The sequence below is a fragment of the Streptomyces sp. SDr-06 genome (assembly GCF_003324565.1).
Lineage (GTDB): Bacteria > Actinomycetota > Actinomycetes > Streptomycetales > Streptomycetaceae > Streptomyces.
Genome location: NZ_QOLA01000008.1, coordinates 1 through 56,222, shown reverse-complemented (window position 1 = coordinate 56,222; position 56,222 = coordinate 1). Strand labels below are relative to the sequence as shown.

Below are 56,222 nucleotides of genomic sequence, written 5' to 3'. Positions count from 1 at the left end.
TTCGACGTTGTCGGCGATGCCCTTGGCGTCGTGGCCCAGGCCCGCCTCGGCCACCGGCCCGCTCGCCCCGTCGGCCGTGGCCTGTTCGGCGGGCTGGGGGGTGGCGACCGGGCGGCCGTCGGCGAAGCCGGAGACCGCGGTGACGATGACGGGCGCGTCGGTGAGGACCCGCACCGTCCAGCTCGCGCGCTGCCGGTCGCCGAACCCGGCGGCCTCGGTGCCCTTGACCGGGTAGGTGCGCGGCAGCAGATCGGGGCGGTCGGCGAGCTTCTCGCTGGAGAACCGGTTCGCCAGGGCGCTCATCGCGGCGGGTTCGGCCTGGGTGAAGACCAGCCCGACGGTGGTCACGCTGCTGGCGGTCGCGTCCGTGTAGGTGGCGCGCACCATGCGGGCGCAGCCGACGGGTTCGAGGACCTTGAGGAGCAGCGGGTCGAGGGCGCCGGCGCAGTCGCCGTCCGGGGCGACCCCGATGCGGGTCCATTCGCGGTCGGCGCCGCCGGGGCCCGCGCCGGTGCCCCGGATGGTGCGCGGGAAGAGGGTGTCGACCGGCACGCTGTGCCACAGGCCGCGGGCGGCGGTGTAGTTGCCGCCGGTGGCGGGACCGCCGGAGCCGTCGCCCAGCCAGGTGCCCGCGGCGGCTCCGCCGATGAGCCCGGCGCCCAGGACCACGCAGGCGGCGGCCGCGGCCACCACGCCGGGTCGCCGCGCGGGCACCGGCCGCAGCGGGCCGGGCTCGTCGGACAGCGGTTCCGGGGGGAGCAGCGGCTTGGGCGGGGCGGCCGGCAGCGGGGGTATCGCGGGGGGCGGCGGCGCGGGCGAAGCTCTGGGCGGTATGGGGGTGTTCGGGAGGACCGGGCCCGGGTCGATGAGGTCGAGCGCGGAGCGCAGGCGGCTCGCGGGCCCCTCGGGGGCGGGCGCCGGTGCGGGGCTCTCGCCGGACTCGGGTTCCTCGGCGGGCGGCGGCAGTTGGGGAGTGCCCGGGGGTCGTGCGTCGGTGGTCATCCGCCCCCCTCGTGCCCCTCGTGCCGTTCCGTTCAGCCCGCTACCGCGTGGCGTCACTCTACGGGTTGATCCTGTGCGGGCGCAGACCGGGCGGCGGCCCTCCACATCCGCACCGGCTCTCCCCTACCTTGTGGTAACCGCTTCTGGCAGGCTTCCGCCATGACACCCCGCGCCGCTGACCGCGCCCGGTACGACCGGGCGACCGCTCATCTCGACGCGCCCGTCGCGATCGTCGACCTGGGGGCGTTCGACGCCAACGCGGACGACCTCGTGCACCGGGCGGCCGGCAAGCCGATCCGGGTCGCCAGCAAGTCGGTGCGGTGCCGCGCCCTGCTCGAGCGGGTGCTCGCCCGGCCCGGATTCGCGGGGATCATGTCGTTCACGCTCGCCGAGTCGGTGTGGCTGGCGCGCGCCGGTTTCGAGGACGTCCTGCTGGCCTACCCGTCCGCGGACCGGGCCTCCTTCGCCGAGCTGACCTCGGATCCCAAGCTCGCCCGCGCGGTGACCGTGATGGTGGACGACCCGGCGCAGCTCGACCTCGTGGACCGGGCGCGCGAGGACGACGGCCTGGAGGTACGGGTCTGCCTGGAGCTCGACACCTCGCTCCAGCTGTTCGGCGGCCGGGTGCGCGTGGGCGCCCGCCGCTCCCCGCTGCGCACCCCGGCCCAACTCGCCGAGCTGGCCCGCTCGGTGGCCCGGCGGCCCGGCTTCCGGCTGGTCGGGCTGATGGCGTACGAGGGCCATGTGGCGGGGGTCGGCGACGCGGTGGCCGGCCGCCCCGTGCGCTCGCGCGCGATCCGGCTGATGCAGGCCACGGCCCGCAAGGAGCTGGCGGCGCGGCGGGCCGAGGTGGTGCGGGCCGTGCGGGCGGTCGTGCCGGATCTGGAGTTCGTCAACGGCGGGGGCACGGGCAGCGTGCAGCACACGGCGGCCGAGGCGGCGGTGACCGAGATCGCCGCGGGGTCGGGACTGTACGTGCCGCGGCTCTTCGACAACTACACGTCGTTCAGCGGACGTCCGGCGGCGCTGTTCGCCCAGCCGGTGGTGCGCCGGCCGGGCGTGGGGGTCGTGACGGTGCTCGGCGGCGGCTACCCGGCCTCGGGCGCGCCCGGCGCGGACCGCCTGCCGGTGCCGTATCTGCCGGAGGGGCTGCACTACGACCCGCAGGAGGGTGCGGGCGAGGTGCAGACGCCGCTGCTCGGCTCCCCCGCGGACGATCTGCTGATCGGCGACAAGGTGTGGTTCCGCCACGCGAAGGCGGGTGAACTGTGCGAGCGCTTCGACGCGTTGTACCTCGTCGAGGGCGACCGGGTGGCGGCGACCGTGCCGACGTACCGGGGCGAGGGCCGCACCTTCCTGTAGCTCACCGGGACGGCGGGGCCAGGCTGCTGCCGACTCCGCCGTTCAGGGCGCCGCCGATGGGCGCGATGCCGCGCGTGATGGTGTCCATGAGGGCGAGCGGCGGACCGGCCGCGCCCGCGTCGAAGGCGAACCGCGCGATGACCATCGCCTCGCTGCCGACGGTCGAGGGGAAGGCGAGCGACTCGACGTAGCCGCCGGGCCCCGCACCCGTCTTCACCTCCCAGCGCACCAGGTAGCCGGTGCGACCGTTGACCACCACGGGGCCGGCCCTCATCTCCCGGTGCGAGGTGATGCCGTTGTAGGGGCGGGCGCCGCCGCGGTTGTGGTCGTAGGCGTCGTTGGCCGCGTCGGTGATGTCGTTCCTGGCGATGGCCTCGGCGGTCTTGAGGTCGGTCATGGTGGCCGTCGACGTGGTGACCTTGCCGTGGTGGCAGTACCCGAAGTCGCCGGGGCAGTCGTAGGTGTCCTTGGTGGCCATCGTGACGAGGCCGGTCGCCAGGTCGTCGGTCTTCTCCCAGCCGTCCGGGATCGGCAGCGTGATGCCGTTGAGCTGGTCGACGAGGGTGTGCGGGTCGGGCGCCGGAGGTGAACTCGCCTTCAGTGAGGGCGGGTTGACGGGAGCCGCGGCTCCCGGGCTCGTGCTCGTCGCGGGCGGGCCGTCGGCGCCGCGGCCGAGGTAGGCGACCGCGGCGACGATCGCGGCCACCAGGAGCACGGCGAGGGCCACCAGCGGGCCGCGCCGCCGCGCGGGCGGCGCGACGACCACGGCGACCGGCTGCGGCCCGATGACCTGGCCGCCCGGCGCCCTGATGTGGGCGGTCCAGGCGACGCCGTCCCACCAGCGTTCGGTGCCGGGCGCGCCCGGGTCCGGGTACCAGCCGGGCGGCGTCGTCATGCTCATGCACCCACCCTAGGACGGGGTTTCAGCCCCCGTACACGGTGTCCCACTGATCCGGGACGACGCTGCCGTCGGCGCGCCGCACGGGGGCCGGGGTGCCGTCGTGGTCGGTGTAGCCGGTGCTCGCGCAGGGGTAGGGCGCGGCCTTGTGGCCCTTCGGCTCGATGAACATCGGGTTCACGATCCAGCGGCCGTCGCTGTCGTCGTAGGCCCGGCACATCAGCTCGTTCTTGTTGCGGTTCAGGACCAGCCGCAGGCCGGTCGCGTCCCGCAGGAAGGACACGTCGGTGTCGGAGTCGCCGGCGGCGAACACCTGTCGCCTGGCGGCCGGCTGGACCTTCTCGGCCGCGGCGCCGCGCACCCCGAGGATCTCCTGGTTGATCCAGCAGCGCTTGCCGTCGATGTAGGTGATCACCGAGTCGTCGCCGTCCTTCGCCGACCCGCAGCCCTTGAGGTGTGAGGTGATGCGGCCGTGCTCGGTGGTGGAGCGGATGCCGATGGCGTGGTCGGGGTCGACGCCCGCGCCGCGCGCCCACACGTCGACGACCGGCTCGGGCGAGGCCGAGGTGATCCAGACGTCGAAGCCCGCCTTCTTCAGCGTACGGATCAGGTCGCGCTGCTGGTCGTAGTAGCGCACCCAGGCCGTCGCCCTGGTGTTGCTGCCGACGGTCTGCACGGCGTCGGCGGGCGCGTTCAGGTTCTCGGTGCGGGCCGCCGACGCGAAGGCCTTGACCTGGGCCGGGGTCCAGCCGTGCAGGAGCTGGGCGAGCCAGGCGTACGAGGGCTCGATGGTGCGGCGGTCGTACCCGGCGAACGCGGCGGCGCCCTTGCCGGTCTTCCCCTCGCCGTAGACCGCGAGGATCTCGTCGGCGCAGGGGGTGTCGGTGGCAGTCGGGAGGGTCCTGGAACTGCCGGCCGGGCAGGCGGCGGCGAGGGACTTCGCCGCGTCGTCGGTCAGATAGCGGCTGGTGGTGTGCCAGTCGCCGTGCACCGGGCGCTGGATCCTGGAGTTGCGCAGCAGCCAGTACATCGTGGCGTCGCCGACGTCGTTCTTGACGACGGTGTTGTCCCAGTCGAAGACGGCGACCGGCTTCTTGCCGTGGCCCGCGCCCGATCCGCACGTTCCGTAGCGGTCGATCAGCTCCTGGAGCCGGGCCTTGTTGTCCCCGTACCACCCCTGGGAGATGGTCAGTTGGGGGCAGTGGGGCGTCCGTGCCTCGGCGGGCTGGGCGGCGACGAGACCGGCCGCGGCGATGGAGAGGGCCGCGGCGAGGACCGGCAGCCGGCGGGCGGCGGGGGGCGTGGACACGCTGGAGGACTCCTGTCGTCGGGAAGATCATCGCGGACGTTAGACAGCACAGCCGGGCGTCGTGCGACGCCCGGCTGCCGGGTGGGTGGCCCCGAGGTGAACAACGGGGGCTGGCGTGTCTAGAGCGGGGTGACGTACGCGCCGGAGATGCCGCCGTCGACCAGGAAGTCGGTGGCGTTGATGAAGGAGGAGTCGTCGCTGGCGAGGAAGGCGACCGCGGCGGCGATCTCGTCGGCCTCCGCGAACCGGCCCGCCGGGATGTGCACCAGGCGGCGCGCGGCGCGCTCCGGGTCCTTGGCGAACAGCTCCTGGAGCAGCGGGGTGTTGACCGGCCCCGGGCACAGCGCGTTGACCCGGATGCCCTCGCGGGCGAACTGCACGCCGAGTTCGCGCGACATGGCGAGCACGCCGCCCTTGGAGGCGGTGTACGAGATCTGCGAGGTGGCGGCGCCCATGATGGCCACGAACGAGGCGGTGTTGATGATGGAGCCCCGGCCCTGGCGCTGCATGTACGGGAGCGCCGCCTTGCAGCACAGGTAGACGGAGGTGAGGTTGACCTCCTGGACCCGGCGCCAGGCGTCGAGTCCGGTGGTGAGGATGGAGTCGTCGTCGGGCGGCGAGATGCCCGCGTTGTTGAACGCGATGTCGACGCTGCCGTAGGTGTCGAAGGCCGTCCTGAAGAGCACTTCGACCTGCTCCTGGTCGGTGACGTCGACCTGGACGAAGGTGCCGCCGACCGCTTCGGCGGCGGCCTTTCCGGCGCTCTCGTCGACGTCGCCGCACACCACGTTCGCGCCCTCGGCGGCGAGCCGCCTGGCGGTGGCGAGGCCGATGCCGCTGCCGGCCCCGGTGATGACGGCGGTGCGGCCGACCAGGCGGCGGCAGATGATGTCGTCGGTCATGTGTGCTCAGGCCTCCGTGCTGATGAAGACGTTCTTGGTTTCGGTGAAAGCGGTGAGGGCGTCGGGGCCGAGTTCCCGGCCGAGGCCGGACTGCCGGTAGCCGCCGAAGGGGGTCGCATAGCGCACGCTGGAATGGGAGTTGACCGACAGGTTGCCCGCCGCGACGGACCGCGATACGCGCAGCGCGCGTCCCACGTCACGGGTCCAGATCGACCCGGACAGGCCGTACTCGGTGGCGTTGGCGAGCCGTACCGCGTCCGCCTCGTCCTCGAAGGGCAGCACGACGGCGACCGGCCCGAAGATCTCCTCGACGGCGGCGGGCGCGTCCGCGTCCAGGCCGGTCAGGACGGTCGGCGGGAACCAGAAGCCAGGGCCTTCGGGGGCGCTGCCCCGGATGCCGGGCGCGTCGCCGGCGACGTACGACCGGACGCGCTCCAGCTGGACGCGTGAGATCAGCGGGCCCATCTGGGTCTTGTCGTCGGCCGGGTCGCCGACGACGATCTCCTGGATCGCGGGGCCGAGCAGCTCCATGAAGCGGTCGTAGGCGGTGCGCTGGACCAGGATGCGGGTGCGGGCGCAGCAGTCCTGGCCGGAGTTGTCCAGGAAGGACATGGGGGTGCTCAGCGCGGCGGCCTCGATGTCGGCGTCGGCGAAGACGATGTTGGGGCTCTTGCCGCCGAGTTCGAGGGTGACCCGCTTCACGCGGTCGGCGCACTTGGCCATGATCTGCTTGCCGACGCGGGTCGAGCCGGTGAACACGATCTTCGCGACGCCGGGGTGCTCGACGAGGGCGGCGCCCGCGACACCGCCCGCGCCCGGGAGCACCTGGAAGAGGCCCTCGGGAAGCCCCGCCTCCAGGGCGAGTTCGGCCAGGCGAAGCGCGGTGAGCGGGGTCGTCTCGGCGGGCTTGAGGATCACCGCGTTGCCCGCCGCGAGCGCGGGGGCAGTGCCCCAGGCGGCGATCGGCATCGGGAAGTTCCAGGGGGCGATGACGCCGATGACGCCGAGCGGTTCGAGCAGCGTGATGTCGAGACCGCCCGCGACCGGGATCTGACGACCGTTCAGACGCTCCACTCCCCCGGCCGCGTAGTCGAGCAGATCGCGCACGTTGCCCGCCTCCCAGCGGGCGTTGCCGATGGTGTGGCCGGCCTCGCGGACCTCCAGCCGGGCCAGTTCCTCGACGTGATCGTCGACGACGGCCGCGAAGCGGCGCAGGAGGCGGGCCCGGTCGGCGGGGGCGGCCGCGGCCCAGCCGCGCTGGGCGGCGCGGGCCCGCAGGACGGCCGCGTCGATGTCGGCGGCGGTGGCCCCGGGAAGGCTCGCGATCACCTCCTCGGTGGCCGGGTTGAGGACCTGGAGCTCGTCAGCGGTGGACACGTCGTTCCTCACAGGCGTTCGAAGGAGCGGCGGAGCTCCCAGTCGGTCACCGCGGCGTCGAACGCGTCGAGTTCGACCCGCGCCATGTTGCGGTAGTGCGCCACGACCTCGTCCCCGAAGGCGGCCTTGGCGATGGGGCTGTTCTCCCACAGTTCGGCGGCCTCGCGCAGGGTGGTGGGCACGTGCGCGTAGTCGCCGACGTAGGCGTTGGAGGTGCAGGCCTCGGGGAGTTCGAGCTCGTTCTCGATGCCGTAGAGACCGGCCGCGACGAGCCCGGCGACGGCCAGGTGCGGGTTGACGTCGCCGCCCGGCAGACGGTTCTCGAAGCGGGTCGAGGCGCCGTGGCCGACGACGCGGAGCGCGCAGGTGCGGTTGTCGTGGCCCCAGGCGACGGCGGTGGGCGCGAAGGAACCCGGCTGGAAGCGCTTGTAGGAGTTGATGTTCGGCGCGTACAGGAGGGAGAAGTCGCGCAGCGCGGCGAGCTGTCCGGCCAGGAAGTGGCGCATCACGGGCGACATGGGGTCGGGGCCTTCGCCCGCCATCACGTTGCGGCCGTCCTCGTCGGTGAGCGAGAGGTGGATGTGACAGGAATTGCCCTCGCGCTGGTCGTACTTGGCCATGAAGGTGAGCGAGACGCCCTCCTGGGCCGCGATCTCCTTGGCGCCCGTCTTGTAGATGGCGTGCTGGTCGCAGGTGACCAGGGCCTCGTCGTAGCGGAAGACGATCTCGTGCTGGCCGGGGTTGCACTCGCCCTTGGCGGACTCGACGGTCAGACCGGCCGCCTGCATCTCGTTGCGGATGCGGCGCAACAGCGGCTCGATGCGGCCGGTGCCGAGCACCGAGTAGTCGATGTTGTACTGGTTGGCCGGGGTGAGGCCCTGGTATCCGGCGTCCCAGGCCTGCTCGTAGCTGTCCCGGAACACGATGAACTCGAGTTCGGTGCCGACCTGCGCGGTGTAGCCGAGCTCGGCCAGGCGCTCCAGCTGGCGGCGCAGGATCTGGCGGGGGGCCGCGACCACGGGCGAGCCGTCGTTCCAGCCGAGGTCGGCGATCAGCATCGCGGTGCCCTCGTTCCACGGGACGCGGCGCAGCGTCGCGGGGTCGGCGTGCATGGCGAAGTCGCCGTAGCCGCGCTCCCAGGACGACATCGCGTAGCCGTCGACGGTGTTCATCTCGGTGTCGACGGCGAGCAGGTAGTTGCAGCCTTCGGTGCCGTGCGCCAGGACCTCGTCGAGGAAGAACCCGGCCGCGAAGCGCTTGCCCTGCAACCGCCCTTGCATATCAGGGAAGGCGAGGACGACAGTGTCGATCTCACCGCCCGCGACGAGGGCGCGCAGCTCCTCGATCGAGAGCGGGGGTGTGCGGTCTGCCACGGGAAGCTCCTCCTTGGGTCAGCCGAGAGCCATAAGGTATGGGGTAAGACCATTGATTGGGAAGGGGGATCCGCGACGTGGCGAAGAAGATCGACTCGGCGGACCGCACGGAGGGCCGGACGCCCGACACGCTCGTCCCCGTACTGCGGACCGTACGGGCCGGGAACGGCTTCGAGGAAGCGCTGGAGCAGATTCTCCAGCTGCTGCGCCTGGGGCTGGTGCCGCCGGGCGAACGGCTGCCCTCCGAGCGGGAGTTGGCCGAGCGGATGGGGATCAGCCGGGTCACCCTGCGCGAGGTGCTCAAGGTGCTCCAGGAGCAGGGCCTGGTGGAGAGCCGGCGCGGCCGCTACGGCGGCACCTTCGTGCTGCCCCGGGCCGCCGAGGGCGGCGAGGACGAGCTGCGCCGGCGCGTCGCCTCGGTCGACGTGGAGGACATCCTGCGCTTCCGCGAGGTGCTCGAGGTCGGCGCGGCGGGGCTGTGCGCCGCGCACGGGCTGACCGAGGAGGGCGCCGGGCGGCTGCGGGCCGCGCTCACCGCGACGCACGACGCCGAGCTCACCGACTACCGCCGCCAGGACACCCTGCTCCACCTCACGCTCGCCGAACTGTCCGGATCGCCCACGCTCACCGCCCAGTACGCGGCGGTGCGGGCCACCGTCAACGACCTCCTGGACTGCATCCCGCTCCTGGTCCGCAACCTGGAGCACTCCCAGCACCAGCACACCGCGCTCGTCGAGGCGGTGCTCGACGGCGACGCGGACGGGGCGCGCGAGGTGATGCGGGAGCACTGCGGGGGCACCGCGGCCCTGCTGCGCGGCTTCCTGACCTGACCGGGCCGCACCGGACCCGCGCCGCCCGGGGCCCGCTCGGGCCCACCCGGCCGCGCGTTCACCGCCGAAGTCCGTAACCGCGGTTTTACGTACACCCCTTGCGCTTCCCCCTGCCCTCCAGCAAAGGTATGCACCCGAACCATTGACCTGATCTTCCTTGACGATCATCTGGAGCGGCTCATGGCCGAGGACACCGACCTGCGCACCGCACCATCCGCGCCCGCCAACGGCGCCCAAGACGCCCAGGACGCCCAGGACGACTACCTGCACCGGCGCACCCTGCGGCGCGGCAGCGCCGGCTGGCTGCTGCTCACCGGGCTCGGCGTCGCCTATGTGGTCTCCGGCGACTTCTCCGGCTGGAACATCGGCCTGTCCAAGGGCGGGTTCGGCGGCCTGGCCATCGCCACCGTCCTGATGGGCGTCATGTACGCCTGTCTGGTGTTCTCGCTGGCCGAGCTCTCGGCCATCCTGCCCACGGCGGGCGGCGGCTACGGCTTCGCGCGCCGGGCGCTCGGCACCTGGGGCGGATTCCTGACCGGCACCGCGATCCTCATCGAGTACATCCTGGCACCCGCCGCGATCTCGCTGTTCATCGGCGACTACGTCGAATCGCTCGGCCTGTTCGGGCTCACCTCGGGCTGGCCCGTCTACCTCGCCTGCTTCGCGATCTTCATCGGGATCCATCTGTGGGGCGTCGGCGAGGCGCTGCGCTTCAGCCTCGTGGTCACCGCCGTCGCCGTGGCCGCCCTGCTGGTCTTCGCCGTCGGCGCCTTCACCGATTTCGACGCGTCCCGCCTCAACGACATCCCGGTGGACACCTCGGCGTTCGGCGCCAATTCCTGGCTGCCGTTCGGGGTGCTCGGCATCTGGGCCGCGTTCCCGTTCGGCATGTGGTTCTTCCTCGGCGTCGAAGGGGTGCCGCTGGCGGCGGAGGAGGCCAAGGACCCGGTGCGGTCCATGCCGCGCGCGCTCGCGATCTCCCTGTCGATCCTCGTGCTGCTCGCCGTGGTCACCTTCGCGGCCGCGACCGGCGCGCACGGCTCCGCCGCGATCAAGGACGCGGGCAACCCGCTGGTCGTGGCGCTCCAGGGCGACGGCGGCCCGACCGCGCTGAGCCGCTTCGTCAACTACGCGGGGCTCGCGGGCCTGGTGGCGTCCTTCTTCTCGCTGATCTTCGCGGGTTCGCGCCAGCTCTTCGCCCTGTCGAGGGCCGGCTACCTGCCCCGCTTCCTGTCCCTGACCAGCCGCCGCAAGTCGCCCTACCTCGGCCTGCTGATCCCCGGCGCGCTCGGTTTCACGCTGGCGGCCTGGAGCGGCAACGGCGGCCGGATGCTGAACGTCGCGGTCTTCGGCGCCACCATCTCCTACGCCCTGATGGCGCTCTCGCACCTGGTCCTGCGCCGCCGTGAACCGGGCCTGGAGCGGCCGTACCGCACCCCCGGCGGGGTCCTGACCTCGTCGGCCGCCTTCGTGCTCGCCCTGTTCGCGCTGGTCGCGACGTTCCTGGTGGACAAGGACGCGGCGTTCATCGCGCTCGGCGTCTACGCGATCGCGCTCGCCTACTTCGCCTTCTACAGTCGCCACCGTCTGGTCGCCCACGCGCCCGAGGAGGAGTTCGCCGCCCTGGCCGCGGCCGAGGCGGAACTCGCCCGGGACTGACTCACTCAACGAATGGAGACCACCGCCGTGCCCAAGCCGCTCATCGGCATCAGTACGTATCTGGAGCCCGCCCGGTGGGGCGTGTGGGACCTGCCCGCGGCCCTGCTGCCCGCGGGATATCCCCGGCTGGTGCGGGCGTCCGGCGGACTCGCCGCGATGCTGCCGCCCGACGACGACCCGGCGGCCGCGGCCGCGGTGGTGGCGCGCCTGGACGGCCTGGTCATCGCGGGCGGGGCCGATGTGGAGCCGGCCCGGTACGGGGCCGAGCCGTCGCCCCGTACCGGTCCCCCCGCCCGCGAGCGGGACGCCTGGGAACTCGCCCTGATCGACGCGGCGCTCGCCTCCGGCACCCCGCTGCTCGGCATCTGCCGCGGGCTCCAGCTCCTGAACGTCGCGCTCGGCGGCACCCTGGTCCAGCACCTGGAGGGACACACGGGCGGGCGGGGCGAGTTCGGCAGCCACACCGTCAAGCCGGTGCCGGGCACGCTCTACGCCTCGCTGGTCCCCGAGGCCGCGGACGTGCCCACCTACCACCACCAGTGCGTGGACCGGCTCGGCGCCGGTCTCGTGGCCTCGGCCCACGCGGCGGACGGCACCGTCGAGGCGGCCGAGCTGCCCGGCGCCGGCTGGGTCCTGGGCGTCCAGTGGCATCCGGAGACGGGCCGTGACACCCGGGTGACCGAGGGGCTGGTGCGGGCCGCGGCCGGTCGCTGAAGGCCCAGCTCAGCGCCGCCGTGACGGCCTCGGACCCGGTGCGGGCCGGGGCCGTACGACACGCCCGGGAACCCTCACCCTTCCGAGGGGGTGACGATTCGGCGATCATCCGGGTATCTTCCTCTCGCCGCCCCTCACAAGGCGGGTTCTCCGAGACTCCTCGCCTTCACCTGGCCGCTCGTTCCTCTTCGCGCTCTCGTTCCTTCCCTGGCCATTTCACGGACACATCCTGACCATGTGTTCCTCCGTGTCCCCCGCTCTCCCCGCCCACCGGTGGGGAAGCTCCACCGCGCCCCGAAGGACCTGAAGGCCCCGTGCCCGCACCCGTCATCCTGTCGGGCCGTTCCGTACGGCTCGAACCGCTCGCCGCGTCCCACGCCCCGGCCCTGGCCGCCGCGGCGGCCGCCGACCGGACCTCGTACGCCTTCACGCCCGTGCCGCACGGACTCGAAGCGGCGCACCTCTACGTCCAGAGCGCACTGGCCGACCAGGAGGCCGGGCGCAGCCTGGCGTTCGCGACCGTACGGGCCGCGGACGGTCTGGTGGTGGGCTCGACCCGGTTCTGCGAACTCGACTACTGGGACGGTCCCGTGGTGTGGCCGCCCGCGCCGCGCGGCCCGCTCTGCGGCGGCGCCGACGCGATCCCGGACGCGGCCGAGATCGGCGGCACCTGGCTCTCCGCGCACGCCCAGGGCACCGGCATCAACACCGAGGCCAAGCTCCTGATGTTCCAGCACGCCTTCGACGTCTGGCGGGTGCGCCGGATCTCGCTGCGCGCCGACGCCCGCAACACCCGCTCGCGAGCCGCGATCGAGCGGCTCGGGGCGGTGTGCGAGGGGGTGCGCCGGGTCCACACCCGGGGCCTGGACGGGCTCGTGCGGGGCACGGCGTTCTACTCGGTCCTCGACGAGGAGTGGCCCGTGGTGCGCCACACCATCGAGCAGCGCCTGGAGCGTGCCCGCGAGGGCGCCGACGCCCGCCGCCTGGTGCCCGCCTGACGGTGCCTCAGGTGGGCCGGGCCAGCGAGAGCAGGTCGCGGGCGGGACCGGCGGGCAGCGGGCCCCGGCGCCACACCGCGCGCAGATCGCGCCGCAGCCGCACGCCCTCGACCGGGATCTGCACCAGACGCCGGGCCGCCAGCTCCTCGCCGAGCGCGAGTTCGCTGAGCACCGAGGGCCCGGCCCCGCTGAGGACGGCCGCCTTCACCGCGGTGGTGGAGGCGAGTTCGATCAGGGGCTGGGCGAGCCCGCCGTGGGCGGCGAGGGCCGCGTCCAGGACCTGGCGGGTGCCCGAGCCCTGTTCGCGCAGGATCAGCGGGGTCGCGGCCAGTTCGGCGGGCGGCAGCGGCCGGCGCCTGCGGGCCCAGGGGTGCGCGGGGGCCGTCACCACGACGAGCCGGTCGTGGCCGATGACCGCCCCGTCCAGGCCCGTGGGCACCCCGAGCCCCTCGACGAACCCGAGGTCGGCCTCGTCCGAGAGCAGCCGCTCGGCGACCACGGCCGAGTTCCCGGCGCTGAGCGACACGGCGGTGCCGGGGCGTTCCGCGCGCAGCGCGATCAGCCAGCCCGGCAGCAGGTACTCGGCGATGGTCATGCTCGCGGCGACCCGCAGACGCGAGTCCCGGCGGCCCCGCAGCGCCTGCGCGCCCGCGTCGAACGCCTCGGCGGCCTCCACGACCCGGCGCGCCCAGTCCGTCACCAGGACGCCCTCGGCGGTGAGCCGGGAGCCGCGCGGTGAGCGGTCCACGAGGGTGACGCCGAGCAGGCGCTCCATCGAGCGGACGCGACTGCTCGCGGCGGGCTGGGTGATGCCGAGGTCGCGGGCCGCCCGCCCGAGGCTGCCGTGCCGGGCGACGGCGAGCAGCAGCTCCATCGCCCCCAGGTCCGGGACCCGGTGGGCGAGCGGGGGCGTGTCCTCGGGACCGTTCGTGCTCATAAACCCAGCTTATGGCCCCATAGCTCCAGGGGGCGTGGCGGGGGCCCGGCACCCGGACGAACCTGGACTCATGGCCACCGTCGCGCAACCGCGCTCCCGCACCCAACCCACCGTCGTCACCCTGCGTCGCCGTCCCGCGCTGCGCCACCTCGGACCGAACTGGTACGCCGCGGTCATGGGCACCGCGATCATCGCCAACGCGGGCGCGGGCCTGCCGTTCCACGTCCCCGGCCTCCCGGTCGTCTGGGCGCTGTCGCTGGCCCTGCTCGTCGTCCTGCTCGTGGCCCGCGCCGGACACTGGCTGCACCACCGCGACCAGGCCCGCGCGCATCTGCTCGACCCGGCCGTGGCGCCGTTCTACGGGTGCCTGTCGATGGCGTTCCTGGCCGTCGGCATCGGTTCCCTCTCCGTCGGCGCCGACCTGATCGGCGAGTCCGCAGCGGTGCCGCTGGCCTGGGCGCTCTACGGCGTGGGCACCCTGATCGGGCTCGTCGCCGCGGTGGCCGTCCCCTATCTGATGGTGGTGCGGCACGAGGTGGCCCCCGGCAGCGCCTCGCCGGTCTGGCTGCTGCCCGTCGTCGCCCCCATGGTCTCGGCGACCCTGGGCCCGCTGCTCGTCCCCCACCTGCCCGCCGGCCAGGCCCGCGAGGCGCTGCTCCTCGGCTCGTACGCGATGTTCGGCATGAGCCTGCTCGCCACCCTGGTCATCCTGCCCGTGGTGTTCTCGCGCCTGGTCCACCAGGGCGCGCTGCCCCTCCTTCTGACCCCCACCCTGTTCCTGGTGCTCGGCCCGCTCGGCCAGTCCACCACCGCCGTGAACAAGCTGGCCGATGTCGCCCCCGGCGCGATCGGCGCCACCTACGCGCACGGCATGAGCGCCTTCGCCGTCCTGTACGGGGTGCCGGTGATGGGCTTCGCCCTGATGTGGCTGGCGCTCGCGGTGGCCATGGCCGTGCGCGCGGCCCGGCGCGGCATGGGCTTCGCGATGACCTGGTGGGCCTTCACCTTCCCCGTCGGCACCTGCGTCACCGGCGCCGAGGGCCTCGCCCGCCACACCGGTCTGCACGCCTTCGACTGGCTGTCGGTCGCGCTGTACGCCCTGCTGGTGGCGGCCTGGCTGGCGGCCGGGTTCCACACCGTGCGGGGCCTCGTCACCGGCAGGCTGCTCGCGGCCCCCGGCAGGAAGTAGCCCCCGCGCGGATCACCGACCGGTCCCGAGCGCCGCGCCGAGCACGGCCGGCGCCCGGACCAGCGACGGGCCGTACCAGGTGAGGTGGCGGCCGTCGACGAGGGCGGCGGGCAGCGCGGGGAAGGCCTCGGGGCCGTCGTCGGGCGTGAAGCGGTAGGGCTCGTCGGGCAGCACCACGAGGTCGGCCCCCGCCGCGTTCAGCTCGTCGACGCCGACGCGGGGGTAGCGCTCGGCGTGGTCGGCGTAGACGTTGTGCACGCCGAGCCGGGCAAGGAGGTCGCCCGCGAAGGTGTCCCGGCCGAGCACCATCCAGGGGCGCCGCCAGACCGGCACGACGGCCGTCCGCCGGTGCCCCGGGCGCACCCCGGCCCAGGCCCGCTCGGCCGCCTCCAGCCAGTCGGGCCGGGCCAGACCGCAGCCGTCGACGAGGACCCGCTCCAGTTCGGTGAAGGCCTCCGGGAGCGAGCGGACCTCGGTGACCAGGACGTCGAGTCCGGCGGCGCCGAGGGCCGCCAGGTCCACGGCCCGGTTCTCCTCCTCGTTGGCGACCACCAGGTCCGGGGCGAGCGCGACGATCCGCTCGACGTCCGGGTTCTTGGTGCCGCCCACGCGGACGGCGTCCAGCCCGGCCGGACGGGTGCACCACTCGGTCGCGCCCACCAGGAGCCCGGGGGCACTGACCGCGACCGCTTCCGTCAGCGACGGGACGAGGGAGACCACCCTCATCAGTGGCGGGTCTCCTCGATGGCCTCGATGTGGTCGGCGACCGCGACGACCAGGATGCGGGTGCCGGGCAGCGCCGCCCGCCAGCGGTGGCGCACGCCGCCGGACAGGCACAGCGTGTCGCCCCGCTCCAGGCGGTAGGCGCGGCCCTCGGCCTCGACCTCGGCCGCCCCGTCGGCCACGTACATCAACTCGTCGTTGCGGTGCTGGAATTCGCGCCCGGTGTCCTGCTCGCCGGTGAACTCCATGGCGTGCAGCTGGTGGTGGCCGCGCAGCAGCGGCCGTACCCCGGGGACCTCCCCCTCGGGCGCGGAGCGGACGACGTCGACGGTGCGGCCGCAGTCGGCCGCGTCGTACAGCTCGCCGACCGTGGTGTTCAGGGCGTCCGCCACCCGCTGGAGCGAGCGGGCGCTGGGGCGGGCGCGCTCGTTCTCGACCTGGCTGAGGAACGGCACCGACAGACCGCTGCGCTCGGCGACCACGGCGAGGGTGAGGCCGAGGCTGCGGCGCAGGCGCCGTACCGCCACCCCGACCCGAAGAGTTTCCTTGTCGTCCATCTCCCGGGCTCCCTCCCAGTCACTCGGTCCGCGGTCGCACCGGTTGCGTTCACGTCACCCTACGCAGCTTCGGGCCCGGACGGGACCGTCACGCCAAGATCGCCAAGGGTCGGACGCGGGATCAGGCCGGATCACGACGCTCCGCAGCCGTGGCCGGAGAGCCGGCCACGGCTGCGGAAAGGGGAGGCGGGAGGGGCTTTCCCGCGGGAGTGACTACGACGAGACCGGGGTCCACTTGTCGGCCAGGCCCGGGTTCTCCTTCAGCCAGGCGCGCACGGCGTCCTGCTCCTTGCCCTTGCCGGTGGACTGGATCTTGGCCTCAAGACTGGTGAGCTGCTTCTCGTCCATGTGGAAGTTCTTTAGCCACGCGCCGACCTTGGCGTTGTCGGAGGCGAAGCCCTTGCGCGCCAGGGTGTGCACCCCGTCGCCCTTGCCCCAGACGCCCTTGGGGTCCTTGAGCTTCTTCAGGTCGTAGGTGTTGTACGCCCAGTGCGGCGACCAGAGCGGCACCACGATGGGCTCCTTCTTGGCGTACGCCCGCTTCAGCTCGGCCAGCATGCCGGGCGTGGAGCCGTCGACGACCTTGTACTCGCCGTCCAGGCCGTACTCCTTGAGGATCTTGTCCTTCAGGATCCCGGCCTCACCGGCGCTGGGCTCGATGCCGACGATGCGGTTCTGGAACTCGGAGCCCTTGCCCTTGAGGTCGTCCAGGGTGTTGACGTCCTTGACGTAGGACGGCACCGAGAGCTCCAGGGAGGTGGGCCCGTACCAGGAGCCCATGTCCTCCAGCTTGTCCTTGTACTTGGCCCAGTACTGGGCGTGGGTGGTGGGCAGCCAGGAGTCGGTCTCGAAGTCGATCTGGCCGCCGGCCATGCCGGTGTAGAGCGCGCCGGCCTCGTACTGGCGGGCGTCGACGGTGAAGCCGCGGCGCTCGAGGAGTTCCTTCCACAGGAAGGTGGAGGCGACGCCCTCGTCCCACGGGATGTAGCCGAGGGAGATCTTCTTGCCCTTGCCCACGTCCTTGGCGCCGGTGGCGGAGGCCTCGCCGGAGGTGCCGAACATGCTCGTGCCGCCCGCGACGAGGGCCAGGACGACCACGCCGACGAGGGCGACGGCGGGCTGCGGCCGGTAGTTCCAGATCCGCAGACCGCCGGTGGCGGCCTTCGCCTTGGCGAGCGCGCGCCGGCCGAGCGGCGAGACCTGGCGGCTGAGCGCGCCGGTCATGCGGTCCAGGTACATGGCGAGGACCACGATGGAGATGCCCGCCTCGAAGCCGAGGCCGATGTCGACGTTGCCGATCGCCCGGTACACGGCACCGCCGAGGCCGCCGCCTCCGGCCATGCCCGCGATGACGACCATGGACAGGCTGAGCATGATGACCTGGTTGATGCCCGCCATGATGGTGGGCAGCGCCAGCGGCAGCTGCACCCGCAGCAGGGTGTTGCGGGGCGTGGTGCCGAACGCCTCGGCCGCCTCGACGAGTTCGCCGTCGACCTGGCGGATGCCGAGTTCGGTCATGCGCACGCCCGGCGGCAGCGAGAAGACGATGGTGGCGATGATGCCGGGGACCACGCCCACGCCGAAGAAGATGATGCCGGGGATGAGGTAGACCATCGCCGGCATGGTCTGCATGAAGTCGAGGACGGGCCGCAGGACCGCGCTGACCGTCTTGGAGCGCGCGGCCCAGATGCCGAGCGGGATCGCGACGACCAGCGTCACGATCGCCGCGACGAGCACGAGCGAGAGCGTCGACATCGTGTCGTCCCACAGCTGGATCGACTCGATGAGGGCGAACCCGGAGAAGGCCAGGACGCCCGCGAGGAGCCCGCGCAGCCACCAGGCGACCACGGCGAGGATGCCCGCGAAGAGCAGCGGCTGCGGCGCGTCGAGCACCGCGTTGATGCCGTCGTACATGCCGTTGACGACATGGGTGATGGCGTCGAAGAGCCAGGAGAGGTGGCTCTGGAGGAAGTTCACGGCGCTGTCGACCCAGTCGCCGAGGTGGAGCCTAGGCATGCGTGGCCACCTCCTTCATCGAGCAGTCGGCCGGGCCCTGCTTGTCGTCCCCCAGGAAGGCTATGAGCCGCTCCTGCGGCACGACGCCGAGCACCGCGCCGTCGGCGTCCTTGACGGCGACCGGGTGCGGGACCCGGGCGGCCACCGTGCACACGTCGGCGACGGGGGTCTCGGGCAGCACGGTCTCGCAGTCGCACTCGCCCGCGTCGGGGCGGTGCGGGGCGGTCATGACGGACAGCGCCGTGAGCACCCGGGAGCGGTCGACGTCCTGGATGAACGACGCCACGTAGTCGTTGGCCGGGGTGAGCAGGATGTCCTCGGCGGTGCCGAGCTGGACGATCCGCCCGTCGCGCATCACGGCGATCTTGTCGCCGAGCCGCATGGCCTCGTTGAGGTCGTGCGTGATGAAGACGATGGTCTTCTTGAGGCGCTTCTGGAGCTCCAGGAGCTGGTCCTGCATGTCGCGCCGGATCAGCGGGTCGAGCGCGCTGAAGGACTCGTCCATCAGGAGCAGGTCGGCGTCGGTGGCCAGGGCGCGGGCGAGGCCCACGCGCTGCTGCATGCCGCCGGAGAGCTCGTCGGGCCAGGAGTCGCCCCAGCCGCCCAGACCGGTCAGCTCCAGGGCCTCGGCGGCCCGCTCGTGGCGCTCGGCCCGGGGAACGCCCTGGACTTCGAGCCCATACGCCGCGTTCTCCAGGACGCTGCGGTGCGGGAACAGCGCGAAGTGCTGGAACACCATGCTGATCTTGGTGGAGCGGACCGTGCGCAGCTCGCGTGCGGGCAGGCTGGTCAGGTCCTGGCCGTCGAAGAGGACGCGGCCCGAAGTGGGCTCCAGGAGCCCGTTGAGCATGCGCAGCAGGGTCGACTTGCCGGATCCGGAGAGGCCCATCACGACGAAGATCTGGCCGGGGTCCACCGTGAACGAGGCGTCGATCACCGCCGCGGTCGTCCCGTCGGCCCGCAGCTCTTCGCGGTCGGCGCCGCCTTCGAGCCTGCGCACGGCTTCCTCGGGTCGTCTGCCGAACACCTTGTAGAGCTGCTCGGCTTGCAGCCTGGACACATACACCTCACGGGTCGAACTGAGAACGGCCCGCATCCCCCGCGGGCGGGCCGTGGAGCGGCGCGGATTCGGTCCGCAGCCCGAGAAATGGTTGAAATCCATACTTGGGTCCGCTCCGGCGTCGCGCCTGCCCCCCTTCGGCGGGGGCAAACGCAACCGTGATCCAGTTCACTTGTTCACGAGGACCGCACGCTCCGGCGCGGGGTGCCCGCGGGCTTCGGCGCGAGGTGGGTGTCAGTGGGGTGCGGCATCATCGGGGTGTGACGCGACGCCTGATGCTCCTCGACACCTCGTCCCTCTACTACCGCGCCTACTTCGGGGTGCCCGACACGGTCAGGGCTCCGGACGGCACGCCGGTCAACGCCGTGCGCGGCCTGCTCGACTTCATCTCCCGCCTGGTCCACGACCACCGCCCGGACGACCTCGTGGCCTGCATGGACGCGGACTGGCGGCCGCAGTGGCGGGTCGATCTGATCCCCTCCTACAAGGCGCACCGGGTGGCCGAGGAGACCCCGGCCGGGCAGCCCGACGAGGAGGAGACGCCGGACACCCTGGCCCCGCAGGTGCCGGTGATCGACGACGTCCTGGACGCGCTGGGCATCGCGCGCGTCGGCGTCGCGGGCTACGAGGCGGACGACGTCATCGGCACCCTGTCCGGCCTCGCGTCCGGCCCGGTCGACATCGTCACGGGCGACCGCGACCTCTTCCAGCTGGTCGACGACGCGCGCGGGGTGCGCGTGCTCTACCCGCGCAAGGGCGTGGGCGACTGCGACCTGGTCGACGACAAGGCGATCCGCGCGAAGTACGGGGTGCGGCCCGACCAGTACGCCGACTTCGCCGCCCTGCGCGGCGACACCAGCGACGGCCTGCCGGGCGTGAAGGGCATCGGCGAGAAGACCGCGGCCCAGCTGATCAACGAGTACGGCGACCTGGCGGGAGTGCGCGCGGCCGCCGCCGACCGCTTCTCGAAGCTGACCCCGGCCAAGCGCCGGGGAATCCTGGAGGCGGCCGACTACCTGGACGTCGCGCCGAAGGTGGTGCGGGTCGCGATGGACGTGGCCCTGCCGTCGTTCGACGCGACGCTCCCCGGCGAGCCGCGCGATCCGGCCACCCTCGAAGAGTTGGTGGCCCGGTGGGGGCTGGCCGGCGCGACGGGGCGGCTGCTCTCCACCCTCCGCAATTGAGGTGCCCTTCAGCGGTCCAGGTGCTAACTTAGGTAATCCTAACTAATAATGGATCAGGTTGTACCAGAGGAGCGCACCGTGGCAGAACGCCCGTCTCGCAAGGCACCGAAGATCAACGAGGCGCGGGTGGTCCGCACCGAGCGCATCACCCCGCACATGGTGCGCCTCGTGCTCGGCGGCGAGTCACTGACCGGATTCCGGGTCGGCGAGTACACCGATCACTACATCAAGCTGCTGTTCCCGGCCGCGGGCGTGACCTACCCGGAGCCCTTCGACATGGAGCGGATCCGCGCCGAGTTCCCGCGCGAGCAGTGGCCGAGCACGCGCGCCTACACCGTGCGCGACTGGGATGAGGCGCTCGGCGAGCTGACCGTCGACTTCGTGGTCCACGGCGACGAGGGCCTCGCGGGCCCGTGGGCCGCCGGGGTCCAGGTGGGCGAGACGGTGCGCTTCCTCGGACCCGGCGGCGGGTACGCCCCGGACCCGGCGGCCGACTGGCATCTGCTCGCCGGCGACGAGAGCGCGCTGCCCGCGATCGCGGCGGCCGTGGAGCGCATGCCGGCGGGCGCTGTGGTGCACGCCTTCGTCGAGGTGGCGGGCCCCGAGGAGGAGCAGAAGATCGACGCCCCCGACGGCGTCACGGTGACGTGGCTGCACCGGGGCGATGCCGCGGTGGGCTCCCGACTGGTGGACGCCGTCAAGGACTTGGAGTTCCCCGCCGGTGACGTGCACGCCTTCGTGCACGGCGAGGCGGGCTTCGTGAAGGAACTGCGCCGCCTGCTGCGCGTCGAGCGGAACGTGCCGCGCGAGCGGCTCTCCATCTCGGGCTACTGGCGTCTCGGCCAGGACGACGACGGCTGGCGCGCGATGAAGCGGGACTGGAACGAGCAGGTGGAGCGCGAGCAGGAGGCCCCCGCGGCCTGAGCCACGCCCTCCCCTGCCCCGACTCCGCGAAAACCCCCGGCGGTTGCCCCGCCGGGGGTTTCCCTGTTTCTCGGCGTACCTCGGCGTTCCTCGGCGTTCCTCGGCCCGACGACCCGGCACGAGCGGGCCGTACGGCCGAACCGACTCCCGGTACGCGCGGGACGTACGGCTAGACCGACTTCTGGTACGAGCGGAAGGTGCGGGTCGACAGCCAGACGGCGGCGATCGCGAGGGCGAGGAGCGCGCCGCCCCGGCCAAGGACGAGACCCCAGTCGGGGTCGGCCGACATGGCCGAACGTCCCGCCACCATGGCCCAGTTGAGCGGGTTGAAGTCGGCGATGTGCCGCATCCAGGCGGGCATCTGGGAGGGGGCCATGAAGGCCGAGGACAGGAAGGTCAGCGGCAGCAGCAGGAAGGTGTTGATGCCGATGATCGACTCGCGTTGGCGCACCAGCATGCCGAGCGCGTTGGAGAAGGCGCCGAAGACGGTGCCGAGCAGGATCGCGGCGACGGCGAGGATGACCAGGCCGCCGAAGCCGCCCGGGTAATGGGCCCCGCCGAGCTTGCCGAGCAGCAGGATGATCACCGTCTGGACGGTGATGCTGATGCCGTTCTGGACGACGTTGGCGTTCATCAGGGCGCCGCGGCTGACGGGGGTGGTGAGGAAGCGGTTGAGCGTGCCGCGCTCGATCTCCTCCAGGGTGCCCATGCCCGCCCACATGCTGGAGCCGAGTGCGCTCATCACCACGATGCCGGGGACCAGGTAGTCGAGGTAGGAGGTGGTGCCGAAACCGCCGAGCTCGACGACCTTCTTGAAGAGGTTGCCGAAGAGGAACAGCCAGATCACCGGCTGGACCAGGGTGATCAGGAGATAGGCGGGCTGCCGGAAGATCGCCATCAGCTGACGCTGCGTCATGTACCAGGTCTGCGCGAGGGCGTTGGAGCGCAGGGGCGCGGGGGCGGCGGTCGGGGTGCTCATCGGGATCCTCCCGCGGTGGCGAGGGCGGGGGCGGCGGCTTCCGCTTCGGCCTCGGAGTAGCGGCGTCCGGCGTGCCGGAGGTAGACGTCGTCGAGGGAGGGGCGGGCCACGGTCGCGGCGGCGACGGAGGCTCCGGCCCGTTCCAGCGCGGCGAGCAGCACGGGCACGGCGGCCGCGCCGTCGTCGGCGCGGGCGCTGACCCGGCGGCCGTCGAGCAGCACCTCGTGCACGCCGGGCAGGCCGGAGAGCGCGTCGCGCAGCGGGGAGCGTTCGGTGACGGCCTCGCGCAGCTCCACGTGGACGGCGTCGCCGCGCAGTTCGCCCTTGAGTTCGTCGGGGGTGCCCTCGACGACGACCCGGCCGCGGTCCACGATCGCGATCCGCTCGGCGAGCCGGTCGGCCTCTTCGAGGTAGTGGGTGGTGAGCACGATGGTCAGCCCCTCGTCACCGGCGAGCCGGGAGATCTCCTCCCACATCGCGGTGCGGGCCTCGGGGTCGAGCCCGGTGGTCGGCTCGTCGAGGAACAGAACCTCGGGCCGGTGCACCAGGCCGAGCGCCACGTCGAGGCGGCGCTGCATGCCGCCCGAGTAGCCCTTGACGATGCGCTTGGCGGCGCCCGCGAGGTCGAACCGGTCGAGCAGTTCGTCGACGCGCCGGTTGAGCGCGGCGCCCGTCAGCCCGTACAGACGGCCCTGCAACTGGAGGTTCTCCCGGCCGGTGGCGACGGGGTCGGCGCCGGACTTCTGCGCCACCACCCCGATCGCGCGGCGGACCCGGTCGGGGTTGCGCAGGACATCGTGCCCGGCGACGGTCGCGGTGCCGCTGTCGGGGCGGGCGAGGGTGGTGAGGATCTTCACGGTGGTGGACTTGCCGGCGCCGTTGGGGCCGAGCAGCCCGAAGACCGTGCCGGATTCGACGGTGACGGCCATGCCGTTGAGGGCGGTGACGTCGCCGGGGTACGTCTTGATCAGGTTGTGCGCCTCTACTGCGGGCGCCCGGGTGCTCATGACGGGGCTCTCCTGTGGTGAGCGGGGTGGTCGGTATGACGGACCGATCCGCGTGGGGAGCGCCGGGCTATCCTTGGCGTGCCGCACCTTCGATCGCCTGGCCTGCTCCGCGCGGGTCGGGTCCGGGGTCGTGACCCCGGTGCGGGCTGCTGCAACAGCTCGTGCCGGGGTCGGTTTTTATCTGGGGTCCGCCCTAGGGAGTGGCTCCGGGGCGACCGCGTGAGTGATCCTGTCCCTCCAACTCGCGCCACTCTTCCGGGACTTCACCGGTGGCGTGCCAGGCGCGCCAGCCCTCGACGCCGCCGAGCGTGCCGTCGGCCACCTCCTTGAGGAAGCCGCGCACCCACTCCACCTCGGCATCGACCATGTGGAGCTGGTACTCGGTCTCCACCAGGAAGACCCGGGGCAGCGTCTCGGACAGCTTCCGCAGGGCCCCTCGGAGCCCGGCGGCCTGCACCTCCAGCGTATTGACCCGCTGTTCGAGCAGCGCGGTGACCTCGTCGGGCGGGAGCACTCCCATGAGGGAGAGCGCCGTCTCGAAGATCGGGAACTCGTGCACGGGCACGGACACGATCTCCGCCATCCAGTCGAGCATCTCCTCGCGGCCCGCAGGGGTGAGGGCGTAGAGGGTGCGCTCGGGGCGGTTGCCCTGCCGCTGGACGTCGGCGACCTCGACGAAGCCGTGCTTTTCGAGGTTCTGGACGACGGTGTAGAGCGAGCCGTAATTGATCTTGATGCTGTACTCCTTGCCACGCTGGCGCAGAGTCTGAGCGATCTCGTACGGATGCATCGACGACTGCTCGGCGAGCAGCACCATCACGGCCAGCGCCAGGGGGTTGCGAAGCTTGCGCCGCCCACCTGCCATCACCATCACCTCGCTCACGAATACTCGTAGCCGAACATATCGCGACCGCCGAAACGCGTCAAGCGTACCCGCGATATATCGCGAGTCCCAGCGAGGCGGTGGCTGAACGGCCCGGCGCCGGGCAGGCGAGGCGGTCGAGGCCGCCCGCCCGGCGGCCCCGGAAAGCGTTCGCGGCGCCGCGAGGCCACCGGCTAGCGTCACGGCATGAGCTTCGACGACGCTGCCGACCGGGACCGCATCGAGGAGAACGGGCCCCTACGTCGGGCGGACCGCGTGGCGGGGGCCGTGGTCGGCTCGGCGGTGGGAGACGCGCTGGGCGCACCTTTCGAGTTCGGGCTGCCCGGCGTGTACTCCGCGCGGTTCCCCGACGGCGTCGGCACGATGTGCGGGGGCGGCGGCTGGGACCCGGGAGAGGCCACCGACGACACGCAGATGGCCGTCCTCGTCGCCGACTCCCTCCTGGAATGCGGCGGGCTGGAACCTGCCGACATCTTCCGCCGGTTCCAGCACTGGGCGGTCTCCGATCCCAAGGACATCGGCCTCCAGACCGAGGACGTCCTGACGAGCGGCGAGCCCTGGGACAGCGCGGCCGCACTCCACTTCCAGATCAACCGCCGCGCGGCGGGCAACGGTTCGCTGATGCGGGCCACCACGTCCGCCGTGTACTTCGCGGGCGCCGGACGGGAAGCGACGATGGCCGCCGCCCGCCGCATCGCCGCGCTCACCCACGGAGACCGGGCCGCCTGGGAAGGCACGGCGATCTATCACGACCTGATACGGGTCGCGCTGGACGGCGCCGATCCGCTGACCGCCGTTCCACAGGCGCTCGCCGCCGTCCCCGCCGACCACCGCGCCCGCTGGTCGGCGGTCCTGGCACCCGACTGGCACCCGGACATGGCGACGGAGTTCAACGGCGCGGTCTGGCCCTGCCTCGGCTCGGCCCTCTGGGCGCTGCGCACGACGGACTCGTTCGAGCGGGCGCTCGGCGCCGCGATCGACCTGGGCGGCGACACCGACACGGTGGCGGCGGTGACAGGCGGTTTGGCCGGTGCCCGCTACGGCCTGCCGTCCGTCCCGTCCCACTGGACGGCCCCCTTGCACGTCCCCATGCCGGGTTCCGGCGGCCGGGTGCTGAGGCTCGCCGAACTGATCACGCTGGCGAGGGAGTTGGGGTCGGGCGAGCCGACGGCCGACGTACCTTCGGGGGCGGGGCCGCGGCGGGGTTCCGAGGGCCGGGCACCCGCGACCGGTGACTGAGCGGGCCTACGGTCGGGCCCGGGGCGGGTGATGTGCCGGGGGCGGAGCAACTCAGGGCGCGCCGGCGATCCGCAGCGCCGCGTCGGCCGTGGCCGCGGCGAAGACGGAAACCTCGCGCCCCGGCGCCGAACGGTGGATCAGGATGACGCCCTCGATCAGGCCGAAGACGAGATCCGTACGCAGTGCCAGCGCATCCGCGTCCAGCCCCGCGCACGCCCGCGTCCCGGCCAGCAGCTCGCCGTACGCCGCCTTCAGCTCGGCACGATTGTGGTGGAACACCGCGAAGCGCTCGGCCCGCACCTCGGGGAGCAGATAGAGCGCGCCCAGGTTGTACGGGCCGCCGCACAGCAGCTGAACGTCGGATCGGCACAGCTCGCGCAGCCGGTCCTCGGCACCGCGCGAGACATCGTCGAGGAGACGCCGCGCCAGCTCCAGGGAGGGGGTGACCGTCGACTCCAGGAGCTCGGCCAGCAGATCCTCCTTGCCGGAGAAGTAGTGGTACATCGTGGACTGCCGCAGCCCCACCCGGTCCGCCACGGCCCGGGTGGTGGTCGCCGCGTACCCGTGCAGCGTGAACAACTCGGCCGCCGCGCACAGCAGTTCATCCCGCGCGGCCAGCCCACTGTCCGGCCGCTGCGCAGCCCGCGGCCGCCCGCCCCTTCGCCCCGTCGTGACACTCATGAACCAGATCGTCGCACACGCCCCCGAGAGGGCCGGGGCACGCCGTTGTCCACAGGCCCGGCCCGACGCACGGTCTCCGTTCCGACTCGCCTCGTCCGCGGGGCAGATGGACCTGGAGCCCGGCCCCCGTCGCCGCACACGCAGTGGCCCCCGCCGGAATCCCCGGCGGGGGCCACTGCCAACTGCGCGCGCGGGACCGTACGGTCCGGGCCGGTCAGCCGACCGAGCTGTACGCCACCACACCCCGCAGCAGCGCGTCGACCGCCTTGCGGGCGTTCTTGGCGACCGTGCTGTTCTCACGCGGCGCGGCCGCCGCGATCTGGCCGAGGACGTCGATGACCTGCTTGCACCAGCGGACGAAGTCACCGGCGGGCATGTCGGCCTCGCGCAGCACCTCGTCCAGGCCCTTGTCGGAGGCCCACTGGTAGGCGGCCCAGGCGAAGCCGAGGTCGGGCTCGCGCTGGCCCACGCCCTCCGCCTGGTTGATCTTGTGGTCCTCCTCCAGGGCGTCGAGGCGGCCCCAGATCCGTACCATCTCGCCGAGCGCCGCCTTGGCCTTGCCGGAGGGCGTCTTGGGCGCGACGGCGTCGTCGGACTGGCGCGCCTCGTACACCAACGCCGAGACGCAGGCGGCGAGTTCGGCCGGGTTCAGGCCTTCCCAGACGCCCGCGCGCAGGCATTCGCTGGCCAGCAGGTCGAGCTCGCCGTACAGGCGGGCCAGGCGCTTGCCGTGTTCGGTGACCTCGTCGTCGCGCAGGTAGTCGAGCTCGGTGAGCAGGGCCACGATGCGGTCGAAGGTGCGCGCGATGGTGTTGGTGCGCCCCTCGATGCGCCGCTCCAGCTGCTTGGTGTCGCGCTGGAGGCGGTAGTAGCGCTCGGCCCAGCGGGCGTGGTCCTCGCGCTCGTCGCAGCCGTGGCAGGGGTGGGCGCGCAGGGCGGTGCGCAGCCTGGTGATCTCGCGGTCGTCGGCCGCCTCCGAGCGGGCCCTGCGGTGCCGCTCGGGGACGATGTGCCCGGCCTTGGTGCGCAGCGCGGACGCCAGGTCGCGGCGGGACTGGGGCGAGCGCGCGTTGAACGACTTCGGGACGCGCATCCGCTCCAGGGCTTCCACCGGCACGGGGAAGTCGATCGAGGCGAGCCGCTTGACCTGTCGTTCGGCGGTCAGCACGAGCGGGCGGGGCCCGTCGTGCTGCTCGAAGCCGCGATGGCCGTTGGTGCGGCCCGCGGGGATACCGGGGTCGAGCACGAGGGCGAGGCCCGCGAACTTTCCGGTCGGCACATGGATGATGTCGCCCGGCTTGAGCTTCTCCAGGGAGGCCGCGGCGGCCGCCCGGCGCTGGGCCGCGCCGTGTTTGGCGAGCTCGGTCTCGCGGTCCTTGAGGTCGCGCCGCATCCGCGCGTACTCCTCGAAGTCCCCGAGGTGGCAGTGCATACCCTCCCGGTATCCTTCCAGGCCCTCCTCGTTGCGCTGGACCTGTCGCGAGATGCCGACGACGGACTTGTCGGCCTGGAACTGCGCGAAGGAGGTTTCGAGGAGCTCGCGCGAGCGGTGCCTGCCGAACTGCTGGACCAGGTTGACGGCCATGTTGTACGACGGCTTGAAGCTGGAGCGCAGCGGGTAGGTGCGGGTGCCGGCCAGGCCGGCGAGTGCGCCCGGGTCCATGCCGCGCTGCCACAGGACGACGGCGTGCCCCTCGACGTCGATGCCGCGGCGCCCGGCCCGCCCGGTGAGCTGGGTGTACTCGCCGGGGGTGATGTCGGCGTGCTGCTCGCCGTTCCACTTGACGAGCTTCTCAAGGACCACCGACCGTGCGGGCATGTTGATGCCGAGGGCGAGGGTCTCGGTGGCGAAGACGGCCTTCACGAGGCCGCGTACGAAGAGCTCTTCGACGACCTCCTTGAAGGTGGGCAGCATGCCCGCGTGGTGGGCGGCGATGCCGCGCTCCAGGCCTTCGAGCCACTCGTAGTAGCCGAGGACGTGCAGGTCCTCGCCGGGGATGGAGGCGGTGCGCTCCTCGACGATCTCGCGGACCTTCTGGCGCGCTTCCTCGTCGTTGAGCCTGAGGCCCGCGTACATGCACTGCTGGACGGCCGCCTCGCAGGCGGCGCGGCTGAAGATGAAGGTGATGGCCGGCAACAGGCCTTCGGCGTCGAGCCGTTCGATGACTTCGGGGCGGCCGGGCGTCCAGATCCTGGAGCGTGAGCGGCGCTCGCGCTCGCGGTCGGCCTCGCGGACCATCTTGCCGCGGCGCCGGTCGCGCGGGTTGTACGTCTTCTGGTTCTCCATCCGCGCCATGCGCAGCAGGTCGGGGTTGACCTCGCGGCGGGCGACGCCGCGGCCGCCGTGGTCGGACTCCTCCTCGAAGAGGTCGTACATCTTGCGCCCGGCCATGACGTGCTGCCACAGGGGCACGGGGCGGTGCTCGGAGACGATCACTTCGGTGTCGCCGCGGACGGTGTCCAGCCAGTCGCCGAACTCCTCCGCGTTGGAGACGGTCGCCGAGAGCGAGACCAGGGTCACGGATTCCGGGAGGTGGATGATCACCTCTTCCCATACGGCGCCGCGGAAGCGGTCGGAGAGGTAGTGCACCTCGTCCATCACCACGTATCCGAGGCCGAGGAGTGCCTGGGAGCCCGCGTACAGCATGTTGCGGAGCACTTCGGTGGTCATGACGACCACGGGTGCGTCGGCGTTGACGCTGTTGTCGCCGGTCAGCAGGCCCACCTTGTCGGCGCCGTAGCGTCGTGCGAGGTCGGCGTACTTCTGGTTGGACAGCGCCTTGATGGGCGTGGTGTAGAAGCATTTGCGGCCCTGGGCCAGGGCCAGGTGCACGGCGAACTCGCCGACGATGGTCTTTCCGGAGCCGGTGGGGGCCGCGACGAGCACGCCCTTTCCGGCTTCGAGGGCCTGGCAGGCCTCGATCTGGAAGGGGTCCAGGTCGAAGTCGTACAGGTCGCGGAAGGGTGCGAGCGCGGTGGCCTGCTCGACGGCGCGGAGCCGGGCAGCTGCGTACGCTTCGGCTGGTGAGAGGTCCTCTGTCATCTTGTCTTCGAGCCTACCCGCCGCCTCTGACAGAGGTCGCGATCTTTATTGGAGGCCGGGACTGACGGCCTTCCGGCCGGACGCCGGTACGGGAGCCAATACCCGCACGGCGGCGGGCACACACTCCGCGGTGAGCGGGAGCGGACCGAGCGGTTCCCCGTCGGCGTATCCGGTGATGCCGTCCGCGGCGAGCGTGATCGAGGCGACACGGTGCGTGGTCACCCGGGGGTGGTCGAGGTGGGTGCCCCGGTAGACCTTCGGGAAGACCTTGACGAGGGTGGCGCGGGAGCAGGCGCCGACGACGGTGACGTCGAACAGGCCGTCGGCGGGGTCGGCCCGGGCGCAGATGCGCATGCCTCCTCCGTAGGAGGAGGTGTTCCCGACCGCGACGAGGGTCGCCTCGATCTCGCGGGTCTCTCCGCCGTCGAGGGTGATCTTGTACGGGGTGGGCGTGAAGGCGGCGAGTTCGGCGAGCATCGCGAGGTCGTACTTGAAGCGGCCGCCGGGCCAACGCATGCGGTTGCCGCGGTCGTTGACCTTGGAGTCGAAGCCGGAGGCGAGGACGGTGGCGAACCAGCGGTCGCCGGCCCGGCCCAGGTCGACGTCCCTGACGTGCGCGCCCTTGAGGGCGTGTGCGGCGAACTGTCCGGCGCGGGCCGGGTCGCCCATCGGCAGGCCGAGGGCGCGGGCGAAGTCGTTGCCGGTGCCCGCGGCGACGACGCCGAGCGGGGTCCTGGTACCGGCGACGGCCTGGAGGGCGAGGTTGACCATGCCGTCGCCGCCGACGGTGACGAGTGCCCCCGTGCCGCCCTCGACGGCCTCACGGGCGCGGCGCAGCGCGTCGTCGGCGTTCTCCCCGAGGACGGTGCGGACGGAGTACCCGGCGGCCCGCAACGCGGAAGCGGCCGGCTGCGCGGCGTGCGCGCCCCGGCCGCGTCCCGCGGTGGGATTGACGAAGAGGGTGATCTCGCTGGTCACCCGCCGGACCCTACAAGCTCCGGCGATCCCGTCAAGGTCAGGTGATGTCGTCGTACCCGTTGAGCTTGCTGGAGCGTCCGCCGTCGGACTGCTCGGGCAGGCCGGGCGACGCGCTCACGGGCTCGATCGCTCCGACGTCCTCGGGGGTGAGGTCGAGCTCGGAGGCCTCGTCGTCGGCGGGCCCGGCCTCGGCGCGCTGCTTGCGGCGCTTGTCGTTCATCAGGGCGATGCCGACCGCGACGAAGTAGAGGGCCACGATCGGGGCGGCGAGCGAGAGCATCGACACGGGGTCGACGGTCGGCGTCGCGAAGGCCGCGAAGATGGTGACACCCATGATCATCCCGCGCCACCAGCCCAGCATCCGGCGGCCGGTGAGGATGCCGCTGAAGTTGAGCATGACGAGGAACAGCGGCAGCTCGAAGGAGAGGCCGAAGACGATGATCATGCGGGTGACGAGGTCGATGAGCTCGTTCAGCGGCAGGAGGTTGGCCACCCCCGCGGGGGTGAAGTCCAGAAGCACCCGGGCCGCCGCCGGCAGCACGTTGTACGAGAACCAGCCGCCCGCCACGAACAGGGGGAAGCCCGCCGCGACGAAGCTCAGCGAGTAGCGCTTCTCGTGCTTGTGCAGGCCGGGCGAGACGAACGCCCACAGCTGGTAGAGCCAGACCGGGCTGGCCGCAACCACGCCCGCCACCATCGACACCTTGATCATCAGCGTGAACGGCCCCATGAGGCCGGACATGGTGATGTTGCCGCAGACCTCCGAGGCACCGTCCTTCTTGGTGAGCTCGTTGAACGGCACCGTGCAGTTGACGGCTTCCTTGATCGGCCGCGTGATCAGTTCGGCGATGTCCTTGTAGTAGAACGCCGCCACGATGGCGCAGACCAGGATCGCCAACACCGACTTCGCGAGCCGGTTGCGCAGCTCGCGAAGGTGGTCCGAGAGCGGCATCCGGCCCTCGGGGTCCCTCTGTTGTTTGCGGGCAGACTTGAGCAACCCACGTCCTCATCTCGTGCGGCAGGTCACTTTGGTCACAGAGGTGAACAGCGCCTGCTTCGGCCCGGTGTCAGCGCTGCGTCGTGTCCGTCGGCTCGTTCACCGGGCGGGCGCTGCTCACGTCGCCGGGCGCGGACTGGATCGTGCGCTGGGCCGGGGGCTGCTCGCCCGGGGTGGCCGGCTCGGCCGGTGCGGGCTGCTGGCCCTCCGACTTCATGGCCTTGGCCTCGCTCTTGAGGATGCGGGCCGACTTGCCGAGCGACCGCGCCATGTCCGGGAGCTTCTTCGCGCCGAACAGCAGGACGACGACGATGAGGATGAGAATGATCTCGGGGGCGCCGAGCCTTCCGAACATAAGCGTTTACCTTCTCACCGAGGCTGCAGGATAGGGGGCTGCTGGAGGGCAGCGGACTGGTGTCCGACCGCCTTACGTGCAGCGATCGTAACGCGCGGGGGTGAACGCTGGGCAATCCCCGTGCGTACTCCCGTTTGCGGACCGGGCCTCGCTACCTGGCCCGCGTTGTGCAGCGTACCGCCCCGAATCGGGCGACATCAGAGCGCACCGGTCATCTCAGCGTTTCCCCGGCGCCCGCGAGGTCGACCGCGGCGCGTTCCAGGTCCTCGGCGGCACGGTTGATCTTCCGTGTGGTGTCGGCCACTTGGCGGCCGAGCCGCTGCGCCTCGACGAAGACCTTGATGGCGAGGACGCCGAGCACGGCGATCCCGAGGAACCCGAGGGCGATGGCGGTCATCGGCCAGAACATGGATGCGGACCCTAGACGGTGGAGTGGAGGCGCAGCGTACGGACGCCGCCGCCGGTGAGGAGTTCGATGATGCGCTCCCCGGCGGGCTTGCGGACGGCCGAGCCGCACTCGGGGCAGGTGAAGGAGTAGAACGTGGTGCGGCGGCTGGCGCCGATGGCCAGCCGGAGCGCGGGTGCGCCGAGCTCGAAGCGGGCGCGGCACTCGGGGCAGGCCGCCTTGAAGAGGACCGGGATCACCGGACGGGAAATACCGGGCAATACCGACATGTTCCGCATATCTCCTCAGCTCTGGTGGTCGAGCACGGGCGGTTCCTCGTATCCGGCCAGCGCCTCGCGGGCGGCGCGCCGGGCGCTCTCGGCGAGGTCGTCCGGCGAGACGATCCGGCCGTCCTGGCCCAGGCGCAGCGCCAGGCGCCGCAGCGACGCCGGGTCGGGGGTGCGCAGCGTGATCCGCAGCCCGCCGTCGGGAAGCTCCTCGGCGCTGTCGTGCGGGTAGTACTCGGCGACCCAGCGGCCGCCGGGGCTGACCTCGACGACGACCTCGGGGTCCTCGGCCGAGGGCTGGACGAGCCCTTCGGACAGGTCGCGCAGTTCGAGCTCGGGCGGGGCGGAGGCCTCGTCCAGCAGGCGGATCTCGGCGACCCGGTCGAGGCGGAAGGTGCGCCGCGCCTCGGAGAGGCGGCACCACGCCTCCATATAGGTGTGACCGACGGCGAAGAGCCGGATCGGGTCGACCTCGCGCTCGGTGAGCTCGTCGCGCGCGGGCGAGTAGTACTTCACCCACAGCCGGCGCCGCTCGGAGATCGCGCGGTCCACCTCGGCGAAGACGCCGCCCTCGGACTCGAAGGTGACCGAGAGGCGGGAGCTGGCGCCGGCGGCCTCGCCGGCCGCGGCCTCCAGCTTGGCGGTGGCGCGCAGCAGCGCCTGCCGGTCGCCCTCGCGCAGGCCGGGCAGCGTGGAGACGGCCCGGGCCGCGACGAGCAGCGCGGTCGCCTCGTCGGCGGCGAGCCTGAGCGGCGCCGCGACGTCGTCGGGGTTGTGCCACCAGATGCGGTCGCCGTCGGTGTCGATGTCCAGGAGGTCGCCGCCGCGGAAGCTCGTGCCGCACATGGGCAGCACGTCCAGGTCGGAGATGAGTTCGTCCTCGGTGATGCCGAAGGCGCGGGCGACATCCGCGACATGGGCGCCGGGGCGCTCGCGCAGATAGGTCACCAGCGACAGCATCCGCCGCGTCTGGTCGATGGCGTTCGCAGCCATGGTCGTTCGGTCCCCCTCAGCCCTTGGCCACGGCGCGCAGCCGGTCCATCACGTCGGCCCGCAGGTCGGCGGGCTCCAGCACGACCACGTCCGGGCCGAACTCCACGAGGTGGGCGTCCAGCCCGTGCCCGTACGGAATCTCCAACTCGTCCCAGCCGTCGCCGAGTTCCCTCGTCGAGGTGGCCCGCGAGCGCAGCGGGTAGCCGGCCCCGGCGCGCAGCCGGATCCTGGCCGAGCGGGTCGCGGTCTCCCCCGCCCAGGTCTCGACGGTCTCGCGCACGGTGACGACGTCGGGCACCGGGGCGGTGAAGGCGCCCGCGCGGGAGCGGACCCGGCCACAGATGCGGCTGAGGCGGAACACCCGCTCGGCACCCCGGTCGCGGTCCCAGCCGGCCAGGTACCAGTGGCCGCGCCAGCACTCCAGGCCCCAGGGCTCGACGTGCCGGGTCTCGGGGCGCACGGCGGTGACCTTGCGGTAGTCGAAGACGACCGGGCGCCGGTCGCGGCAGGCCAGCATCAACGGCTCGAAGGCCGCCTCGTGGACCGGGATGCGCGGTTCGATCGCGCTGTGCTCATACGGATTGTCGGCCTCCGGCATGCCCGCGGCGCGCAGCTTCTGGAGGGCCCCGCTGGCCGCGCCCGCGAGCCGGGCCTGCTGCCACACGCGGGCGGCGAGGCCGAGGGCGGCGGCCTCCTCGGCGTCGAGCTGGACCGGCGGCAGGCGGTTGCTGTCGCGGCGGGCGAGGTAGCCGGTCTCGCCGTCGAGGTTCTCGACGGTCTCGATGACCAGGCCGAGCTCCCGCAGGTCGTCCTTGTCCCGCTCGAACATCCGGTTGAAGGAGTCGTCGGACCCCGCTTCGAGATAGGCCTCGATGGACTCGCGCAGCTCCCGCTTGCTGAGTGCGCGCCGTGTCCCGAGCAGACACAGCGCCAGGTTCATCAGCCGCTCGGCCTTGGCAATCGCCATCGATGCCCTACGCCCTCTCTCGTTGTGCGCTACGACCGTTGACCGTACCGCTCCGGGCTCCCCGGGCAAAAGCCGAGGGCCCATGCCGACTGGCATGGGCCCTCGCTCTGATCAGGTCCGATCGCTCAGGACTGATCGAGGTGTGTCTCAGACGGCGACCAGGTCGCAGACGAAGATCAGCGTCTCGCCCGGGGCGATGGCGCTGCCGGCGCCGCGGTCGCCGTAGGCGAGGTGGGCCGGGATGGTCAGCCGGCGGCGGCCGCCGACCTTCATGCCCTGGATGCCCTGGTCCCAGCCGGAGATGACCTGGCCGGCGCCGAGCTTGAACTGCAGCGGGGTGCCGCGGTTCCAGGAGGCGTCGAACTCCTCGCCGGTGGAGAAGGCCACGCCCACGTAGTGGACCTTGACCATGTCGCCGGCCTTGGCGACGGCGCCGTCGCCCTCCCAGATCTCCTTGATCTCCAGGTCCGCCGGCGGCTGACCCTCGGGGAAGTCGATCTCGGGCTTGTCGATGCTCACGTAATGCTCCTACTTATCGCTATGGGCAACCGGGACAGTCTTACATTGCTCCGACGATGTCCACGACGAAGACCAGCGTCGAGTTCGCGGGGATGTCCGCGCCCTGGGCCTTGTCCTTGTAGCCCTGCTCCGGCGGGATGACCAGCAGGACACGGCTGCCGACCTTCTTGCCGACCAGACCCTTGTCCCAGCCCTCGATGACCTGGCCCTGGCCGATCACCGTCGAGAACGGGGCGCCGGTCTTCCACGACGTGTCGAACAGCTTCGCCTGGGGCAGGCCCTCGTTGGGCTTCCAGGTGGCGCCGCTGTACTGCATGTAGACGGTCTGGCCGCTCTTGACCTCGGCGCCCTTGCCCTCGACGAGGACCTGGTCGACGAGCTTCTTCGGCGGGTCGTTCTTCGGGACGCTGATCGTGGCGGCCTCGTCCTTGTCCGCCTTGATCTGCGGCAGGTCGGACGGGATGGCCGACTGGGTGCCCTCGACCTTCTTCGGCATCACGCTGTCGATGTCGAGCACGAAGACCAGGTTGTCGGTGCCCGACACGCCGAGCTCCTGCTTGCCCGCGGCGCCGAACGCGGCGGCCGGCGGGGCGACGACCAGGACGCGGGCGCCCACCTTCTGGCCGAGCACCGCCTCGCTGAACGCCGGGATGTAGGTCTGCGAGCCCGCCGGGATGACCTGCGGCACACCGCCCTGATCGTACGAACCGGCGAGGTCCTTGCCGCTCTTCCAGATCTTCCCGGTGTACTTCGTGACGGCGAGGTCGTCCTTCTTGACCTCCTGGCCGGTGCCCGCGGTCAGGGTCTTGACGACGAACTTCCCGCTCGGGTCGCCCTTGGGGATGGTGATCGTGGGCTTCTTGCCCGCGTCGCCCGCGACGGTGGGCATCGGCGAGGCGTCGGACACCGGCTTGGGGGCGGGGGCCTGCGACGCCGAGTCGGTGGGCGAAGCGGACGCGTCCTTCTTCTTCGCCGCGTCGTCACCTCCTCCGCAGGCCGCGGTGAGCATCAGGGCCGGCACGATGAGCGCGGCAGCAAGTCGGCGTCGCACAGTGGTCCTCGGGGTAGCTGGAACGGTCGGAGCGGCCACTCTACGGCCCCGCTCCCGTCCCACAAGGGTCCGGCATGCCCGGGGGCCCCGTACGCGACAGCGCGCGGGGCCCCCGGTCACAACCGCTCGTGGCGGCTCACATTCCGGCGATCAGCTTCTCCACCCGGTCGTCCACCGACCGGAACGGGTCCTTGCACAACACGGTGCGCTGCGCCTGGTCGTTGAGCTTCAGGTGCACCCAGTCGACGGTGAAGTCCCGGCGCTGCTCCTGGGCGCGGCGGATGAAGTCGCCGCGCAGCCGGGCCCTGGTGGTCTGCGGGGGCACCGACTTGCCCTCGAAGATCTTCAGGTCGTTGCAGATCCTGGCCGCCTGGCCCTTGCGCTCCAGGAGGTAGTACAGGCCCCGCCGGCGGTGGATGTCGTGGTAGGCGAGGTCTATCTGCGCGACCCGGGGGTGCGACATGGTCATGTTGTTCTTGGCCCGGTACCGCTCGATGAGCTTGTACTTCATGACCCAGTCGATCTCGGTGCCGATCCGGTCGAGGTCCTCGGCCTCGATCGCGTCCAGGGTGCGTCCCCACAGTTCGAGGACCTGGTCGACGGTGCCGGTGCGGATGCCGCGCCGCTCCACGAAGTCGACGGCCTTCTCGTAGTACTCGCGCTGGACTTCGAGGGCGGACGCCTCGCGCCCGCTGGCCAGGCGCACCTTGCGCTGGCCCGTGATGTCGTGGGAGACCTCGCGGATGGCCCGGATCGGGTTCTCCAGGGTGAGGTCGCGCATGACCGTGCCGGCCTCGATCATGCGCAGCACGAGGTCGGTGGCGCCGACCTTCAGGAGCATGGTCGTCTCGGACATGTTGGAATCGCCGACGATGACGTGCAGGCGCCGGTAGCGCTCGGCGTCGGCGTGCGGCTCGTCGCGGGTGTTGATGATCGGACGCGAGCGGGTGGTGGCGGAGCTGACGCCCTCCCAGATGTGCTCGGCGCGCTGGCTGACGCAGTAGACGGCGCCGCGCGGGGTCTGCAGCACCTTGCCGGCGCCGCAGATCAGCTGGCGGGTGACGAGGAAGGGGATGAGGATGTCCGCGAGCCGCGAGAACTCCCCGTGCCGGGCGACGAGATAGTTCTCGTGGCAGCCGTAGGAGTTTCCCGCCGAGTCGGTGTTGTTCTTGAAGAGATAGACGTCGCCCGCGATTCCCTCCTCGTGCAGGCGGCGTTCGGCGTCGACGAGCAGGCCTTCGAGAATGCGCTCACCGGCTTTGTCGTGGGTGACCAGTTCGGTCACGTTGTCGCATTCGGGAGTTGCGTATTCCGGATGCGATCCCACGTCGAGGTAGAGGCGGGCGCCGTTCCGCAGAAAGACGTTGCTGCTGCGGCCCCATGACACAACACGGCGGAAGAGGTAGCGCGCCACTTCGTCAGGAGACAGTCGGCGCTGTCCCCTGAACGTGCACGTGACGCCGTACTCGTTCTCCAGCCCGAAAATGCGGCGGTCCATGAGTGAACATTACGCCTGATGGCCTGAGCTGAAACCGGGTTCGACGGCACGGTTTCGATCATTTTCGTCAACTCCGGCGACATCAGGCCGACCCCTGGGAGCTGCCAGGACGCGCTGGGTGGCGAGGAGTACGACGAGGGCCGCGAGGCCGCCGCCGCCCGCGACCGCGAAACTGGCTCCGGTTCCGCCGAGTTCGACCGCCGGGCCCGCGGCCGCGGTGCCGAGCGCGGTGCCGACGCCGAAGGCAGTCACGAGCCAGGAGAACGCCTCGGTGACCGTGCCGCGCGGCGCGTGCCGGTCGACGACGATGAACGCGCAGGCGATGGACGGCGCGAGGAAGAGGCCGGAGACCACGGTGAGGGCGGCCATCGCGGGGACGCCGGGCGCGAGGGCCAGCGGCAGATAGCCGACGGCCAGCAGGGCCACGAGGACCCGCAGGCGCTTCTCGGGCGCGCCGCTCCACTGGCGGGCGCCGTAGAGGAGTCCGCCGAGCAGAGCGCCAAGCCCGTTGGCGGCCATCAGCCAGCCGTAGATCTGGTCGCTGCCGTGGTCGTCGCCGTAGGCGGACGCGGCCACGATGATGGCGCCGAGCGCCAGGCCGACGAAGAAGAACGAGCCGAGCAGCGCGAGGAGCCCGGGCGAGCGCAGGGCGCCCAGCCAGTGCGCCTCGCGGGGGGCCGAACGCCAGGCCCTGGACGGTTCGGACAGGACGACGCTCAGTGCGCCGAGCACGCCGAGCGCGTTGATCAGGAGCAGCGCGGTGGCGGGCGACCAGAGCGCGATGGACACGGTGACGAGCAGCGGGCCGACCGTGAACATCACCTCCTGGGCTATCGCGTCCATGGCGTAGGCGGTGTGCACCTGCTCCTCGCGGCCCAGGACGCTGGGCCACAGGGCTCGCAGCCCGCCCTCCAGGGGCGGTGTGGCGAGCCCGGCCACGAGGACCGCCGCGTAGGCGAGGGCCGCCGGCTCGATGCCGACGACAGCGAGCAGCGCCATGCCGAGGGCGGACAGGACCGAGGCGGGGAGCATCACGCGCGGCTGCCCGTACAGGTCGACGGCCCGGCCGAGCAGCGGCTGGCCCACGGCCGTGGCCACCCCGTACACGGCGGTGAGACCGCCCGCGAGCGCGTAGCCGCCGCCCTGGGAGCGGACGAAGAAGACCACCGCGATCGCGGCGGTCGCGTTGGGCAGCCGGCCGGTGAGGGTCCCCGCGAGCAGCCGCGCGGCATGCCGGGTCCGAAGGATCTCCGCGTATCCCGCCGCCATGACCACTCCCTCAGTGTTACGTATAACGTCCGGCGTCATACGTACCATGTGGCGAGTCCGCGGGTCCACCCCGCGCCCGCCGACCAGCCGCCCTGGAGGACCTGTGACCAGCCCGGAGAGCCCGGAGTCCACGCCGGTCGCGGCCCGTACGGGAGTGCGCGCGGCCCGCGCCGCGATGTCCGGGCGGCCTGCCGGGTCCCGGCCCACCAGCCGGGACGTGGCGGGCGCGGCGGGTGTCTCGCAGGCCACCGTCTCGCTGGTCCTCGGCGACAAGTGGCGGGGGCGGGTCTCGGAGCGGACGGCGGAGCTGGTCCGCTCGGCCGCGCGGGAGCTGGGCTACCGGCCGAACCTGGCCGCGCGCAGCCTGCGCCTCGGCCGCACCCGCACGGCACTCCTGGTGGTGCCCGCCATGACCAGTGAGTTCTTCGCCCAGGTCTACGCGGGCGCGGCCCGGGTCGCGGCCGAGCACGGCTTCGGCGTGGTGCTCTACCCCTCCCCCGAGGGCATCGGCCCGGCCCGGGACCCCTTCGACTCCGCGCGCACCGCCCTCGACGGCGTGATCGCCTCCTCGATGGCGGCGGACGCGCTCGCCTCGATCCGCGGCAGCGACCTGCCGCTGGTGATGCTCGACAGCGACCCCGGGGACCCTGGGCCCGTCGCCCACGTCAACCTCGACATCGCGGACGGCGTACGGCGCCTGACGGAGCATCTGCTCGGGCTCGGCCACCGCCGCTTCGCGCACATCGCGGCCGACGTGGACTCCTGGACGTTCGTCGTGCGCGCCCGGGCGCTCCAGGACGCGCTCGCCGGGGTGCCGGACGCCCGGCTGGTCACGGCCCGGGCGGCGCTCGGCGTGGACTGGGGCCGACGGGCCGCGGAGCAGGTCCTGCGCGGCCCCGGTCCCCGGCCGACGGCGCTGGTGTGCGACGACGACTTCCTCGCGGCGGGCGCCTGCAAGGCCGCCCGCCGGCTCGGGCTGCGCGTCCCGGACGACGTGTCCGTCACGGGTTTCGACGGTCTCACCCTCGCCAACGCCCTGGAGCCGGAGCTGACCACGCTGGCGCTGCCCGCCGAGCAGGTCGGGGCGCGCGGCATGGCGGCGCTGCTCGCCGTCCTGGAGGGCCGGGAGCCCGACACCGGGGACCTGCCCGTCGCCCTGGCCGTGCGGGGATCAACGGCCGCGCCCCGGCCCGCCTGAGGCGGAACCGGGGCGCGTGCGCGACGGCGGGGACTACTCGTCCTCCGTCTCCTCCAGGTCGGACGGGGCCTCGGTGGGCTCGGTCTTGGCCACATCGGCCTGGAGCAGCCGGGAGAGCTGCCGGCCGACGATGCGCTTGAACTTCCGCTGCTGGGGCCGCGTCCGGTCCAGGACCGCGACCTCCAGGCGCTCGGCGGGGATCTCCCGGTCGGCGCCGTTGGCCTGGCTCGACAGGGCCTGCACGGCCAGCTTCAGCGCCTCGGCGAGCGACATGCCGTCCTGGTGGCGCTGGTCCAGGAAGGTGCTGATCTGCTCGGAGTTGCCGCCGACCGCGACCGAGCCGTGCTCGTCCACGATCGAGCCGTCGTGCGGCAGCCGGTAGATCTGGTCCTCTTCGGGGGTGCTGCCGACCTCGGCGACGACCAGCTCCACCTCGTACGGCTTCTCGCCGACGCTGGAGAAGATGGTGCCGAGGGTCTGGGCGTAGACGTTGGCCAGCCCACGGGCCGTCACGTCGTCGCGGTCGTAGGTGTATCCGCGCAGATCGGCGTAACGGACGCCGCCGATACGGAGGTTCTCGTACTCGTTGTACTTGCCGGCGGCCGCGAAGCCGATCCGGTCGTAGATCTCGCTGAACTTGTGCAGCGCGCGGGACGGGTTCTCACCGACGAACACGATGCCGTCGGCGTACTGGATCACGACCAGGCTGCGGCCGCGGGCGATGCCCTTGCGGGCGTACTCCGCACGGTCGGCCATGGCCTGCTGGGGTGAGACATAGAACGGGGTCGACACCGGCTAACCGTCCCTTTCTGTCAGTGGCGGGGTCATCTCGGGGCCTGCGGGGGCCTCAGAGGAGGGAGGCCCGGGGGCCGTCGGGCTGCTCCAGCCGCCGTGCCAGGACGGAGCGGGCGAGCTCGGAGGACTCCGCCTCGGTGAGCCTGCGGAACCCGTCCTCGGTGATGACGGTGACGATCGGGAAGATCCGGCGCGCCATGTCGGGGCCGCCGGTCGCCGAGTCGTCGTCGGCCGCGTCGTAGAGCGCCTGGATGACGAGGGTGGTCGTCTCCTGCTCCGTCAGGTCGTCGCGGTAGAGCTTCTTCATGGAGCCCCGGGCGAAGATGGAGCCGGAGCCGGTGGCGGCGAAGCCGTGCTCCTCGGAGCGGCCGCCGGTGACGTCGTAGGAGAAGATCCGGCCCTTGTCGCGGTCCACGTCGTAGCCCGCGAAGAGCGGGACCACGGCGAGGCCCTGCATGGCCATGCCGAGATTGCCGCGGATCATGGTGGAGAGCCGGTTGGCCTTGCCCTCCAGGGAGAGCGTGGCGCCTTCGACCTTCTCGAAGTGCTCCAGCTCCAGCTGGAAGAGCTTGACCATCTCGACGGCGAGACCGGCGGTGCCGGCGATGCCGACCGCCGAGTACTCGTCGGCCGGGAAGACCTTCTCGATGTCGCGCTGGGCGATCATGTTGCCCATCGTGGCCCGCCGGTCGCCGGCCAGGACGACCCCGCCGGGGAACGTCGCCGCGACGATCGTCGTGCCGTGCGGGGCTTCGAGCGCGCCCTGCACGGGCGGCAGGACGCGCTTGCCGGGCAGCATCTCCGGCGAGTGTTCGGACAGGAAGTCCATGAACGAGGAGGAGCCAGGCGTCAGGAAGGCAGCTGGTAGACGCCCCGTGCCACGAGTGTTGGCTTCCACGAGTTTCCTTCCAAGTAGGCGGCAGCCCGACGGACGGTGCCGGGGATCTCCCCCAACAGGCCGATGGCCGAATTGCAGTTGAAGCACAGTACGCCTGGGACCCTACCCGGCGTGTGGCAATGATCCACATGAACGGCCAGGCAGGACAGGCCAATTACGCGATGAGCCCCGTGGGGCCCGGGGGGAACGTGGTGGGAAGCCCGCGACCCCGGCCGGGCTTCCCACGACGCACCCCCATGTTCACATGCGTGAACTACTGTCCACCCTTTTGAACGAATGACCGCACGAAGTCCTCGGCGTTCTCCTCGAGCACATCGTCGATCTCGTCCAGGACGGAGTCCACGTCGTCGGAGAGCTTCTCCTGCCGCTCCTTGAGGTCCTCGGAAGCCTGCGCGTCCTGCGCCTGCTCCTCGACCTCCTCGGTGGAGCGCGTCGCCTTCTGCTGGCCGCCGCCGGTGTCCTTGGTCGCCATCTACCTCACCCCGCTCGGTTCGATGTCCTTGATCAGACCCTACAAGCAGGGTCTGACATCGGCCCCGCACTTGGTGGAACGTGCGGGGCCTACCTCTGTGTTTCCCACACCCGCGGTCTTTCAGCCGCCGGAGAGCACCCGCACCAGATCTTCGGCCGTGCGGCACCGGTCGAGCAGCGCCTTCACGTGATTACGCGTTCCGCGTAGGGGTTCCAGGGTTGGCACCCGCTGCAGCGAGTCACGGCCGGGCAGATCGAAGATCACCGAGTCCCAGGAGGCCGCCGCGACGTCGTCCGCGTACTGCTCCAGGCAGCGGCCGCGGAAGTACGCCCTGGTGTCCTCGGGGGGCTTCGTCTGCGCCCGCAGGACGCCGGGATCGTCCAGGAGCCGCTTCATCTTGCCGCGGGCCACCAGACGGTTGTACAGGCCCTTCTCGGGCCGTACGTCGGCGTACTGGAGGTCCACCAGGTGCAGCCGGGCCGCGTCCCAGTCCAGCCCGTCCCGGCGCCGGTAGCCCTCCATGAGCTCGCGCTTGGCGATCCAGTCGAGCTCGCCCGACAGGCTCATCGGGTCGTTCTCCAGGCGGTTCAGGACGTCCTCCCAGCGGACCAGGACGTCCTTGGTCTGCTCGTCGGCGTCCGCCCCGAACCGCTCCTCGACGTACTTGCGGGCCAGCTCGAAGTACTCCATCTGCAACTGGACGGCCGTCAGCGTGCGGCCACTGCGCAGCGTGACCAGATGCCGCAGGGTGGGGTCGTGCGAGACCTGGTGGAGGGTGCGGACCGGCTGGTCCACGGCCAGGTCGACGTTGATGAACCCTTCCTCGATCATGGAGAGGACCAGGGAGGTCGTGCCCAGCTTGAGGTAGGTCGAGATCTCCGACAGGTTCGCGTCGCCGATGATCACGTGCAGGCGGCGGTACTTCTCGGCGTCCGCGTGCGGCTCGTCACGGGTGTTGATGATCGGCCGCTTGAGGGTCGTCTCCAGGCCGACCTCGACCTCGAAGTAGTCGGCGCGCTGGCTGATCTGGAAGCCGTGCTCGTGGCCGTCCTGGCCGATGCCGACGCGTCCGGCGCCGGTGATGACCTGGCGCGACACGAAGAACGGCGTCAGGTGGCGCACGATGTCCGAGAACGCGGTCTCCCGCTTCATCAGGTAGTTCTCGTGGGTGCCGTAGGAGGCGCCCTTGTTGTCGGTGTTGTTCTTGTACAGGTGGATCGGCTGGGCGCCGGGCAGCTGGGCCGCGCGCTCGGCCGCCTCGGCCATGATGCGCTCGCCGGCCTTGTCCCACAGGACGGCGTCGCGCGGGTTGGTGACCTCGGGTGAGCTGTACTCGGGGTGTGCGTGGTCGACGTACAACCGGGCCCCGTTGGTCAGGATGACGTTGGCGAGGCCGATGTCCTCGTCGGTGAGCTGGCTTGAGTCGGCGGCCTCGCGGGCGAGGTCGAAGCCGCGGGCGTCCCGCAGCGGGTTCTCCTCCTCGAAGTCCCAGCGGGCGCGGCGCGCCCGGTGCATCGCCGCCGCGTAGGCGTTGACGATCTGGGACGAGGTGAGCATGGCATTGGCGTTGGGGTGGCCGGGGACGGAGATCCCGTACTCCGTCTCGATGCCCATTACTCGCCGTACGGTCATGCGGCCCTCCTTGCCCGGCGGCGCTCCCCCGCGGGAGCGGCGCTCAAGTACCGCTGGTTCTCCGGTGCGTGTGCGGTGCCCGTCCCCGCACTGCGCGACTCGGCGGTACCGAAGAGCCTAGAACGCCTTTGCGCTGGTGGGGAGATCAATTCCGTCATTGCTCTTGCTGTGCTCGTGGCCTGTTCATGGCCTGAAAAGCAGTCGGCTGCGGATGCCCGCCCGGGCACCCGCAGCCGGCCTGCCTTTTACAGGTACTGACCGGTGTTGGCCACCGTGTCGATGGAGCGTCCGGTGTCCGCGCCCTGCTTTCCGGTGACAAGGGTGCGGATGAATACGATCCGCTCGCCCTTCTTTCCGGAAATCCGGGCCCAGTCGTCCGGGTTGGTGGTGTTCGGCAGGTCCTCGTTCTCCTTGAACTCGTCCACGCAGGCCTGGAGGAGGTGGGAGATGCGAAGGCCCTTCTGGTTCTGGTCGAGGAAGGCCTTGATGGCCATCTTCTTGGCCCGGTCCACGATGTTCTGGATCATGGCGCCGGAGTTGAAGTCCTTGAAGTACAGGACTTCCTTGTCGCCGTTGGCGTACGTGACTTCCAGGAAGCGGTTCTCCTCGGACTCCGCGTACATCTGCTCCACCACGGACTGGATCATCGCGTGGGTGGTGCCCTCGGCGTCCCCGCCGTGCTCGGCGAGGTCGTCGGCGTGCAGCGGCAGCGACGACCTGAGGTACTTGGCGAAGATGTCCTTCGCCGCCTCCGCGTCCGGACGCTCGATCTTGATCTTCACATCGAGCCGGCCGGGCCGCAGGATCGCGGGGTCGATCATGTCCTCGCGGTTGGAGGCGCCGATGACGATGACGTTCTCAAGACCCTCCACGCCGTCGATCTCGGCGAGCAGCTGCGGGACGATGGTGTTCTCCACGTCCGAGCTGACACCGGATCCACGGGTGCGGAAGAGGGATTCCATCTCGTCGAAGAAGACGATGACGGGCGTGCCCTCGCTCGCCTTCTCCCGCGCACGCTGGAAGACGAGGCGGATGTGCCGCTCGGTCTCGCCGACGTACTTGTTGAGGAGCTCGGGGCCCTTGATGTTGAGGAAGTAGGACTTCCCCGCGGGCTGGCCGGTCACCTCGGCGACCTTCTTGGCGAGGGAGTTGGCGACCGCCTTCGCGATCAGCGTCTTGCCGCATCCGGGCGGGCCGTAGAGCAGGATGCCCTTCGGCGGCCGCAGTTCGTGCTCCTTGAAGAGGTCGGGGTAGAGGTAGGGGAGTTCGACCGCGTCGCGGATCAGCTCGATCTGGTTGCCCAGACCGCCGATCTTGTCGTAGTCGACGTCCGGAACCTCTTCGAGGACGAGTTCCTCGACCTCGCTCTTCGGCACCACTTCGTACACGTAGCCGGACCTGGGTTCCAGCAGGAGCGCATCGCCGGGGCGGATGGTGATGTCCAGGAGCGGCTCGGCGAGCCTCACCACCCGTTCCTCGTCGGTGTGCCCGATCACCAGGGCGCGCTCGCCGTCCTCGAGGATCTCCTTGAGGGTGACGATGTCCCCGGCGCGCTCGAACTCCATGGCCTCGACCACGTTGAGCGCTTCGTTGAGCATGACTTCCTGGCCGCGCCGCAGTTCGTCGGGTTCGACGCTGGGGCTGACGTTCACCCGGAGCTTGCGGCCCCCGGTGAAGATGTCGACGGTGCCGTCCTCGTTGGACTGCAGGAAGACGCCGAAGCCGGCCGGCGGCTGCGCGAGCCGGTCGACCTCCTCCTTGAGGGCCACGATCTGGTCGCGGGCCTCGCGGAGCGTGTTGGCGAGCCGCTCGTTCTGTGCGGACACGCCCGCCAGGCTGGTCTGCAGCTCGACGATCCGCTCTTCGAGAATCCTCGTATGACGCGGAGAGTCGGCGAGCTTGCGTCGCAGGACGGCGATTTCCTGCTCTAGATAGGCAACCTGGCCGGCTGGGTCCTCAGACCCCCGCCCGGGCCGGATGCCGCGGTTGATGTCGTCGTCGTGGGCTGCCACGGTCCTCACCTCCTCCAAGGGGAGCTGGACGCTTCCTGACCCTACCTGGGCTGGTGGTGATTGAAACCCCTAGATCACAAAGACTCTGAGGTGTGTCTGATCTTCACCCTTGCGCTCTCCCTCACGCCAGGGGAATACCCACCCATCAACATCGGAAAGCGGGCGGTTGTTATCGTCGATGGGTCAACACCCGTCAGGGCTGGCATCGATTGATTCACTCGCGCAGGAACGGCAGGCACATGAACGAGGCTCTCGAAGTCTGGATCGACCAGGACCTGTGCACCGGCGACGGCATCTGCGTCCAGTACGCCCCCGAAGTCTTCGAGCTGGACATCGACGGGCTTGCGTATGTGAAGAGTTCCGAGGACGAGTTGCTCCAGTCGCCCGGGGCCACCACACCCGTCCCGCTGCCGCTGCTCCAGGACGTCGTGGACTCCGCGAAGGAGTGCCCGGGTGACTGCATTCACGTACGTCGGGTTTCGGACAGCGTCGAGGTGTACGGCCCCGACGCGCAGTGAGCGGAAGGTGACGGGGCGCTGTCCGGCGCCGGCTCAGACGCCCATCGGGGCGGCGCCGGACGAGCGGACGAACTTCCCGCCCTGCCAGCGCCACTTGACCTCCTGGCGCACGTCCGGCGCGTAGCGCGGGACGTCGTCGGACGAGTAGCCGAGCAGGGTCGCCGCCACGGCGCCGCTCCGCACGGCGACCTCGGTGACGGTCTGCTTCTCCTTCGGGTCCACCAGCGTCGCCACCACGCGCGGCGGTGCTCCCTCGGTCACCGGCCGCGTCAGGACGTAGACGCCGCTGGGCGGGGTGCCGCCGCCGGCCTTGCAGTGCACGACCGCCACCGTCTCCGGGACTCCGTCGCCGTCGAGGTCGCCGGTGGCACGCTTCTCCACCACCGAGCCCATCGGCCCGCACCGCAGGGGGAACGCGACCGCGCCCGGATCGGGGGCCGCGGCCGTCGTGACAGGGGCGCCGCCGCGCTCGCCGGGGCTCTGCGTGGCCTTGGCCGCGTCCGGTTGCAGGAAGCCCGCGAGCGCGACCACCGCGGCCATCGCGGTCGCCGTGGCGATCCAGTGCACGGGGCGGGCGTGGGTGTGCGCGAGCTCAGGGACGGCGGCAGTCAGCACGCGGGAGGTCTCCTGTGAAGGGCGGTGCGAGTGGGGGTGGCCAGCATCGTGCCACACGTCACAGGTGGGCGGAATACCGGGGCAACAGGCTCAACGTAAAGGCGCCGCCGCCGAGTTCCCGGGTCGGTCCGGGAACTCGGCGGCGGCGCCGGTTCGTTGTACGGGGCCCAGCTTCGGGGACTGGTCAGTCCTTGTTGGGGCCCTCGTAGTCGTCGCCGTACGCGCCCTTGGCGGGGCGACGGCGGCGCATCGGGGGTTCCACGCCGTCCGCGAGGCGGCGGGCGGTCACCAGGAAGCCGGTGTGGCCGATCATCCGGTGGTCCGGGCGCACGGCCAGGCCCTCGACGTGCCAGTTGCGGATCATCGACTCCCAGGGCTGCGGCTCGGCGAAGCAGCCGATCTCCCGGATGGACTCGACGGTGCGCGAGAGCTGGGTGGTGGTGGCCACGTAGCAGCACAGGATGCCGCCGGGGACGAGCGCCTTGGAGACGGCGTCCAGGCACTCCCAGGGGGCGAGCATGTCCAGGATCACGCGGTCCACGTCGGTGTCCGACAGGTTGTCCTGGAGGTCGCCGACGGTGAGCTGCCAGGCGGGGTGCGGTCCGCCGAAGTAGCGCTCCACGTTCTGCGTGGCGATCTCGGCGAAGTCCTCGCGGCGCTCGTAGGAGTGCAGCATCCCGTGGTCGCCGATGGCGCGCAGCAGGAAGGCGCTCAGCGAGCCCGAGCCGACCCCCGCCTCGACGACGCGGGCGCCGGCGAAGATGTCGGCGAAGGCCAGGATCTGCCCCGCGTCCTTGGGGTAGACCACGGCGGCGCCGCGGGGCATGGACAGGACGAAGTCGGGGAGCAGGGGGCGCAGCGCGAGGTAGGCGACGTTTCCCGTGGTACGGACAACACTGCCCTCGGGAGCACCGATCAGCTCGTCGTGCGGGAAGGAACCCTTGTGGGTGTGGAAATTCTTCCCGGCTTCGAGCGTGAAGGTGTAGTGGCGTCCCTTGGGGTCGGTGAGCTGGACCTGGTCCCCGACCTTGAAGGGCCCGCGACGGCGGGCGGCACCGGTCGGTTCGGACATACGACCAGAGTACCGGCCGTACGAGGCCGCGAACGCCACGGCGGCCGCGCTCCGGTGGCAAGGCCGGTGGGCGGCGGGCCGCCGGACGCCGTCAGGCGCCGGGCCGTGCCATGGCCGCGACGAACGCCCTCTCCACGTCGGCCGCGGACAGCACTCCGTAGATCTCCCCGGTCTCCTCGACGACCAGGTACTCGGTCGCGGGGGTGGCCCGGAGGAGGTCGAGGAGCGGCTCGCCGGCGAGTTCGGCCGGCACCCGCATGCCGTCGGTGAGGTCCTGGGCGAGGCCGCTGACGGCGACCCAGGGGCGGCGGTGTTCGGGGACGCCGACGATGGCCGCCTCGCGGACCAGGGCGGTCGGGTCGCCGTGCCCGTCGACGACGACCAGGGCGCGGGCGCCGGCCTCGTTGGCGCGGCGCAGCGCCTCGGAGAGCGGGGTGGTGGACTCGACGGGGACGGCGCGCCGGGTGAGGGTTCGGGCACGCAGCTCGGGAAGGTGCTCGCGCAGCCGGGCCATGCGCAGGCTGTTGCCCGCGCCGGTCCAGATGATCGCGGCGAGGATGGCGGCGAGCAGCGCGTCGGTGACGGTGTCCATGCCGCTGACCTCGTCGGGCGAGTTCCCGAGCACGCCGGTCTGGGTCAGCATCGGCAGGCCGATGAGGACGGTGACGGCGAGGGCGCGGCCGACCCAGGCGGCGGCCACGGTGCCGCTCATGGGCTTGCCGGTGATCTTCCAGACGACGGCGCGGAGCATGCGGCCGCCGTCGAGCGGGAGGCCGGGCAGCAGGTTGAAGCCGGCGACGATGAGGTTGGAGATCATCAGGCCGGCCAGCAGGACGCCGGGCACGGTGCCCGGTTCGACGGCCTTCATGCCCAGGTAGAAGACGCCGGACAGGACCAGGGAGAGCAGCGGGCCGACGAAGGCCAGGACGAATTCGCGGCCCGGCGTCTCGGTCTCCTTCTCGATCTCGGAGACGCCGCCGAAGAACTGGAGCTGGATGCGGCGCACCGGCAGTCTGAAGCGGAGGGCCGCCACCGTGTGGGCGAGTTCGTGGACCAGGACGGAGGCGTAGAAGGCCACCGCGAAGAAGAGGGACACGAGGTAGCGGGCGGCACCGAGTTCGGGCAGCACCCGGTCCAGCTGGCCGCCGAAGACCCAGGTGATCAGGGCGGCGACCAGGAACCAGCTGGGGGCGACATAGACGGGCACTCCGAAGGGGCGGCCCATCAGGAGCCCGCCGCCGGGGCCGGGCCGGGGCTGCTTCCCGTTGCCGCCACCGGCGGCGGGGGTGTCGCCCTCCGCGCCGGACCGCGGCCGCCCGCGCTTGCCGCTCTCGCCGCTGTCTTCCACGGGTTCCCTTCGTCGGTACGATGCCTGCTCCGGGGAATGTGCCCCCGGTGCCCCGGCCGGACTCTCCTCGTCCGCCGAATGTTCGCTGCATGGCGCGATGTCACGATCATGCAGGGTGAGGGCGCCTGTCGTCGATGGTATTCCGCTCGCTGTCAGTGGCGGGTCGTAGGGTCTGTGTCATGAGTACGAGCACCGGTGGGGCCGCGGCCGCACAACAGCCGACGTCGCTGTCGCCGTCGCGGGCGAACGACTTCATGCAGTGCCCTCTGCTGTACCGGTTCCGGGTGATCGACAGACTGCCGGAGAAGCCGAGCGAGGCGGCCACGCGCGGCACCCTGGTGCACGCGGTCCTGGAGCGGCTCTTCGACGACCCGGCCGTCGAGCGCACCGCGCCGCGCGCCAAGTCGATGATCCCGGGGCAGTGGGACCGGCTGCTCGAGTCGAAGCCGGAGCTGACCGAGCTGTTCGCCGAGGACACCGAGGGCGAGCGGCTCGCCCGGTGGCTGGGCGAGGCCGAGCGGCTGGTGGAGCGCTGGTTCTCGCTGGAGGATCCGACACGGCTGGAGCCGGTGGAGCGGGAGTTCTTCGTCGAGACGGAGCTGGCGTCGGGGCTGCGGCTGCGCGGGGTGATCGACCGGGTCGACGTGGCACCCACCGGCGAGGTGCGGATCGTCGACTACAAGACGGGCAAGGCCCCGCGGCCGGAATACGCCGAGAGCGCGCTGTTCCAGATGAAGTTCTACGCCCTGGTCGTGTGGCGGCTGAAGCAGGTCGTGCCGCGCAGGCTCCAGCTGGTGTACCTGGGCAGCGGCGACGTGCTGACGTACGACCCGGTCGAGGCGGACCTGGTGCAGGTGGAGCGGAAGCTGCTCGCGCTGTGGGAGGCGATCCGGCTCGCCACCGAGACGGGCGACTGGCGGCCACGGCCCACGAAGCTGTGCGGCTGGTGCGACCATCAGGCGGTCTGTCCCGAATTCGGCGGGACTCCCCCGGTATACCCGCTGTCCATCACCCCGGCCCCGGAGTCGGCAGGCTGAGTCCCGGTGGTGACCGACGGCCGGGGGCGCTCCCACGGCGGCGGCCGCCCCGGCCCGCGCCCGGCCGCACCCACCACCGGTGAGCAGGGCAGAATGGGCCCGGTCCAGCAATCCTGATGAGGAGTACCCGTGGCGATCCGCGTCCTACTGGTCGACGACCAGCCGCTGCTGCGCACCGGTTTCCGGATGATCCTGGAGGCCGAGCAGGACATCGCGGTGGTCGGCGAGGCCGGTGACGGTCTCCAGGCCCTCGATCAGGTGCGGGCGCTCCAGCCCGACGTGGTCCTGATGGACATCCGGATGCCCCGGATGGACGGGGTCGAGGCGACCCGGCAGATCAGCGGGCCGGGCAAGGACGGCCCGGCGAAGGTGCTCGTCCTGACCACCTTCGACCTCGACGAGTACGTGGTGGAGGCGCTCAAGGCGGGGGCCAGCGGCTTCCTTCTGAAGGACGCGCCCGCCCATGAGCTGGTCCAGGCGATCCGGGTGGTCGCGGCCGGCGAGGCGATGCTGGCGCCGTCGATCACGCGCCGCCTCCTCGACAAGTACGCCGACCACCTGCCGTCCGGCGAGGAGCCCGTCCCGGACACGCTGCACACGCTGACCGACCGCGAGGTCGAGGTCCTGAAGCTGGTGGCGCGCGGTCTTTCCAACGCGGAGATCGCGGCGGATCTGTTCGTCAGCGAGACGACGGTCAAGACGCACGTGGGGCACGTGCTGACGAAGCTCGGGCTGCGCGACCGGGTGCAGGCGGCGGTGTACGCGTACGAGAGCGGGCTGGTCCGGCCGGGCGCCCAGTAGGGCGGGGTGGCTCCCTGAGGCACCGGGGGCTCCGTTCCTCGACCCGGGCTCCTCAAGGGCCGGAGGGGCTTCGTCTGTGCGTCCAGTGCGTGCCGTGCGTGGCTGGTCGCGCAGTTCTCCGCGTCCCGGGTGGGGCCGACGGCACCCGCCCTCGCGGCCACGCGGCAGAGCCGCACATGATCACAGCCCGTGCCCCTGGCGGGGCCGGTGTCGACTCGGCCGGCCGCCAGGGGTCACTCGGCTCAGCCCTTCTTGATCTCCCAGAAACGGAAGACCGTGGACGCGTCCAGGGTCCACTCCAGGCCGGTGATGCCGGTCCGCGCGACCGCGTACTGCTTGCCCTGCCACAGCGGCAGGACCGGGAGTTCGTCGGCCACGATGTCCTGGAGCCTGCCGAAGTCGGCCTCGGTGGCCGAGCGGTCGGCGGTGGCCGAGGTCGCCGGCAGGATCTCGTCGGTGATCTGCTTGTTCGTGTAGCTGTTGGACAGCACGTTGCCCTTGCCGAAGAACGGCAGGGTGAAGTTGTCCGGGTCCGGGTAGTCCGGCACCCAGCCCTTCACGTAGACGCCGTACTTCCCGGCCTCGATGTCCTTCTCGTACTGCTTGAACTCGACCGACTTCACGTCCGCGTCGAACAGTCCGCTCGCGTTGAGCTGGCCCGCGAGGGCCTTCAACTCGTCGTCGGTGGACGGGCCGTAGCGGCTGGGGGTGGACCACAGCGTCAGCTTCACCTTGCCGGTGATGCCCGCCGAGTGCAGCGCCGCCTTCGCCTTGGCGGGCTGGGGGGTGCCGCCGTACTGGTCGAACAGGGCGGTGCTGTGGGCGGTGATGCCGCTCGGTATGACCGAGTACAGCGGGCTCGCGGTGGACGAGTAGACGTCGCGCACCAGGGCCTCGCGGTCGACGAGATAGGCGATGGCCTTGCGCACCCCGATCTTGCCCGCGACCGGGTCCTTCATGTTGAAGACCAGGTCCTGGACCTCGGCGCTGGTGCCCTCGATGACGTCGACGCCCTTCTTCCCGGCGGTTGCCGAACTCTGCAGGGCCGCGGTGTCCTTCGCGGTGAGGCCTCGGTAGGCGAGGTCGATGTCGCCCTTGTTCAGGGCGGCGGCCAGGCCCTTCTGGTCGCCCTGGAAGAGCTTGAGGGTCAGGCCGGAGTTCTTGGCCTTGACCGTGCCCTCGTAGGAGGAGTTGACCGAGAAGACGGCCTGCTTCTCACCGAAGGAGTCCAGCTTGTAGACGCCGGAGCCGATCGCCTTGCCGTCGGTGCGGAGCTTGTCGGCCGGGTACTCCGCGTGGTCGACGATCGAGCCCGCACCGGAGGCGATCTTGCTGGGGAAGGTGGCGTCCGGGACCTTGAGGTGGAAGACGACCGTCTTCGGGTCCGGGGTGTCGACCTTGCCCAGGGTGGCGAGCATCGGCGCCGGACCATTGGGGTCGTTGATCTTCAGCACGCGCTCGAAGGAGTACTTGACGTCCTGCGAGGTGAGCTTGTCGCCGTTGCTGAAGGTGAGGCCCGGCCGCAGCGTGCAGCGGTAGACGGTGGAGCCGCCCTTGTCGAAGCCGCACGCCTCGGCGGCCTCGGGCTGCGGCGTCGAGCTTCCCTTGGGGAAGCTGAGCAGGGACTGGAAGACGTTGTTGAACAGCAGCCACGAGCCCGGGTCGTAGCCGGAGGCGGGGTCGGTGGCCAGGATGTCGTCGGACATCCCCATGACCACCGAACCGCCGCCGGACGCGGCGCCGCCGCTCTGCTGGGTACCGCAGCCGCTCAGGAGACCGGCCGCGACGCCCGCCGCGAGAGGGGCCGTCAGCCATCGGTTCCGGATGTTCACGTGCACGTGCCTCACAGTCCTGCTTACGGAATTACTGGCCGGCACGGAAGTGATCGCGGCCGGGTCGTGCGTTACTTCTTGCCTCGCGCCAGCTCCCAGAGCTGGAGGTCGGACGAGGAGTTGATGGCCCACTCGGTGCCGGTGATGTCGCTGCGGGCGGCGACGTACTGCTTGCCCTGCCACAGCGGGATGACCGGGACGTCGTTGGCGACGATGTCCTGGATCTGCTCGAACGACTTGGCCGCCTGGTTGCGGTCGGCCGCCACGCGCGAGGCCGGGATCAGCTGGTCGCGGATGTCACCGTTGGCGTACGGGGTGTTGAGGAAGTTGTCCTTGCCGAAGAACGGCGCGACGAAGTTGTCCGGGTCCGGGAAGTCGGGGAACCAGCCGAGGCCGTAGACCGCGTACTCGCCCTTCTTCTGGGCCGGGCGGAACTTCGACCACTCGGTGCCCTGGACGGTGGTGTTGAACAGGCCGGTCGCGTTCAGCTGCGCCGACAGGTTCTTGAACTCGTCCTCGGTGATCGAACCGTAGTGGTCCTTGGTGTAGTTGAGGGTGAGCTTGACGGGCGTCTGGACGTTCGCGCTCTTCAGGATGGACTGCGCCTTGGCCTTGCTGGCCTCGCCGTACTTGTTGAAGAACGAGTTGGTGTGCCCGGCGATCGAGGTCGGGATCAGCGAGTACAGCGGCTCGGCCGTCTGCCCGTACACCTTGCTCACCAGCGAACCGCGGTCGATGGACTGGGCCAGCGCCTGGCGCACGGCCTTGTTCTTCACCGACGGGTCGTCCGTGTTGAAGCCCAGGTAGCGGATCTCCAGACCCGGCATCTCGACGAGGTTGACGTCCTTGCTGGGGCTGACTTGCATCTGCTGGATCTGCCCCGGCGTCATGGCGCGGGTCATCATGTCGATCTCGCCCTTGGCCAGGGCGGTGCCCATGGCCTCGGCGGTCGGGAAGGAGCGCAGCTCCACCTTGTCGTTGGCAAGCTTCACGTCACCCTTGTAGTTCGGGTTCTTGGTGAAGGTGAACTTGACCGCCTGCTCGCCCTTGGTCTCGGCCGTCATCTTGTACGGACCGGAGCCGTCCATCTCGAAGCCGTCGCGCAGCTTCTTCGGCTGGTACTTGTCCTTCTGCACGATGCCCGCGGCGGGAGTGGCGAGCTTGTACGGGAAGGTGGCGTCCGGCGTCTTCAGGTGGAAGACGATCTCGGCGTCGCCCTTGGTCTCCATGGTGTCGATGTTGTCGAGGAGACCGGAGGGGCCGTTGTCGTCCTTGATGGCGAGCACGCGCTGGATGGAGTACTTGACGTCCTCCGCGGTCACCTTGGTGCCGTCGGAGAACTCGAGGCCGCTGCGCAGCGTGCAGCGGTAGCTCTCGTTCTCCTTGTCGGTGAAGTTGCAGGAGGAGGCCGCGTCGGGGACGGGCAGGCCGCCGCCGCGCGGAACGCGGACCAGCGACTGCGTGGTCTGCCGCATCACGTTCCAGATGCCCGTCTCATAGGCATGTGCCGGATCGAAGGGGGCAGGGGCGTCCTTGGTCGCCACGAACTGGTCCGTGGTGCCCACGACGATGGTCTTGCCGCCGTCTCCTCCGCTCTCCGATCCGCCGCAGGCGGCGAGTACGGGAGCGAGCAGGCCCACTACGGCCGGCAGCACCAAAGTCTTGCGGTTCATCCTGGACGATCTCCCTTGTCCGGCACTTTGGGGTACAGCTGTGTACGGGACACTCCACCGCGTCCGCCCGTTCGGGGCGGGGCGATCGGGCCGGGTATGTGCGATCGGACCTGCGCTCCCGTTCGCTGGGTGGGCGGCGGGGCAGATGAGGGTGCGGCGAAGTTCTCGGATGAGATTAGTGCGCGCCGTGCGAAAAGCTGGAACTGGCTCTGGTGCACCGGGAATCAAACCGTCCGCCTCAATACCGGCGTACCGATATCGGGGTACCGGAATGATTCGTACACCGGATCACCAAACGGGACACAAGGGTGCCCTCAAGGGGTCCGCAGGGGCCCTGAGGAGCTCCTGTCGACCCCCTGTCGGGTGACGAACGTCACCACCGGGCCCCCTTTGACAGGGTGTGAATTCGCTGTGCGGGGGGTCACGGAAAATGAACGCGCGGCTGCGATGAGTTTCCTTCGCATTCAACGGCCCACGCTCGGTGCCCGAGTCAGTTCACCGGCGTGATCAGGGTGCGCAGAAAGGCCAGGTCGACCTGTTCGAGGGAGTCGACCACAACCCGGCCCTCGGCCTCCGCGATGGGCGCCACGGACGGCACCGCGACCACGCGGCAGCCCGCCGCCTCGGCCGCCGCGACGCCGGTCGCGGTGTCCTCCACGACCGCGCACCGGCCGGGCTCCGCGCCCAGCCCGCGGGCCGCGAGCAGGTACGGGTCGGGGTGCGGCTTGGTGCGGGCCACCTCGTCGCCCGCGACGGTCAGCGCGAAGTTGGCCGGGCCGAGCGAGCGTACGACCTTGTCGATGATGCGGCGGTGCGAGGCGGAGACCAGGGCGGTGGGAATGTTGTGGGTGGCGAGCTCGCGGAGCAGCCGGGCGGCCCCGGGCATCAGCGGCACGCCACGGGTGATCCGCTCCTCGAAGCGCTCGTTGAGCAGTACGGTCAGCTCGGCCAGGGTGATGGCGGCGCCGGTCGCCTCGATGAGGAAGCCCGCGCTGCGCGTCATCGGACCGCCGACGACCACGTCCCGCCACGAGTCCTCCAGCGTGTGCCCGAGGTCCGCGAAGACCTCCCGCTCGGCGTCCCACCAGAAGCCCTCGGTGTCGACCAGGGTGCCGTCCATGTCGAGGAGGACGGCCTGGAGGGCGGAGCGGTCGACCGTGGGCGCCTGCCCCGCTCGAACGGGGCCGAGGGTCTGGGGCTGGGTGACGGCTGCGGGGACCGTACTGGTCATCGGCACACCTCCTGGAGGGACGAGAAGGCCGGTCGCTCTTCCCAGCTGGGAAGAGCGACCGGCCTCTACTGGGCGACCAGTGTACGTCCGGCCCGCTGGACGCGCGTTGAGTTTTCCGCCGCGCGAGGTCAGCGGGCGTTGAAGTACTTGGCCTCGGGGTGGTGGATGACGATGGCGTCGGTGGACTGCTCGGGGTGGAGCTGGAACTCCTCGGAGAGGTGCACGCCGATCCGCTCCGGTTCGAGCAGCTCGGCGATCTTCGCCCGGTCCTCCAGGTCGGGGCAGGCGCCGTAGCCGAGCGAGAAACGCGCGCCGCGGTACTTCAGCGCGAACATGTCCTCGACGTCGGAGGGGTCCTCACCGGCGAAGCCGAGCTCGGAGCGGACCCGGGCGTGCCAGTACTCGGCGAGCGCTTCGGCCAACTGGACGGACAGGCCGTGCAGTTCGAGGTAGTCGCGGTAGGAGTTGGCCTCGAAGAGCTCGGCCGTGGCCTCACCGATCTTCGAGCCGACGGTGACCACCTGGAGGCCGACCACGTCCACCTCGCCGGAGTCCTCCGGGCGGAAGAAGTCCGCCAGGCACAGCCGGCGCCCGCGATGCTGGCGCGGGAAGGTGAACCGGGTGCGCTCCGAGCCGTCCTCGCCGAGGATGATCAAGTCGTCGCCCTTGGAGACACAGGGGAAGTAGCCGTGCACGACGGCCGCTTCCAGCAGGTTGCGGGTGTGCAGCCGCTCCAGCCAGCCGCGCAGCCGCGGCCTGCCCTCGGTCTCGACGAGCTCCTCATAGCTCGGGCCGCCCGCGCGGGCCTGCTTCAGCCCCCACTGGCCTTTGAAGAGGGCGTCTTCGTCGAGCCAGGTGGCGTATTCCTTGAGGCCGATGCCCTTGATGACGCGGGTGCCCCAGAAGGGTGGGGTCGGGATCGGGTTGTCGGTGGCCACGTCGG

52 protein-coding genes and 1 pseudogene (1 of these 53 running past the window's edge) are annotated in these 56,222 nt (G+C 71.3%); 13 read left to right on the top strand and 40 right to left on the bottom strand.

Features of this window, described 5'->3' with window-relative positions; translation table 11 throughout:
- A protein-coding gene (locus DT019_RS18455) for a hypothetical protein (RefSeq protein WP_223279657.1) crosses the window boundary here: on the bottom strand, positions 1-1,002 show its 5' portion. 48 nt of this gene lie to the left of the window's left edge; only the first 1,002 of its 1,050 coding nucleotides appear in the window; the start codon lies at positions 1,000-1,002; its stop codon lies off the left edge, out of view.
- A gap of 159 nt (positions 1,003-1,161) precedes the next feature.
- Between DT019_RS18455 and DT019_RS18450 the strand changes: the two genes are divergently transcribed.
- Positions 1,162-2,364: an amino acid deaminase/aldolase gene (locus DT019_RS18450; protein WP_114037947.1), complete on the top strand. Its 1,203-nt coding sequence runs from the start codon at positions 1,162-1,164 to the stop codon at positions 2,362-2,364.
- 1 nt (position 2,365) lies between these two features.
- On the opposite strand, the gene DT019_RS18445 is transcribed toward DT019_RS18450, so the two are convergent.
- The 5 genes from DT019_RS18445 to DT019_RS18425 form a co-directional block, all read right to left on the bottom strand.
- The gene (locus DT019_RS18445; protein ID WP_114037946.1) at positions 2,366-3,265 is read right to left on the bottom strand and encodes a DUF2510 domain-containing protein; all 900 of its coding nucleotides are present in this window, start codon (positions 3,263-3,265) and stop codon (positions 2,366-2,368) included.
- 22 nt (positions 3,266-3,287) lie between these two features.
- Positions 3,288-4,571 carry an HAD family hydrolase gene (locus DT019_RS18440; protein ID WP_114037945.1) on the bottom strand — a complete coding sequence of 428 codons (1,284 nt, stop codon included), beginning with the start codon at positions 4,569-4,571 and terminating at the stop codon, positions 3,288-3,290.
- A 119-nt stretch (positions 4,572-4,690) separates the two neighbouring features.
- Positions 4,691-5,473 (bottom strand): 3-oxoacyl-ACP reductase, encoded by a 783-nt coding sequence (locus DT019_RS18435; RefSeq protein WP_114037944.1) that lies wholly within the window; start codon positions 5,471-5,473, stop codon positions 4,691-4,693.
- 6 nt (positions 5,474-5,479) lie between these two features.
- Positions 5,480-6,850, bottom strand: coding sequence for an aldehyde dehydrogenase family protein (locus DT019_RS18430; protein WP_114037943.1), 1,371 nt, complete (start codon positions 6,848-6,850; stop codon positions 5,480-5,482).
- Between the two features lie 8 nt (positions 6,851-6,858).
- Positions 6,859-8,223, bottom strand: coding sequence for a glutamine synthetase family protein (locus tag DT019_RS18425; RefSeq protein WP_114037942.1), 1,365 nt, complete (start codon positions 8,221-8,223; stop codon positions 6,859-6,861).
- A gap of 77 nt (positions 8,224-8,300) precedes the next feature.
- Between DT019_RS18425 and DT019_RS18420 the strand changes: the two genes are divergently transcribed.
- The 4 genes from DT019_RS18420 (at position 8,301) to DT019_RS18405 (ending at position 12,424) form a co-directional block, all read left to right on the top strand.
- Positions 8,301-9,053, top strand: coding sequence for a FadR/GntR family transcriptional regulator (locus DT019_RS18420; protein WP_223279656.1), 753 nt, complete (start codon positions 8,301-8,303; stop codon positions 9,051-9,053).
- Positions 9,054-9,233: 180 nt separating this feature from the next.
- The gene (eat, locus tag DT019_RS18415) at positions 9,234-10,712 is read left to right on the top strand and encodes an ethanolamine permease (protein WP_223279655.1); all 1,479 of its coding nucleotides are present in this window, start codon (positions 9,234-9,236) and stop codon (positions 10,710-10,712) included.
- 12 nt (positions 10,713-10,724) lie between these two features.
- Positions 10,725-11,426 (top strand): gamma-glutamyl-gamma-aminobutyrate hydrolase family protein, encoded by a 702-nt coding sequence (locus DT019_RS18410; protein ID WP_223279654.1) that lies wholly within the window; start codon positions 10,725-10,727, stop codon positions 11,424-11,426.
- A gap of 314 nt (positions 11,427-11,740) precedes the next feature.
- Positions 11,741-12,424: a GNAT family N-acetyltransferase gene (locus DT019_RS18405; RefSeq protein WP_114037941.1), complete on the top strand. Its 684-nt coding sequence runs from the start codon at positions 11,741-11,743 to the stop codon at positions 12,422-12,424.
- A 7-nt stretch (positions 12,425-12,431) separates the two neighbouring features.
- Here the strand turns inward: DT019_RS18405 and DT019_RS18400 are convergent, their stop codons facing one another.
- Entirely contained in the window at positions 12,432-13,361 is a 930-nt protein-coding gene (locus DT019_RS18400; protein WP_114037940.1) for a LysR family transcriptional regulator, read from the bottom strand.
- 70 nt (positions 13,362-13,431) lie between these two features.
- Between DT019_RS18400 and DT019_RS18395 the strand changes: the two genes are divergently transcribed.
- Entirely contained in the window at positions 13,432-14,550 is a 1,119-nt protein-coding gene (locus DT019_RS18395; RefSeq protein WP_114037939.1) for a TDT family transporter, read from the top strand.
- Between the two features lie 12 nt (positions 14,551-14,562).
- Here DT019_RS18395 and DT019_RS18390 read toward each other — a convergent pair whose 3' ends face one another.
- From DT019_RS18390 to DT019_RS18375, 4 genes are all read right to left on the bottom strand, one after another.
- Positions 14,563-15,276 carry a helical backbone metal receptor gene (locus tag DT019_RS18390; RefSeq protein ID WP_114037938.1) on the bottom strand — a complete coding sequence of 238 codons (714 nt, stop codon included), beginning with the start codon at positions 15,274-15,276 and terminating at the stop codon, positions 14,563-14,565.
- Complete coding sequence (locus tag DT019_RS18385; protein ID WP_114037937.1) at positions 15,276-15,830, bottom strand: helix-turn-helix domain-containing protein; 555 nt, start codon at positions 15,828-15,830, stop codon at positions 15,276-15,278. Before DT019_RS18385 ends, DT019_RS18390 begins: the two co-directional genes overlap by 1 nt.
- A gap of 213 nt (positions 15,831-16,043) precedes the next feature.
- The gene (locus tag DT019_RS18380) at positions 16,044-17,846 is read right to left on the bottom strand and encodes an ABC transporter permease/substrate binding protein (protein ID WP_114037936.1); all 1,803 of its coding nucleotides are present in this window, start codon (positions 17,844-17,846) and stop codon (positions 16,044-16,046) included.
- Positions 17,839-18,942: a glycine betaine/L-proline ABC transporter ATP-binding protein gene (locus DT019_RS18375; RefSeq protein WP_114037935.1), complete on the bottom strand. Its 1,104-nt coding sequence runs from the start codon at positions 18,940-18,942 to the stop codon at positions 17,839-17,841. The genes DT019_RS18380 and DT019_RS18375 overlap by 8 nt, the downstream gene beginning before the upstream one ends.
- A 239-nt stretch (positions 18,943-19,181) precedes the next feature.
- On the opposite strand from DT019_RS18375, the gene DT019_RS18370 reads away from it, so the two are divergent.
- Both DT019_RS18370 and DT019_RS18365 read left to right on the top strand, forming a co-directional pair.
- Positions 19,182-20,090, top strand: coding sequence for a 5'-3' exonuclease (locus DT019_RS18370; protein WP_114037934.1), 909 nt, complete (start codon positions 19,182-19,184; stop codon positions 20,088-20,090).
- Between the two features lie 78 nt (positions 20,091-20,168).
- The gene (locus DT019_RS18365) at positions 20,169-21,014 is read left to right on the top strand and encodes a siderophore-interacting protein (RefSeq protein ID WP_189389714.1); all 846 of its coding nucleotides are present in this window, start codon (positions 20,169-20,171) and stop codon (positions 21,012-21,014) included.
- Positions 21,015-21,183: 169 nt separating this feature from the next.
- Here the strand turns inward: DT019_RS18365 and DT019_RS18360 are convergent, their stop codons facing one another.
- From DT019_RS18360 to DT019_RS18350, 3 genes are all read right to left on the bottom strand, one after another.
- Entirely contained in the window at positions 21,184-21,993 is an 810-nt protein-coding gene (locus DT019_RS18360; protein WP_114037933.1) for an ABC transporter permease, read from the bottom strand.
- On the bottom strand, positions 21,990-23,000 hold the full coding sequence (locus tag DT019_RS18355; protein ID WP_114037932.1) for an ATP-binding cassette domain-containing protein: 1,011 nt from the start codon (positions 22,998-23,000) through the stop codon (positions 21,990-21,992). Before DT019_RS18355 ends, DT019_RS18360 begins: the two co-directional genes overlap by 4 nt.
- Before the next feature lie 193 nt (positions 23,001-23,193).
- Complete coding sequence (locus tag DT019_RS18350) at positions 23,194-23,865, bottom strand: PadR family transcriptional regulator (RefSeq protein WP_114038138.1); 672 nt, start codon at positions 23,863-23,865, stop codon at positions 23,194-23,196.
- Between the two features lie 204 nt (positions 23,866-24,069).
- On the opposite strand from DT019_RS18350, the gene DT019_RS18345 reads away from it, so the two are divergent.
- Positions 24,070-25,122 carry an ADP-ribosylglycohydrolase family protein gene (locus DT019_RS18345; protein ID WP_114037931.1) on the top strand — a complete coding sequence of 351 codons (1,053 nt, stop codon included), beginning with the start codon at positions 24,070-24,072 and terminating at the stop codon, positions 25,120-25,122.
- A 51-nt stretch (positions 25,123-25,173) separates the two neighbouring features.
- Here DT019_RS18345 and DT019_RS18340 read toward each other — a convergent pair whose 3' ends face one another.
- The 13 genes from DT019_RS18340 to DT019_RS18280 form a co-directional block, all read right to left on the bottom strand.
- Positions 25,174-25,803: a TetR/AcrR family transcriptional regulator gene (locus tag DT019_RS18340; protein WP_114037930.1), complete on the bottom strand. Its 630-nt coding sequence runs from the start codon at positions 25,801-25,803 to the stop codon at positions 25,174-25,176.
- Positions 25,804-26,017: 214 nt separating this feature from the next.
- A complete protein-coding gene (locus DT019_RS18335) occupies positions 26,018-28,846 on the bottom strand; it encodes a DEAD/DEAH box helicase (RefSeq protein ID WP_114037929.1) in 2,829 nt (942 codons plus the stop codon).
- A 45-nt stretch (positions 28,847-28,891) separates the two neighbouring features.
- The gene (locus tag DT019_RS18330) at positions 28,892-29,824 is read right to left on the bottom strand and encodes a diacylglycerol kinase (protein ID WP_114037928.1); all 933 of its coding nucleotides are present in this window, start codon (positions 29,822-29,824) and stop codon (positions 28,892-28,894) included.
- Positions 29,825-29,861: 37 nt separating this feature from the next.
- Entirely contained in the window at positions 29,862-30,821 is a 960-nt protein-coding gene (gene tatC / locus DT019_RS18325) for a twin-arginine translocase subunit TatC (RefSeq protein ID WP_114037927.1), read from the bottom strand.
- Between the two features lie 70 nt (positions 30,822-30,891).
- Entirely contained in the window at positions 30,892-31,176 is a 285-nt protein-coding gene (gene tatA, locus DT019_RS18320; protein WP_114037926.1) for a Sec-independent protein translocase subunit TatA, read from the bottom strand.
- 211 nt (positions 31,177-31,387) lie between these two features.
- Positions 31,388-31,585, bottom strand: coding sequence for a hypothetical protein (locus DT019_RS18315; RefSeq protein WP_114037925.1), 198 nt, complete (start codon positions 31,583-31,585; stop codon positions 31,388-31,390).
- An 11-nt stretch (positions 31,586-31,596) separates the two neighbouring features.
- Positions 31,597-31,860 carry a hypothetical protein gene (locus DT019_RS18310; RefSeq protein WP_114037924.1) on the bottom strand — a complete coding sequence of 88 codons (264 nt, stop codon included), beginning with the start codon at positions 31,858-31,860 and terminating at the stop codon, positions 31,597-31,599.
- Positions 31,861-31,866: 6 nt separating this feature from the next.
- Complete coding sequence (locus DT019_RS18305) at positions 31,867-32,841, bottom strand: helix-turn-helix transcriptional regulator (protein ID WP_114037923.1); 975 nt, start codon at positions 32,839-32,841, stop codon at positions 31,867-31,869.
- A 16-nt stretch (positions 32,842-32,857) separates the two neighbouring features.
- Positions 32,858-33,808 carry a helix-turn-helix transcriptional regulator gene (locus tag DT019_RS18300; RefSeq protein ID WP_114037922.1) on the bottom strand — a complete coding sequence of 317 codons (951 nt, stop codon included), beginning with the start codon at positions 33,806-33,808 and terminating at the stop codon, positions 32,858-32,860.
- Positions 33,809-33,955: 147 nt separating this feature from the next.
- The gene (locus DT019_RS18295) at positions 33,956-34,327 is read right to left on the bottom strand and encodes an FKBP-type peptidyl-prolyl cis-trans isomerase (RefSeq protein ID WP_114037921.1); all 372 of its coding nucleotides are present in this window, start codon (positions 34,325-34,327) and stop codon (positions 33,956-33,958) included.
- A gap of 40 nt (positions 34,328-34,367) precedes the next feature.
- A complete protein-coding gene (locus DT019_RS18290) occupies positions 34,368-35,378 on the bottom strand; it encodes an FKBP-type peptidyl-prolyl cis-trans isomerase (RefSeq protein ID WP_114037920.1) in 1,011 nt (336 codons plus the stop codon).
- 136 nt (positions 35,379-35,514) lie between these two features.
- The gene (gene pafA / locus DT019_RS18285) at positions 35,515-36,876 is read right to left on the bottom strand and encodes a Pup--protein ligase (RefSeq protein ID WP_053723508.1); all 1,362 of its coding nucleotides are present in this window, start codon (positions 36,874-36,876) and stop codon (positions 35,515-35,517) included.
- 9 nt (positions 36,877-36,885) lie between these two features.
- The gene (locus tag DT019_RS18280; RefSeq protein WP_114037919.1) at positions 36,886-38,145 is read right to left on the bottom strand and encodes an MFS transporter; all 1,260 of its coding nucleotides are present in this window, start codon (positions 38,143-38,145) and stop codon (positions 36,886-36,888) included.
- A 175-nt stretch (positions 38,146-38,320) separates the two neighbouring features.
- Between DT019_RS18280 and DT019_RS18275 the strand changes: the two genes are divergently transcribed.
- Positions 38,321-39,343, top strand: a complete 1,023-nt coding sequence (locus DT019_RS18275; protein ID WP_114038137.1) for a LacI family DNA-binding transcriptional regulator — start codon at positions 38,321-38,323, stop codon at positions 39,341-39,343.
- Positions 39,344-39,376: 33 nt separating this feature from the next.
- On the opposite strand, the gene prcA is transcribed toward DT019_RS18275, so the two are convergent.
- From prcA to arc, 6 genes and pseudogenes are all read right to left on the bottom strand, one after another.
- Positions 39,377-40,135: a proteasome subunit alpha gene (gene prcA, locus DT019_RS18270; RefSeq protein WP_114037918.1), complete on the bottom strand. Its 759-nt coding sequence runs from the start codon at positions 40,133-40,135 to the stop codon at positions 39,377-39,379.
- Between the two features lie 55 nt (positions 40,136-40,190).
- On the bottom strand, positions 40,191-41,036 hold the full coding sequence (gene prcB, locus DT019_RS18265; protein ID WP_114037917.1) for a proteasome subunit beta: 846 nt from the start codon (positions 41,034-41,036) through the stop codon (positions 40,191-40,193).
- Positions 40,988-41,191 (bottom strand): annotated as a pseudogene (locus tag DT019_RS18260) (endonuclease domain-containing protein); the annotation flags it as partial. The pseudogene DT019_RS18260 and the gene prcB, both read right to left, overlap by 49 nt.
- A 98-nt stretch (positions 41,192-41,289) precedes the next feature.
- A complete protein-coding gene (locus DT019_RS18255) occupies positions 41,290-41,508 on the bottom strand; it encodes a ubiquitin-like protein Pup (RefSeq protein ID WP_016325855.1) in 219 nt (72 codons plus the stop codon).
- Positions 41,509-41,628: 120 nt separating this feature from the next.
- Positions 41,629-43,140 carry a depupylase/deamidase Dop gene (gene dop / locus DT019_RS18250; protein WP_114037916.1) on the bottom strand — a complete coding sequence of 504 codons (1,512 nt, stop codon included), beginning with the start codon at positions 43,138-43,140 and terminating at the stop codon, positions 41,629-41,631.
- A gap of 245 nt (positions 43,141-43,385) precedes the next feature.
- Positions 43,386-45,152, bottom strand: coding sequence for a proteasome ATPase (arc, locus tag DT019_RS18245; RefSeq protein ID WP_114037915.1), 1,767 nt, complete (start codon positions 45,150-45,152; stop codon positions 43,386-43,388).
- A gap of 239 nt (positions 45,153-45,391) precedes the next feature.
- Here arc and DT019_RS18240 point away from each other — a divergent pair, with 239 nt between their 5' ends.
- Positions 45,392-45,670: a ferredoxin gene (locus DT019_RS18240; RefSeq protein ID WP_114038136.1), complete on the top strand. Its 279-nt coding sequence runs from the start codon at positions 45,392-45,394 to the stop codon at positions 45,668-45,670.
- Positions 45,671-45,703: 33 nt separating this feature from the next.
- On the opposite strand, the gene DT019_RS18235 is transcribed toward DT019_RS18240, so the two are convergent.
- The 3 genes from DT019_RS18235 to DT019_RS18225 form a co-directional block, all read right to left on the bottom strand.
- Complete coding sequence (locus tag DT019_RS18235) at positions 45,704-46,285, bottom strand: hypothetical protein (RefSeq protein WP_114037914.1); 582 nt, start codon at positions 46,283-46,285, stop codon at positions 45,704-45,706.
- 184 nt (positions 46,286-46,469) lie between these two features.
- Positions 46,470-47,357, bottom strand: coding sequence for a tRNA (adenine-N1)-methyltransferase (locus tag DT019_RS18230; RefSeq protein WP_053723500.1), 888 nt, complete (start codon positions 47,355-47,357; stop codon positions 46,470-46,472).
- A gap of 91 nt (positions 47,358-47,448) precedes the next feature.
- On the bottom strand, positions 47,449-48,705 hold the full coding sequence (locus DT019_RS18225) for a site-2 protease family protein (RefSeq protein ID WP_114037913.1): 1,257 nt from the start codon (positions 48,703-48,705) through the stop codon (positions 47,449-47,451).
- Between the two features lie 179 nt (positions 48,706-48,884).
- Here DT019_RS18225 and DT019_RS18220 point away from each other — a divergent pair, with 179 nt between their 5' ends.
- Positions 48,885-49,742, top strand: a complete 858-nt coding sequence (locus DT019_RS18220; protein ID WP_223279653.1) for a RecB family exonuclease — start codon at positions 48,885-48,887, stop codon at positions 49,740-49,742.
- Between the two features lie 129 nt (positions 49,743-49,871).
- Positions 49,872-50,543: a response regulator gene (locus tag DT019_RS18215; protein ID WP_100577075.1), complete on the top strand. Its 672-nt coding sequence runs from the start codon at positions 49,872-49,874 to the stop codon at positions 50,541-50,543.
- 242 nt (positions 50,544-50,785) lie between these two features.
- Here the strand turns inward: DT019_RS18215 and DT019_RS18210 are convergent, their stop codons facing one another.
- The 4 genes from DT019_RS18210 to DT019_RS18195 all read right to left on the bottom strand — a co-directional run.
- Positions 50,786-52,375: an ABC transporter substrate-binding protein gene (locus DT019_RS18210; RefSeq protein ID WP_114038135.1), complete on the bottom strand. Its 1,590-nt coding sequence runs from the start codon at positions 52,373-52,375 to the stop codon at positions 50,786-50,788.
- Positions 52,376-52,446: 71 nt separating this feature from the next.
- Positions 52,447-54,048, bottom strand: a complete 1,602-nt coding sequence (locus tag DT019_RS18205; RefSeq protein ID WP_114037911.1) for an ABC transporter substrate-binding protein — start codon at positions 54,046-54,048, stop codon at positions 52,447-52,449.
- Positions 54,049-54,538: 490 nt separating this feature from the next.
- Positions 54,539-55,279, bottom strand: coding sequence for an HAD family hydrolase (locus DT019_RS18200; RefSeq protein ID WP_114037910.1), 741 nt, complete (start codon positions 55,277-55,279; stop codon positions 54,539-54,541).
- A 128-nt stretch (positions 55,280-55,407) separates the two neighbouring features.
- Positions 55,408-56,222, bottom strand: an 815-nt coding sequence (locus DT019_RS18195) for a vitamin B12 dependent-methionine synthase activation domain-containing protein (RefSeq protein ID WP_317617776.1), incomplete at its 5' end; no start/stop codon positions are given.

Excerpts from the sequence above, each read along its gene's own strand:
- DT019_RS18450 (WP_114037947.1), top strand. The coding sequence starts at position 1,162 with ATGACACCCCGCGCCGCTGACCGCGCCCGGTACGACCGGGCGACCGCT.
- DT019_RS18445 (WP_114037946.1), bottom strand. The coding sequence starts at position 3,265 with ATGAGCATGACGACGCCGCCCGGCTGGTACCCGGACCCGGGCGCGCCC.
- DT019_RS18435 (WP_114037944.1), bottom strand. The coding sequence starts at position 5,473 with ATGACCGACGACATCATCTGCCGCCGCCTGGTCGGCCGCACCGCCGTC.
- eat (WP_223279655.1), top strand. The coding sequence starts at position 9,234 with ATGGCCGAGGACACCGACCTGCGCACCGCACCATCCGCGCCCGCCAAC.
- DT019_RS18410 (WP_223279654.1), top strand. The coding sequence starts at position 10,725 with ATGGAGACCACCGCCGTGCCCAAGCCGCTCATCGGCATCAGTACGTAT.
- DT019_RS18400 (WP_114037940.1), bottom strand. The coding sequence starts at position 13,361 with ATGAGCACGAACGGTCCCGAGGACACGCCCCCGCTCGCCCACCGGGTC.
- DT019_RS18395 (WP_114037939.1), top strand. The coding sequence starts at position 13,432 with ATGGCCACCGTCGCGCAACCGCGCTCCCGCACCCAACCCACCGTCGTC.
- DT019_RS18390 (WP_114037938.1), bottom strand. The coding sequence starts at position 15,276 with ATGAGGGTGGTCTCCCTCGTCCCGTCGCTGACGGAAGCGGTCGCGGTC.
- DT019_RS18385 (WP_114037937.1), bottom strand. The coding sequence starts at position 15,830 with ATGGACGACAAGGAAACTCTTCGGGTCGGGGTGGCGGTACGGCGCCTG.
- DT019_RS18380 (WP_114037936.1), bottom strand. The coding sequence starts at position 17,846 with ATGCCTAGGCTCCACCTCGGCGACTGGGTCGACAGCGCCGTGAACTTC.
- DT019_RS18375 (WP_114037935.1), bottom strand. The coding sequence starts at position 18,942 with ATGCGGGCCGTTCTCAGTTCGACCCGTGAGGTGTATGTGTCCAGGCTG.
- DT019_RS18370 (WP_114037934.1), top strand. The coding sequence starts at position 19,182 with ATGCTCCTCGACACCTCGTCCCTCTACTACCGCGCCTACTTCGGGGTG.
- DT019_RS18360 (WP_114037933.1), bottom strand. The coding sequence starts at position 21,993 with ATGAGCACCCCGACCGCCGCCCCCGCGCCCCTGCGCTCCAACGCCCTC.
- DT019_RS18355 (WP_114037932.1), bottom strand. The coding sequence starts at position 23,000 with ATGAGCACCCGGGCGCCCGCAGTAGAGGCGCACAACCTGATCAAGACG.
- DT019_RS18350 (WP_114038138.1), bottom strand. The coding sequence starts at position 23,865 with ATGGCAGGTGGGCGGCGCAAGCTTCGCAACCCCCTGGCGCTGGCCGTG.
- DT019_RS18345 (WP_114037931.1), top strand. The coding sequence starts at position 24,070 with ATGAGCTTCGACGACGCTGCCGACCGGGACCGCATCGAGGAGAACGGG.
- DT019_RS18340 (WP_114037930.1), bottom strand. The coding sequence starts at position 25,803 with ATGAGTGTCACGACGGGGCGAAGGGGCGGGCGGCCGCGGGCTGCGCAG.
- DT019_RS18335 (WP_114037929.1), bottom strand. The coding sequence starts at position 28,846 with ATGACAGAGGACCTCTCACCAGCCGAAGCGTACGCAGCTGCCCGGCTC.
- tatA (WP_114037926.1), bottom strand. The coding sequence starts at position 31,176 with ATGTTCGGAAGGCTCGGCGCCCCCGAGATCATTCTCATCCTCATCGTC.
- DT019_RS18315 (WP_114037925.1), bottom strand. The coding sequence starts at position 31,585 with ATGTTCTGGCCGATGACCGCCATCGCCCTCGGGTTCCTCGGGATCGCC.
- DT019_RS18310 (WP_114037924.1), bottom strand. The coding sequence starts at position 31,860 with ATGCGGAACATGTCGGTATTGCCCGGTATTTCCCGTCCGGTGATCCCG.
- DT019_RS18305 (WP_114037923.1), bottom strand. The coding sequence starts at position 32,841 with ATGGCTGCGAACGCCATCGACCAGACGCGGCGGATGCTGTCGCTGGTG.
- DT019_RS18300 (WP_114037922.1), bottom strand. The coding sequence starts at position 33,808 with ATGGCGATTGCCAAGGCCGAGCGGCTGATGAACCTGGCGCTGTGTCTG.
- pafA (WP_053723508.1), bottom strand. The coding sequence starts at position 36,876 with ATGGACCGCCGCATTTTCGGGCTGGAGAACGAGTACGGCGTCACGTGC.
- DT019_RS18280 (WP_114037919.1), bottom strand. The coding sequence starts at position 38,145 with ATGGCGGCGGGATACGCGGAGATCCTTCGGACCCGGCATGCCGCGCGG.
- DT019_RS18275 (WP_114038137.1), top strand. The coding sequence starts at position 38,321 with ATGTCCGGGCGGCCTGCCGGGTCCCGGCCCACCAGCCGGGACGTGGCG.
- DT019_RS18255 (WP_016325855.1), bottom strand. The coding sequence starts at position 41,508 with ATGGCGACCAAGGACACCGGCGGCGGCCAGCAGAAGGCGACGCGCTCC.
- dop (WP_114037916.1), bottom strand. The coding sequence starts at position 43,140 with ATGACCGTACGGCGAGTAATGGGCATCGAGACGGAGTACGGGATCTCC.
- DT019_RS18240 (WP_114038136.1), top strand. The coding sequence starts at position 45,392 with ATGAACGAGGCTCTCGAAGTCTGGATCGACCAGGACCTGTGCACCGGC.
- DT019_RS18230 (WP_053723500.1), bottom strand. The coding sequence starts at position 47,357 with ATGTCCGAACCGACCGGTGCCGCCCGCCGTCGCGGGCCCTTCAAGGTC.
- DT019_RS18220 (WP_223279653.1), top strand. The coding sequence starts at position 48,885 with ATGAGTACGAGCACCGGTGGGGCCGCGGCCGCACAACAGCCGACGTCG.
- DT019_RS18205 (WP_114037911.1), bottom strand. The coding sequence starts at position 54,048 with ATGAACCGCAAGACTTTGGTGCTGCCGGCCGTAGTGGGCCTGCTCGCT.
- DT019_RS18200 (WP_114037910.1), bottom strand. The coding sequence starts at position 55,279 with ATGACCAGTACGGTCCCCGCAGCCGTCACCCAGCCCCAGACCCTCGGC.